This is a genomic window from Pseudomonas sp. Pseusp88 (assembly GCF_047303955.1).
Lineage (GTDB): Bacteria > Pseudomonadota > Gammaproteobacteria > Pseudomonadales > Pseudomonadaceae > Aquipseudomonas.
This window is the reverse complement of the sequence record NZ_JBGLYM010000005.1, coordinates 1-57,671: the sequence shown is the minus strand read 5'-3', so window position 1 is coordinate 57,671 and position 57,671 is coordinate 1. Positions and strand designations below refer to the sequence as shown.

At 60.4% G+C, this 57,671-nt stretch carries 46 protein-coding genes, 1 pseudogene and 1 riboswitch (1 of these 48 running past the window's edge); of the genes and pseudogenes, 21 read left to right on the top strand and 26 right to left on the bottom strand.

What is annotated here, in order from left to right; all coding sequences use genetic code 11:
• The 5 genes from ACCD02_RS08565 to ACCD02_RS08545 all read right to left on the bottom strand — a co-directional run.
• Nucleotides 1-1,044 carry the 5' portion of an L-talarate/galactarate dehydratase gene (locus ACCD02_RS08565; RefSeq protein WP_413300365.1) on the bottom strand. Its footprint begins 117 nt before the window's first position, so the window shows 1,044 of its 1,161 coding nt (coding positions 1-1,044); it begins with the start codon at nt 1,042-1,044; its stop codon lies beyond the left edge, outside the window.
• Nucleotides 1,045-1,181: 137 nt separating this feature from the next.
• Complete coding sequence (locus tag ACCD02_RS08560; RefSeq protein ID WP_413300363.1) at nt 1,182-2,537, bottom strand: MFS transporter; 1,356 nt, start codon at nt 2,535-2,537, stop codon at nt 1,182-1,184.
• Nucleotides 2,538-2,732: 195 nt separating this feature from the next.
• Complete coding sequence (locus ACCD02_RS08555; protein WP_413300361.1) at nt 2,733-3,785, bottom strand: LacI family DNA-binding transcriptional regulator; 1,053 nt, start codon at nt 3,783-3,785, stop codon at nt 2,733-2,735.
• 241 nt (nt 3,786-4,026) lie between these two features.
• Complete coding sequence (locus tag ACCD02_RS08550) at nt 4,027-5,094, bottom strand: alpha/beta hydrolase family protein (RefSeq protein ID WP_413300359.1); 1,068 nt, start codon at nt 5,092-5,094, stop codon at nt 4,027-4,029.
• Between the two features lie 393 nt (nt 5,095-5,487).
• Nucleotides 5,488-6,372 (bottom strand): LysR family transcriptional regulator, encoded by an 885-nt coding sequence (locus ACCD02_RS08545; RefSeq protein WP_413300357.1) that lies wholly within the window; start codon nt 6,370-6,372, stop codon nt 5,488-5,490.
• A gap of 96 nt (nt 6,373-6,468) precedes the next feature.
• On the opposite strand from ACCD02_RS08545, the gene ACCD02_RS08540 reads away from it, so the two are divergent.
• Nucleotides 6,469-7,395 carry a DMT family transporter gene (locus ACCD02_RS08540; protein ID WP_413300355.1) on the top strand — a complete coding sequence of 309 codons (927 nt, stop codon included), beginning with the start codon at nt 6,469-6,471 and terminating at the stop codon, nt 7,393-7,395.
• 40 nt (nt 7,396-7,435) lie between these two features.
• Here the strand turns inward: ACCD02_RS08540 and ACCD02_RS08535 are convergent, their stop codons facing one another.
• Nucleotides 7,436-8,050, bottom strand: coding sequence for an FMN-dependent NADH-azoreductase (locus ACCD02_RS08535; RefSeq protein ID WP_413300353.1), 615 nt, complete (start codon nt 8,048-8,050; stop codon nt 7,436-7,438).
• On the opposite strand from ACCD02_RS08535, the gene ACCD02_RS08530 reads away from it, so the two are divergent.
• A complete protein-coding gene (locus ACCD02_RS08530) occupies nt 8,009-8,581 on the top strand; it encodes a hypothetical protein (RefSeq protein ID WP_413300351.1) in 573 nt (190 codons plus the stop codon). The two genes, ACCD02_RS08535 and ACCD02_RS08530, sit on opposite strands and share 42 nt — an antisense overlap.
• Here the strand turns inward: ACCD02_RS08530 and ACCD02_RS08525 are convergent.
• Together ACCD02_RS08525 and ACCD02_RS08520 are read right to left on the bottom strand one after the other, a co-directional pair.
• Nucleotides 8,578-10,500 carry a phospholipase D-like domain-containing protein gene (locus tag ACCD02_RS08525; protein ID WP_413300349.1) on the bottom strand — a complete coding sequence of 641 codons (1,923 nt, stop codon included), beginning with the start codon at nt 10,498-10,500 and terminating at the stop codon, nt 8,578-8,580. The two genes, ACCD02_RS08530 and ACCD02_RS08525, sit on opposite strands and share 4 nt — an antisense overlap.
• A gap of 199 nt (nt 10,501-10,699) precedes the next feature.
• Entirely contained in the window at nt 10,700-10,969 is a 270-nt protein-coding gene (locus ACCD02_RS08520; RefSeq protein ID WP_413300347.1) for a DUF6124 family protein, read from the bottom strand.
• 603 nt (nt 10,970-11,572) lie between these two features.
• Here ACCD02_RS08520 and ACCD02_RS08515 point away from each other — a divergent pair.
• Nucleotides 11,573-12,478 (top strand): LysR substrate-binding domain-containing protein, encoded by a 906-nt coding sequence (locus ACCD02_RS08515; RefSeq protein ID WP_413300345.1) that lies wholly within the window; start codon nt 11,573-11,575, stop codon nt 12,476-12,478.
• A gap of 13 nt (nt 12,479-12,491) precedes the next feature.
• Nucleotides 12,492-12,842 carry an MmcQ/YjbR family DNA-binding protein gene (locus ACCD02_RS08510; RefSeq protein ID WP_413300343.1) on the top strand — a complete coding sequence of 117 codons (351 nt, stop codon included), beginning with the start codon at nt 12,492-12,494 and terminating at the stop codon, nt 12,840-12,842.
• Here ACCD02_RS08510 and ACCD02_RS08505 read toward each other — a convergent pair whose 3' ends face one another.
• Together ACCD02_RS08505 and ACCD02_RS08500 are read right to left on the bottom strand one after the other, a co-directional pair.
• The gene (locus tag ACCD02_RS08505) at nt 12,843-13,253 is read right to left on the bottom strand and encodes a DUF1294 domain-containing protein (protein WP_413300341.1); all 411 of its coding nucleotides are present in this window, start codon (nt 13,251-13,253) and stop codon (nt 12,843-12,845) included.
• 95 nt (nt 13,254-13,348) lie between these two features.
• Nucleotides 13,349-14,179, bottom strand: coding sequence for an undecaprenyl-diphosphate phosphatase (locus ACCD02_RS08500; RefSeq protein WP_413300339.1), 831 nt, complete (start codon nt 14,177-14,179; stop codon nt 13,349-13,351).
• Nucleotides 14,180-14,443: 264 nt separating this feature from the next.
• Between ACCD02_RS08500 and pnuC the strand changes: the two genes are divergently transcribed.
• Nucleotides 14,444-15,004, top strand: coding sequence for a nicotinamide riboside transporter PnuC (gene pnuC / locus ACCD02_RS08495; protein WP_413300337.1), 561 nt, complete (start codon nt 14,444-14,446; stop codon nt 15,002-15,004).
• Nucleotides 15,001-15,537 carry an AAA family ATPase gene (locus ACCD02_RS08490; RefSeq protein ID WP_413300335.1) on the top strand — a complete coding sequence of 179 codons (537 nt, stop codon included), beginning with the start codon at nt 15,001-15,003 and terminating at the stop codon, nt 15,535-15,537. The genes pnuC and ACCD02_RS08490 overlap by 4 nt, the downstream gene beginning before the upstream one ends.
• Here the strand turns inward: ACCD02_RS08490 and ACCD02_RS08485 are convergent.
• Complete coding sequence (locus ACCD02_RS08485; RefSeq protein ID WP_413300333.1) at nt 15,525-16,850, bottom strand: sigma 54-interacting transcriptional regulator; 1,326 nt, start codon at nt 16,848-16,850, stop codon at nt 15,525-15,527. The two genes, ACCD02_RS08490 and ACCD02_RS08485, sit on opposite strands and share 13 nt — an antisense overlap.
• A 353-nt stretch (nt 16,851-17,203) precedes the next feature.
• Here ACCD02_RS08485 and ACCD02_RS08480 point away from each other — a divergent pair, with 353 nt between their 5' ends.
• Entirely contained in the window at nt 17,204-17,470 is a 267-nt protein-coding gene (locus ACCD02_RS08480; protein WP_259103191.1) for a hypothetical protein, read from the top strand.
• Between the two features lie 131 nt (nt 17,471-17,601).
• Here ACCD02_RS08480 and ACCD02_RS08475 read toward each other — a convergent pair whose 3' ends face one another.
• From ACCD02_RS08475 to cobW, 4 genes are read right to left on the bottom strand one after another with little or no spacing between them, the layout of a single operon-like run.
• Nucleotides 17,602-18,213 carry a vWA domain-containing protein gene (locus ACCD02_RS08475; protein ID WP_413300830.1) on the bottom strand — a complete coding sequence of 204 codons (612 nt, stop codon included), beginning with the start codon at nt 18,211-18,213 and terminating at the stop codon, nt 17,602-17,604.
• Nucleotides 18,214-18,266: 53 nt separating this feature from the next.
• The gene (locus tag ACCD02_RS08470; RefSeq protein ID WP_413300828.1) at nt 18,267-19,277 is read right to left on the bottom strand and encodes an ATP-binding protein; all 1,011 of its coding nucleotides are present in this window, start codon (nt 19,275-19,277) and stop codon (nt 18,267-18,269) included.
• An 8-nt stretch (nt 19,278-19,285) separates the two neighbouring features.
• The gene (gene cobN, locus ACCD02_RS08465; RefSeq protein WP_413300331.1) at nt 19,286-23,053 is read right to left on the bottom strand and encodes a cobaltochelatase subunit CobN; all 3,768 of its coding nucleotides are present in this window, start codon (nt 23,051-23,053) and stop codon (nt 19,286-19,288) included.
• Nucleotides 23,054-23,056: 3 nt separating this feature from the next.
• Entirely contained in the window at nt 23,057-24,121 is a 1,065-nt protein-coding gene (gene cobW / locus ACCD02_RS08460; protein ID WP_413300329.1) for a cobalamin biosynthesis protein CobW, read from the bottom strand.
• A 93-nt stretch (nt 24,122-24,214) separates the two neighbouring features.
• Nucleotides 24,215-24,413, bottom strand: a riboswitch (cobalamin riboswitch).
• Nucleotides 24,414-24,544: 131 nt separating this feature from the next.
• Here cobW and ACCD02_RS08455 point away from each other — a divergent pair.
• Both ACCD02_RS08455 and cobM read left to right on the top strand, forming a co-directional pair.
• Nucleotides 24,545-25,012: a cobalamin biosynthesis protein gene (locus ACCD02_RS08455; RefSeq protein WP_413300327.1), complete on the top strand. Its 468-nt coding sequence runs from the start codon at nt 24,545-24,547 to the stop codon at nt 25,010-25,012.
• The gene (gene cobM / locus ACCD02_RS08450) at nt 25,009-25,755 is read left to right on the top strand and encodes a precorrin-4 C(11)-methyltransferase (RefSeq protein ID WP_413300325.1); all 747 of its coding nucleotides are present in this window, start codon (nt 25,009-25,011) and stop codon (nt 25,753-25,755) included. Before ACCD02_RS08455 ends, cobM begins: the two co-directional genes overlap by 4 nt.
• A gap of 175 nt (nt 25,756-25,930) precedes the next feature.
• On the opposite strand, the gene nfuA is transcribed toward cobM, so the two are convergent.
• Nucleotides 25,931-26,524, bottom strand: a complete 594-nt coding sequence (gene nfuA, locus ACCD02_RS08445; RefSeq protein ID WP_413300323.1) for a Fe-S biogenesis protein NfuA — start codon at nt 26,522-26,524, stop codon at nt 25,931-25,933.
• A gap of 251 nt (nt 26,525-26,775) precedes the next feature.
• The gene (locus tag ACCD02_RS08440) at nt 26,776-29,064 is read right to left on the bottom strand and encodes a fatty acid cis/trans isomerase (protein WP_413300321.1); all 2,289 of its coding nucleotides are present in this window, start codon (nt 29,062-29,064) and stop codon (nt 26,776-26,778) included.
• A gap of 150 nt (nt 29,065-29,214) precedes the next feature.
• On the opposite strand from ACCD02_RS08440, the gene metH reads away from it, so the two are divergent.
• Both metH and ACCD02_RS08430 read left to right on the top strand, forming a co-directional pair.
• Nucleotides 29,215-32,934, top strand: a complete 3,720-nt coding sequence (gene metH, locus ACCD02_RS08435) for a methionine synthase (protein WP_413300319.1) — start codon at nt 29,215-29,217, stop codon at nt 32,932-32,934.
• A 129-nt stretch (nt 32,935-33,063) separates the two neighbouring features.
• Nucleotides 33,064-33,285 carry a DUF2970 domain-containing protein gene (locus ACCD02_RS08430; RefSeq protein WP_413300317.1) on the top strand — a complete coding sequence of 74 codons (222 nt, stop codon included), beginning with the start codon at nt 33,064-33,066 and terminating at the stop codon, nt 33,283-33,285.
• Here ACCD02_RS08430 and ACCD02_RS08425 read toward each other — a convergent pair.
• Nucleotides 33,282-34,367, bottom strand: coding sequence for an ABC transporter substrate-binding protein (locus ACCD02_RS08425; RefSeq protein ID WP_413300315.1), 1,086 nt, complete (start codon nt 34,365-34,367; stop codon nt 33,282-33,284). The two genes, ACCD02_RS08430 and ACCD02_RS08425, sit on opposite strands and share 4 nt — an antisense overlap.
• 524 nt (nt 34,368-34,891) lie before the next feature.
• Between ACCD02_RS08425 and ACCD02_RS08420 the strand changes: the two genes are divergently transcribed.
• Both ACCD02_RS08420 and ACCD02_RS08415 read left to right on the top strand, forming a co-directional pair.
• A complete protein-coding gene (locus ACCD02_RS08420; protein ID WP_413300313.1) occupies nt 34,892-36,550 on the top strand; it encodes a nitrite/sulfite reductase in 1,659 nt (552 codons plus the stop codon).
• Nucleotides 36,534-37,028 carry a DUF934 domain-containing protein gene (locus tag ACCD02_RS08415; protein WP_259103205.1) on the top strand — a complete coding sequence of 165 codons (495 nt, stop codon included), beginning with the start codon at nt 36,534-36,536 and terminating at the stop codon, nt 37,026-37,028. Before ACCD02_RS08420 ends, ACCD02_RS08415 begins: the two co-directional genes overlap by 17 nt.
• Before the next feature lie 294 nt (nt 37,029-37,322).
• Here ACCD02_RS08415 and ACCD02_RS08410 read toward each other — a convergent pair whose 3' ends face one another.
• Together ACCD02_RS08410 and sohB are read right to left on the bottom strand one after the other, a co-directional pair.
• Complete coding sequence (locus ACCD02_RS08410; RefSeq protein WP_413300311.1) at nt 37,323-40,892, bottom strand: NEL-type E3 ubiquitin ligase domain-containing protein; 3,570 nt, start codon at nt 40,890-40,892, stop codon at nt 37,323-37,325.
• A gap of 84 nt (nt 40,893-40,976) precedes the next feature.
• Nucleotides 40,977-41,999, bottom strand: a complete 1,023-nt coding sequence (sohB, locus tag ACCD02_RS08405) for a protease SohB (protein WP_413300309.1) — start codon at nt 41,997-41,999, stop codon at nt 40,977-40,979.
• A gap of 209 nt (nt 42,000-42,208) precedes the next feature.
• Here sohB and ACCD02_RS08400 point away from each other — a divergent pair, with 209 nt between their 5' ends.
• From ACCD02_RS08400 to ACCD02_RS08385, 4 genes are all read left to right on the top strand, one after another.
• On the top strand, nt 42,209-42,910 hold the full coding sequence (locus tag ACCD02_RS08400) for a histidine phosphatase family protein (protein ID WP_413300307.1): 702 nt from the start codon (nt 42,209-42,211) through the stop codon (nt 42,908-42,910).
• Nucleotides 42,911-42,966: 56 nt separating this feature from the next.
• Nucleotides 42,967-43,281, top strand: coding sequence for an SCP2 sterol-binding domain-containing protein (locus ACCD02_RS08395; protein WP_122663577.1), 315 nt, complete (start codon nt 42,967-42,969; stop codon nt 43,279-43,281).
• A gap of 198 nt (nt 43,282-43,479) precedes the next feature.
• Nucleotides 43,480-44,547: a phosphotransferase family protein gene (locus tag ACCD02_RS08390; RefSeq protein WP_413300305.1), complete on the top strand. Its 1,068-nt coding sequence runs from the start codon at nt 43,480-43,482 to the stop codon at nt 44,545-44,547.
• Nucleotides 44,548-44,570: 23 nt separating this feature from the next.
• Nucleotides 44,571-45,338, top strand: a complete 768-nt coding sequence (locus ACCD02_RS08385; RefSeq protein ID WP_413300303.1) for an SDR family oxidoreductase — start codon at nt 44,571-44,573, stop codon at nt 45,336-45,338.
• Nucleotides 45,339-45,446: 108 nt separating this feature from the next.
• On the opposite strand, the gene ACCD02_RS08380 is transcribed toward ACCD02_RS08385, so the two are convergent.
• Nucleotides 45,447-46,721, bottom strand: a complete 1,275-nt coding sequence (locus ACCD02_RS08380; RefSeq protein ID WP_413300301.1) for a glucarate dehydratase family protein — start codon at nt 46,719-46,721, stop codon at nt 45,447-45,449.
• An 18-nt stretch (nt 46,722-46,739) separates the two neighbouring features.
• Nucleotides 46,740-48,071 (bottom strand): MFS transporter, encoded by a 1,332-nt coding sequence (locus ACCD02_RS08375; RefSeq protein ID WP_413300826.1) that lies wholly within the window; start codon nt 48,069-48,071, stop codon nt 46,740-46,742.
• 151 nt (nt 48,072-48,222) lie between these two features.
• On the opposite strand from ACCD02_RS08375, the gene ACCD02_RS08370 reads away from it, so the two are divergent.
• Complete coding sequence (locus ACCD02_RS08370; protein ID WP_413300299.1) at nt 48,223-49,128, top strand: LysR substrate-binding domain-containing protein; 906 nt, start codon at nt 48,223-48,225, stop codon at nt 49,126-49,128.
• 110 nt (nt 49,129-49,238) lie between these two features.
• Here ACCD02_RS08370 and ACCD02_RS08365 read toward each other — a convergent pair whose 3' ends face one another.
• Nucleotides 49,239-50,003 carry an SDR family oxidoreductase gene (locus ACCD02_RS08365; protein WP_413300297.1) on the bottom strand — a complete coding sequence of 255 codons (765 nt, stop codon included), beginning with the start codon at nt 50,001-50,003 and terminating at the stop codon, nt 49,239-49,241.
• 106 nt (nt 50,004-50,109) lie between these two features.
• On the opposite strand from ACCD02_RS08365, the gene ACCD02_RS08360 reads away from it, so the two are divergent.
• The gene (locus tag ACCD02_RS08360; RefSeq protein ID WP_413300295.1) at nt 50,110-51,060 is read left to right on the top strand and encodes a GlxA family transcriptional regulator; all 951 of its coding nucleotides are present in this window, start codon (nt 50,110-50,112) and stop codon (nt 51,058-51,060) included.
• 90 nt (nt 51,061-51,150) lie between these two features.
• On the opposite strand, the gene ACCD02_RS08355 is transcribed toward ACCD02_RS08360, so the two are convergent.
• The 3 genes and pseudogenes from ACCD02_RS08355 to ACCD02_RS08345 form a co-directional block, all read right to left on the bottom strand.
• Entirely contained in the window at nt 51,151-51,876 is a 726-nt protein-coding gene (locus ACCD02_RS08355; RefSeq protein WP_413300824.1) for a methyl-accepting chemotaxis protein, read from the bottom strand.
• A gap of 132 nt (nt 51,877-52,008) precedes the next feature.
• Nucleotides 52,009-52,830, bottom strand: a pseudogene (locus tag ACCD02_RS08350) (HAMP domain-containing protein); the annotation flags it as partial.
• 66 nt (nt 52,831-52,896) lie between these two features.
• Nucleotides 52,897-53,748: a CAP domain-containing protein gene (locus ACCD02_RS08345; protein WP_413300293.1), complete on the bottom strand. Its 852-nt coding sequence runs from the start codon at nt 53,746-53,748 to the stop codon at nt 52,897-52,899.
• A 262-nt stretch (nt 53,749-54,010) separates the two neighbouring features.
• Here ACCD02_RS08345 and ACCD02_RS08340 point away from each other — a divergent pair, with 262 nt between their 5' ends.
• Together ACCD02_RS08340 and ACCD02_RS08335 are read left to right on the top strand one after the other, a co-directional pair.
• Nucleotides 54,011-56,134, top strand: a complete 2,124-nt coding sequence (locus ACCD02_RS08340) for a putative bifunctional diguanylate cyclase/phosphodiesterase (RefSeq protein WP_413300291.1) — start codon at nt 54,011-54,013, stop codon at nt 56,132-56,134.
• 149 nt (nt 56,135-56,283) lie between these two features.
• Nucleotides 56,284-57,573, top strand: a complete 1,290-nt coding sequence (locus ACCD02_RS08335; protein WP_413300289.1) for an MFS transporter — start codon at nt 56,284-56,286, stop codon at nt 57,571-57,573.
• The last annotated feature ends 98 nt before the right edge of the window (nt 57,574-57,671 follow it).

The window sequence follows — 57,671 nt, the reverse complement described above, 5'->3', positions numbered from 1 at the left end:
GCGTTCGTTGAACAGCGGCTCCAGCCACTCGAAATGCTCCACCCACGGCTCGGTCGGATAGGCCGCCGCCAGGTGCACATGCAGTTCCATGGCAAAGTGCGGCGCCAGCATCACGCCCGCCTGTTCTGCCATGGCCGCGACTTTCAGGTACGGCGTGATACCACCGACACGTGGCGCGTCAGGCATCAGGAAGTCGGCGCCGCGCAGTTTGATGAATTCGGCATGCTCAGCGACGCTGGTGAGCATTTCCCCGGTGGCGATAGGCGTATCGAACTGTTGCGCGAGCGCCGCGTGGCCTTCGGCGTCGTAGCAGTCCAAAGGTTCTTCGATCCAGATCAGGTTGAATTCTTCGAAGCGACGGCACATGCGCTGGGCGGTCGGCCGGTCCCATTGCTGGTTGGCATCGACCATCAGCGGGAAGCTGTCGCCCAGGTGTTTGCGCACGGTACTGACACGATGCAGGTCAATGGCGCAGTCCGGCTGGCCGACCTTGAGCTTGATCCCGCCGATGCCCTTCTCACGGGACATATCGGTGTTGTGCAGCAGTTGTTCCAGCGGGGTGTGCAGGAAACCGCCCGAGGTGTTGTAGCAGCGCACGGAATCACGCTGGGCACCGAGCAAACGAGCCAGGGACAGGTTGGCGCGCTTGGCCTTGAGGTCCCACAGGGCCACATCGAAAGCACCAATGGCCTGGGTCGACATACCGCTGCGGCCCACCGAAGCACCGGCCCAGCACAGCTTGGTCCACAGCTTGGCGATATCGCTGGGGTTCTCACCGATCAATGCCGGGGCGATCTCCCTGGCATGGGCGAACTGCCCCGGACCACCGGCCCGCTTGGAGTAGCTGAACCCCAGGCCGCGATGACCATCAACCGTTTCGATCTCGGCGAACAGGATGGCGATTTCAGTCATGGGCTTCTGCCGACCCGTGAGCACCTTGGCATCACTGATCGGGTTGGCCAGGGGCAGGAACACTGACGAAACCCGGACCCAGGCAATTCGATCGTCGTCGGATGATTTGAGGTTTTGTTGTTGTGCGAGCATGAGGCTCTCCTTGGGGCAAACAGGATGAATACGATGTAGGAGCTGCCGAAGGCTGCGATGCCAGCGCGTCAGGTAAATCTGATCGCAGCCTGCGGCAGCCCCTACAGGGGAACGCATTTATTCAATAGGCGAGGTTTTTACCCGCGAGGCTGCAGCTGCGGTGCAATGACGGGCTCAGGCTCATCCTCAACCTCATCAATTTCCAGGCGCTTGAGCGGCCCGACGATAAACAGGTAGGCGAAGGCACCTAGCAGGCCCATGGCGCCGACGTAGAGCAGTGCCGAATCGAACGAGCCGAGCTGATTGACCAGCACACCGATGGCGATCGGAGTGACGATGCTGGCGATGTTGCCGCAGAAGTTGAACATCGCCCCACTGATGCCCATGGCGCGCTTGGGCGAGACGTCGCCGACAATGCACCACCCCAGATTGCCGACGCCCTTGGCGAAGAACGCCACTGACATCACCAGAATCACCAAAGGCACCGACTGGGTGTAGTTGGCGACGACGATGGTGCTCGACAGCAGCAGGCCGCAAATGATCGGGGTCTTGCGCGCGGCGGTCAGGCTGAAGCCTTTCTTGAGCATCCAGTCCGACCAGATGCCGCCGATCATGCCGCCCAGGCAGCCAGCAATGGGTGGGATCGCCGCAACCAGGCCAACCTTGAGCATGGTCATGCCCTTGGCTTCGATCAGGTAGGTGGGGAACCAGGTCAGGAAGAACCAGGTAATGGAGGTCAGGCAGAACTGGCCCAGATAGACGCCGAGCATCATGCGGTTGCCGCCAATGGCGCGAACCCGCTTCCAGCTGAATGGCGTCTTCACGTCGCCCATATTGGGCAGGCCGCCACCGGCTTCGATGTAGTCGATTTCAGTCTGATTGGCGCGTTTGTCCTTGCGCGGCTCATGGACCATCTTGAACCACAGCAGGCCGATCAGGATGCCGGCGCCGCCGGTCCAGAAGAACACATGCTGCCAGCCAAAGCTGTTGAGCAACAGCACCATCAAGGGCGTGAACGCCGCCAGGGCGAAATATTGCGCCGACTGAAAGATAGCCGTCGCCAGACCCCGTTCGTGACGGGGAAACCACATCACCGTCAGACGGTTGTTCGCCGGGAACGCCGGGGATTCGGCCACGCCCATCAGGAAGCGCAGAACGAACAGCGCCAGGAATGCCGAGCTGAACATGTCCACATAGCCCTGAAGGAAGGTCAGCGCCGACCAGATGATCAGGCTCATGCCCAGCACTATGCGGGAACCGAAGCGGTCCAGGACGATACCACCGGGGATCTGCATGCTGGTATAGGCCCAGCCGAACGCAGAGAAGGCGATGCCCATGGTAATCGCGTCAAAACCCAGGTCGCCACGCATGGCAGGCGCGGCGATGGACAGGGTGGCGCGGTCCACGTAGTTGAATACGGTAACGATGAAGATCATCGCGAGGATGAGATAGCGGACGTTGGTCCGCGCTATCGACGGCGTAGGATTGCTCACTGTTGTTGTCCTTATTGTGTGGTGTTGCAGTGCTGGCCTGCCCTGTTCCGAGATTTTTGTGATTGCCATGATTGCGCAATCATTACGATTTCAAAAAAAAGGTACTGCGCGGCAGGCAGATCACCTTGGGCCTGATCTTACACTGATTGCGCAATCATTCAACGCCACAAAACAGGGTTTTTTAAAAAAATGGGTTCAGGTACTTTGTCGATCGATCAGGGTAAAGCCGGTATCGACCCGCACTGGATCGTGGCTCCCTTCGGGATATTTGAACCGATCCAGCAACGCTTGGGCGACATATTGGCCGATCTTGCTGCCATCGACGCGCACCGTGGAGAGCGCTGGATAGACCTGGGCGGCACTGCTCAGGTCACCGAAACCCATCACCGCCAGGTCGGTCGGCACCTGCATGCCGCGACTGGCGGCTTCGGCAAGAATACCTTGGGCGATCGTGTCGGAACTGCACACCACGATATCCGGCCGCTCGCCTTGATCCAGCAGCGCCTTGAGCCCTTCCCTGCCGACTTCAAGCGTGGCCGGTGGGGTCATGACCTGCAGTGGCACCTGTTCAATGCCGTGGCGCTGCAACTCGGCAATCAGACTGTTACAGCGGCGCAGGCCCCGAGGGTCGCTGATGGTCACTACGGCAAAGCGCTTATAGCCCTTGCCGAGCAGATGCCTGGCTGTCTCCTCGCCCACTTGCTCATGGGAAAACCCCACCAGCATATCCAGGGGATGCTCACTGAGGTCCCAGGCCTCTACCACCGGAATACCCGACTGGGCCAGACGCAGGCGGCTGGATTCGGTGTGCAGCGTGCCGGTCAGGACAATCCCGTCCGGACGACGGCCCAGTACCGCTTCCAGCAGCTTTTCTTCCTGTTCGGCGGAGTAACCGGTAAGCCCCAGCAACGTTTGGTAGCCCGCTTCGGTCAGGCGATCCATCAAGGCCTGCACCGTATCGGCGAAGATCGAGTTGGCGATGGTAGGCAGAAAGATCGCCACAAGACGGCTTTTGTTGCTGGCCAGGCCCCCCGCCAGCATGTTCGACACATAGCCGGTCTTGCGCACGGCTTCGCGGACCTTGTCGCGGGTCTCTTCGCTGACCAGTTCAGGGCGATGCAAAGCCCGGGAAACGGTCATCGGTGAGACCCCGGCAACCTTGGCGACATCGATCAGAGTAAGACTGGAAGCCTTTTTCGGCAGGGACAAGTCCATGGTGACCGTGGACTTTCCGGGTTTCTTCGGCATGGGGTTTCCGGGTTCGAAGCGCGACAGGGTAACGGCGGGAAGCGAATTTACCAAAGCTGTGCGTTGCACGCACGAAAGCAAATCAGCGGCAAGATTTTTGTGGGAGCGAATTCATTCGCGAAGAGGTCGTTCAAACGATAAACATGCATCGAATGTCCCGGCCCCTTCACGAGTGAATTCGCTCCCACACAGCGTCCGTACAGGGCTTACCACACAGCAAAGGAGCTGCAGCCAATAACCCTCAGAGCCCTGCGCTGGCTTGCGCAGACTCGCCCTGATCACGATGAGCCGTCTGCATCCCGGCCAATTCCGAGACACCCAGGGCGCTGTCGAAGAACTGTCCGGCATCGGAACTCAGTTGCCGATGGATATCTTCACGATCAACGCCAACCCGGTCGTTGCACATCACCGGAACGGTCGCCCGTTGCTCGTCGGTGCACGGCGCCATGAACACGAAATGCCCTGCCCCGGCCAGGAGCTTGAACTCCGGGCTCTTGGGCAGCTTGCGCGCCAGGGCTTGGGCGTTCTTGTCCAAAGCCAGCAGCTCGTCGCCGTCACCGGCATACATCAGCACTGGCACCTGCACGTCACTGAGGGTCTGGCGACCGAACATCAGGCTCAACGGTGCCATCAGCATCAGGGCGCGGACCCGGGGATCGGCCTTGGCGTGCAAGTCTTCACGGTCGACCAGCAACTCGCCCTGGGTCTTGCAGGCGTCGCGATCCTGCGGACGTTCGATGCAGTATTCACGCAGGCGTTGCAGGTCCGGCTGGGCACCGGCAAGGATCAACGCGGTCTCGCCGCCAGCGGAATAACCGATCACGCCGACCTGACGCGGGCTGAGATACGGCGACAACATGGGGTCAACCAGTGCGGCACTGATGGCTTCGGAGATCTGCAGCGGTCGACCGTACAGGTTGCTCAAGGCCCCCAGGCGGCTGTGATCAAGGTAGTTATCGCCGGGGTGCAGCACGGCAACCACGACGAAGCCCTGGCGGGCCAGAGACGTGGCCAGGTCATGCAGCGCAAGCGGCGTCCCGGTATTGCCGTGGGACAACATCAGCAGCGGGAAACGGCCCATGGCGATGTGGGCATCTTCACCGGCATGGAGTTCGTAGCCCTGAACTTTAGTGATCTGTTCATCATCCGTGGACGGATAGAAAGCGATGGCCTTCATCGGCTGGGAATCCAGTGGATCAAGGAAGCTCAACTCGTGGAAACCCGCACTCCACTGTTCTTCGGCCTGCACCTGCACCGAAATCAGGCTATCGAGCAGACACACCAGCATCACTGCACAAAGACGTACCATCGTCAGGCCCCACCCCTTTCAAGTCCGAACTGCCACTCCACCCCTACAACCCGGCAAACCTGCCAACGGCGCACTTATCACACCTTCATGGCATACAACACTGCATAAGTCGGGCCAGACATCCGGAATAATCATTCCTACAAGTAAGAATTGATAATTCGGTCAACTTTCAGAGCGTCATCTTACTTTCGATAAAGAAACGTCGCGCGTAAGGAAATCGTCAATCTTGACGCGTCAACGGAATTGACCTCCGCACAAGCAGAAAACTCCGTCGCGTCGAACAAATAAATATAGGTCCGCTCAACAGAACTACCCATCCACGCGACCAGAGGTCAGCGCTACGCACGCCAACGGGTGTAACAGGAAGAACTTCAGCGCACGCAAGCCACAACATTATTCAAAGGGTGTCACGGGCTCCCTGAACTCAGCCTGTAACAAATCGACAAAAGCATCACGGGCAGGATGCCTACCTGCGCTTTCATGCCAGTAAAACAGGTTGTCGATACCGGCCAGTTCAGCGAACTCATGACCTTGCCAGCCCGCCCCCGCGCGGTATTGCTCGTAGATCCCGCGAGGCACCAGGGAAACCCCGGCACCGGCACTGACACAGCCGACGATGGCGCCATAGCTGGCGATGCTGGTGATGGACGGCACCTGTTGATTGCGCAGCAACCATTGTTCCAGGGCAAAACGGTAGGGGCAGCCCGCAGGCCACATGAAGATGGCTTTGCCCTGTAAATCCGCTGCCGTACGTATTGGGCCCCCGGACGTCGGTGCGATCAGGATCAGGTCTTCGCGGTACATCACGGCACGCTTGAGGCCCTGGCGCTCGACGTCCACCGCGACAATGGCACCATCGAGACGGCGATGACGAATATCGTCGAGCAACTGCGTCCAGTTGCCGGTGCTTAACTCCAGGGAGACCTGAGGATACAGCGCATGATATCTGGCCAGCAGCCGTGGCAACCGTCCCGAAGCACTGGACTCGATAGCGCCGATGCGCAGCGGGCCGCACGGTGCGCCGACAGGCCCCAGGGCATGACGGGCCTCATCGGCCAGGGCGAGGATTTTCCCCGCGTATTCCAGCAGCACCTCGCCGGCAGGGCTGATACGCAAGCCCCGCCCTTCGCGGAAAAACAGCGTCGCACCCAGCTCCTGTTCCAGGGACTTGAGCCGGGCAGTGATATTGGACGGCACGCAATGCAGGACCTCGGCAGCACGCACGATACTGCCCAGCTCGTAGACCGTCTTGAACATGCGCAGTTGGGCTATTTCCATGACTGACTCAAAGTGAATGTTCAGCTCAGTTTAAATCACTTGTAGTGAGTAGATGGGTTTTTGATACTCGCGGCTTCGATGAGCAGGAGCCGCGACATGCATGCCATTACGCCCACCGCAGAGACGGCCGAAAAGCCCAGGCCCGCCCTGAAAATCGCCATGGCCACGCTGTTCGTGGTTCTCTGCTGGGCCTATTCGCCAACCGGAATCCATATTGCCCTGCACGACTACGGACCCGGTCATCTGGCGCTGTTACGCTTCATCGTGGCCTCCATTTTCATGGCAGGTGTGGCACTGGTCATGCGTATTTCCCTGCCGCGCCTGCAAGACCTGCCGGTACTGGTCCTGCTCGGCCTGTTCGCCGTCAGCCTGCACCATATCGCCCTCAATTACGGGCAACAGGGTGTCAGCGCCGGAGCAGCCAGCGTACTGGCGCAAACCACACCCCTGTTCAGCACGCTGCTGGCGCATTTCGTCTTCAGGGATCGGGTCAGCGCCAGACAGTGGGCCTGTGTACTGTGCGGCCTGTTCGGCATTGCCATCGTGGCTGGCGGCGATCATGGCTTGGCCGCACTGAACCCGCAGGCGCTGTTGATTCCGCTGGCAGCCTTGTCCTGGAGCCTGTATTTCGCCCTGCAGAAACGCCATTGCCATCGTTACAGCGGGCTGACCATCGTGTGCTACACAGTCTGGTCGGGCACGGCGCTCCTGCTGATCTATTTGCCGGGCCTGTGGCAGGTCGCGCAACGCGCCTCGCCCGCAGCCAACCTGGCCGTGCTCATCCTGGGGATTTTCCCCAGTGCCCTGGCGTATCTTGCATGGGCTTACGTGCTGACGCACAGCAACGTCAGCCGCGCCGCCCTGGCGCTGTACCTGATCCCGCCCACGGCCATGTCGATGGCCTCCATCGCCTTGGCTGAACGCCCTACGCTTATGGTCATGGCTGGAACAATCATCGTCCTGGCAAGCGTACTGGTCCTGACCTTGAGCCCGGCCATAAAACAAAAAACTCCGCCGCCCTGAACAGGGCGACGGAGTTTCGAGAAGCCAGCCAGCCGTGTGATCAGGCAGCCGCGAACAGCTCTTCGGCGATCTGCTTCTGCGCAGCAGTGATGGCGTTCGCGCGAGGCTCGTCACCGTAGGCCAGGCCATGGGCGAAGACGAATTCGATATCGGTGATTCCGAGGAAACCGAACAGCACTCGCAGCAGGTCTTCGTGACCGGCGCTGGTAGGCTGGCCGACATGCAGGCCACCGGACGTCGACACGATGATCAGCTTCTTGCCACCGCATAGGCCTTCCGGGCCGGCTTCGGTGTAACGGAAGGTGCGGCCGGCAACGGCAACGCGGTCGATCCAGGCCTTGAGCTGGCTGGGAATGCTGAAGTTGTACATCGGCGCACCAATCACCACGACGTCGGCATCAATGAACTGCTGCAGCGTCGCTTCGTTGGTTTCTGCTTCCAGCTTCTGCGCAGCAGTGCGGGCATCGGCAGGCGTGCCACCAGCAGCCAGGCTGGCGCCATTGAAGTGACCCAGCGCCCCTTCGCTCGCCAGGTCGAGGTAGCTGACCTGGGCAGTGGGATCGACAGCCTTATAGGCTTCAACCACGGCACTGCTGAGCTGGCGGGAGGCCGAATGATCGCCAAGGATGCTGGAATCGATATGCAACAGTTTCATATAAATGCTTCCCAAAGTGAGAATCGCCACTTGGCGATCAAGTGGGATAATCCTACAGGGCATATCAATGAGCGATTAGTCTGTATTTTTGCGATTGTTTGTCCCACTGATGGGACAATCAGCAGATTGACTCAGCGGCATTCCATTTCGAATGCATTGGCACAAGCTGCCGAAGGCTGCGAAAGCGACGGGTCAGGTACACCGGTTCTCAGCTTTCGGCAGCTCCTGCATAGCGCATCCCTAACCATTGCCTCCATCGATTGTCGTCATCACCCGTGTTCGTTTCTCTGCGGCCCCCATTCAGCGGATGCTTGCTCCATTCTTTCAACGCTGGCCATTGCGGCTGGCCCATGGGGAGCACCGAACATGCTGATTCTGGCCTCGCTGGTTCTGATTTTTGCCGCCGTGGCGGTCTATGGTTTTACTGCGCTGATCATTCTGGTCGCGCGCGGCACAGCGCACACCGCCATGGCGTCGCCCGCATCGCGTGGTCTGGCGGACGGCAAAGGCGCCAACTGCCTGCGCGGCTAGTCATCGGCCAACAAATACGCGCGTAGATCCTGTGCATCGGCATCGACATATTTGTCCTGCCAGGTGTCGTCCTCGCGCAGAAAGCCTTTATCCACCGCCTTCTTCATACTCTTGCCCTTTAATCCGGCCTCGCGGGCACGTTCCTGTTGAACGGCGCGGAAGCGATAGTGCTCGACCACATCGAGGACATGCACGGCATAGGCGCAGGCCAGGGATTTGTTGCCACGCACGATTATCAGGTTTTCGTCATTGGCGTAGGACGCCTTGAAACCCAGGTTATGACTTCCCGTAATCACCACGCAGTCCTGATCGGACATCGGGTCGATCACGATGATCTTGTCGTGCACGATGGCATGGCCAATACCCAGTAATTCCTTCTGAAAGTCGCCAATCTGATCGTGCAAGGCCTCCGCCCGCACCATGAGCACGTTGGGCAGCCCTGGCGGAGAGAACACGGCAGGTGCAGCCACTTTGGGGTCATCTGCCGCCGGGCTCTGGTAACCCGGCATGGCAGTCGGATCGCTGATGGCACCCTGAATCAGCAAGCCGGGGCGGTGTCGGCCAAAGGTCAGCGCGGCCGCGACGGCGGTGTTCAAGTCGTCGCCGGTCTCACTGGTACGCCCCGGATTGAAGACCAATAGAAAGATCGCGTGCCGGGCCTTGGCCATCAGCTCGAATACCGCAGCAAGATCCGGCGGCACCGTCCTGGTCGCCGGGCTCCCCCGCATGGGTGTATTGGGCGAAAACCACAGCTGCACGGGCACACTGCCCTGATTGATTTCAGCGTTTACCGCCATCGCATTGGCCAGGCGCAACTCGGGGCCTTGACTAGCCTTGTTGCTGGCGTAAGCAGGCTCGGGAATCGGTTGTGGGTCCTTCAGCAGCCTGAACCAATAATCCAGATAAGCCCGGGCGACTGCGGCGCAACGAAAAACGACGGTGTTGTTGGTCTGAGTGCATAAACCGGTCGGCGTCCAGTTGGTGCTTCCGCTCCATACGGCTTCGGGCTTGCCGTTGATCAGCAGAATGGCGAATTTGTTATGGCCGATACCTGATGAGGTATTGAACATCCGATCCTGAATTCGCTCGGGGCCGAATGCGTTGTGCAGGCGTTTTCGCGCCTGTTCATTGGTGGTATCCCACCGCTTGTTTTTCTCGTCGTATCCGGCCGTGGACAGAATCAGATGAGTGCGCCCGGCATGTTTCTCGAGCAGCTCGACCAACTCGGGGTCGCAGAGTTCGTACAGCGCGCAGTAGATCTGCCCGTCCCGCGCCTCTGCCTGGAGAAAGATATCCCTCAACATGGGCAACACATCACCGGCCAGGAAGGTGCGCAAAGGGTCGACGGGGTCATAGATGCGTTTGCGCAACTGGGCAGCACTGGGAGTCTTGCCCTTGGGCGTATGCAATTGCTTGCGCAGGTTCTGCGTGGACAGGATGCCATTGTTGAAACCCGCCGAGACGTCACCATGATCGTTGCTGGCGACAATCTCGTTGGTTTCGATGGCCGCTCCGTAGAACCCCAGCGTGATCGGCAGGCCGCTGTACTTGCCGGGCTGTGCGGTGTCCGTCGGTGGGACCGCCTCCCTGCCCTCCTGCAGACGGCCAACGGGGCGAACTTCATAGCGGACCCGCAACGGGCCGGATCGGCTGTCGAGTTTGTTACGGCTCTTGCGCAGCGTCAGGTCACGCCATGAGAACTTCTGAATGGGCCAGACACTTGTGTCCTGTTCTTCCCATTCGGGATTGGACTGGGACTCGAAGGCCACCCAGGACGGCAGCACACGGCGTTCGCCCGTGTCGACAAAAATCCGCGTGATCAGGAAGCCCAGGCAGCCATCGATCCTGCCGTCGGTCTCCCAGGCCAGATACGCCACCTCATCGTTACAGAACGCTTTGGCCTTGATGATGTTTGCCATGCTTGCTCCCTCCAGTCCCTGGTAGCGCCCATGCGCGCCGGGTCGACTTCAACACTCGCCCCCGGAGATGGCAATTGAGTGAAGCCGCGCAAATCGTCACGCAGCCAGCAGAACGCAGATTATTGGTAATGAAACTTCAATCGCCTGCGAGTGATGACACTGCGCAGGCGAAGCTTTCAACGTTCAGCTGGAAGGCTTGTTAACCGTCTGTCTTGACGAACGCCCTGCACGCTCCAGACACGGTCGGCAAGTAATCGATCATCTGTTCGATCAGACCCTGGGTCTGGGCAATCAGATGCGTACTGGCCATGACCAGGGCACGGTCCTGGCCTTGCAGGTTATCGCCCGCTTCATAGGTGGTGGCATTGGCACAGTTGAGCAGATCCGAGGCATGGTTAAGACGTTCTTCGAAACAGGCCAGGGCTGCGAGGATGGTTGCAACAGGTGGATCGGGGACGATCTTTTTCATGAGGTAACTCTTTTTCGGTAAACGAAATTACCCCCTCTACGCGGCCAAGCGAAAAAGGTGGCAACGGTACAAGGGTTGGCCGACCGGGGAAAAAGATAAACCCGGCACACCCTAGGGTGTCCCTTGCACAGTTGCCATAACGCATGCGCGGACAGACACCGTCCGCAGACATCACAAGCGACTGCATCTTTTTCTCACCATGGGCGGCCAAGCCCTGTCACTGAATATCAGCGACGGCAGGCAGCCTAGAGATCGAAATGGACCAGCGCAAGCGGTCGGGGATTCTCTCGGAAAATTCACTCAAGGGAAAGAGAGACGTCTTGCAGAGGGCACCATTTCAGCCATCAGCAGCACTGATTGAATATGGCGCAAACATATGAATTGAAATGATATTTTGCAGGAGCTGGCTTGCTGGCGATCAAGTGCGAAGCGCTCGTGATAGCGTCGGCGACTGACCTGACGCCATCGCCAGCAAGCCGGCTCCTACGGGGCCTGCGTTTACCGCGCGACAGCACGGCTGTCAGGGTCATGCCAACGCTGGAGTAGACGTTCAGGCCCCGGCAATGCGAAGGTTCGCCCACTCTCAGAACAGTCGAACCTTTCATGCAGGATCTCAACGATCTCTACTATTTCGTCAAAGTCGTCGAACACGCCGGTTTCGCCGCAGCCGGGCGTGAGTTGGGCATCCCCAAGTCGCGTCTGTCGCGGCGCATCGCCGAACTGGAAGAACGCCTGAATGTCAGTCTGCTGCAGCGCACCACACGCAAACTGGCGCTGACTGCCGTCGGCGAGCGTTATCTGAGTCATTGCCAGGCCATGCTGCTGGAAGCGGAAATGGCTGACGAAGCCGTGGCGTCGCTGTCCACCGAACCGCGTGGGCGTCTGCGGGTATCCTGCCCATTGGGCATGTTGCAGTGGAACCTGTCCGCCGTGGTCAATGAATTCCTCGTCAGCCATCCTCAGGTGCAACTGGAGATGCTGCTGGTCAATCGCCGCGTCGATCTGGTCAACGAAAGCATCGACGTCGCCCTGCGCGTACGTGACATCGGCGACGAAGACCCGCAGTTGATCGTGCGCCACCTGGTCCCCGCCCGGGCGCTGCTGGTGGCCTCCCCGGCGCTGCTCGAAGGCCATGACATCCGCGTCCCCAATGACCTGGCCAGGCTGCCGATCCTCGGCGCCATCGATGCTACGCGCAAGGTGCACTTTCAGTTGACTCATCGCGACGGCGAACGTCAGGACTTCTCTGCCGAGCCACGTCTGGCCATCGACGATTTCCCCATGCGCAAGGGTGCTGCCCTGGCCGGGCTGGGTGCAACCATGCTGCCACTGCTGAACTGCCAAAAGGAACTGGCCGACGGCAGCCTGATCCAGTTGTTACCCGACTGGTCGCTGCCCGCTGGCAATCTGCAAGCTGCCTACACCCAGCGCCGGGGTATGCTGCCGGCGGTCAGGGCGTGGATCGAACACGTCAGTACCGCCTTCAAGCAACAAGACAACGGCGCATGAACAGGAGACAAGCATGGATATCGAAGCAATCGCCGCCTTTTGCCTGAGCCTGCCCGGCGCCCGGGAAGACTACAAGTGGGGCGGTGTACGGGTATTTTCCATTGCCACGAACAAGATGTTTGCGGTCATGGGCCTGTCGGGCAATGACCTGGCTTTTAAGGTCAGTACCGATCTTTTCCTCGGTTACGTCGACCGCCCCGGCATCCGTCCGGCGCCCTACCTGGCTCGTGCCCACTGGATCAGCATGGGTCTGCCGCAGCCCCTGAGCGACAGCGAACTGCTGGACCTGCTCACGCGCTCGCACCAGTTGGTGGTTGCACGCCTGCCAAAACGCCAGCAGGTCGCGCTCAAACTCGATCTGTGACTAGTAGAGATGACGCGACAACAGCGCCCCGCCGAGCACCACCCGGTCCAGCCAGATTACTTCGTGCAACAGGACAATCAGCCAGAACAGCACCTGATAGGAGGCTTTACGGGTCTTGTGGCGAAAGACCTGCTGCGCCAGCAGCGCCCCCGGCCAACCGCCCAGCAGCTCGACAGCGTGCAGGACTTTCTCTGGCGTGCGCCGGCCTTCGTTGCGTGCCTGGTGCTTGTCCCGGGCGTACAGGGCGAATGCCACCACACTGGCCAGCAGATAAGCCAGTGCTGGCAGCCGTGAACCGCCCTTGAGCCACATCGACACCACACCGTAGCCCGGTGCGGCACACAGCCCCAGGAAAATCGCCAGTTTTAATTTGAGCCACTGCACATCTGAATGCATTTTCACCTGCAACATGAATCTGTTTTTTCCTGCGGAGCCGGGTTTAGCCGGGAAGACAATATGCTAGACAATGCACATGTGACGCCTTCCCGGCTAAAGCCGGTCCCACATTAAGGTTGAGCCGACGACCAATCGATCCAGCCGAACTGCCAGGTCGCCAGAATCAGCAAGCCGAAGGCAATCCGATACCAGGCAAAAACGGCATAGCTGTGGCTGGCGATAAACTTGAGCAGCCCGCGTACGGCAATCATCGCGAAGATGAATGAAGTGACGAAGCCAATGGCAATCACCCCGATGTCGTCAGGCTTGAACAGATGCCGGTACTTATAGCCGGACAGCACCGCCGCGCCAACCATGGTCGGCATGGCCAGGAAGAACGAAAACTCCGTGGCCGCCTTGCGCGACAGGCCGAACAGCAGGCCGCCGATAATGGTGGAACCGGAGCGCGAGGTCCCTGGAATCATCGCCAGGCATTGCGCGCAGCCGACTTTCAGGGCTTCCTTCCAGGTCATGTCATCAACCGTTTCCGCCGTCACCGTATGCTCTCGACGCTCGGCCCAGAGCATGATTACGCCGCCCACCACCAGGGCCGTGGCCACGGTGATCGGGTTGAACAGGTAATGGTGGATCAGATCGGACAGCAACACCCCCAGCACCACCGCCGGCATAAAGGCGATGAGCAGGTTGGCGGTGAAACGTTGCGCCTGCCGCTGCTTGGGCAGGCCGATGACCACATCGAGAATCTTGCGCCGGAACTCCCAGACCACGGCCAGGATGGCCCCCAACTGGATGATGATGTTGAACGCCATCGCCCGTTCACCACCGAAACCGATCAAGTCCGCAATAATGATCTGGTGGCCGGTGCTGGAGATGGGCAGGAACTCCGTCAGCCCTTCCACGACACCGAGTATCAACGCCTGAGCGGCGGTCCAAAGATCCATCATTCCCCCAAGGAAGCCGTACCGCGGCAGGCTTCTTCAATATTTGTATATGAACGGTTGCAAATATGGCCAGCAAGGCGCGACTGCCCGTCATGCTCAACGCCATTAAAGGCTGACGGGTGAAAGGCGCCGCGATGCTAACAGACAACATGTGACAACGCTCATCACGCAATCATGAGGTCTGATGCAAAAGATTTTCGCCTGCCCAGGCCCGGCACAAATGCTTACAATCGCCGTCCTTTTTCACCCCTTCGAGGAGCTGCCGTGTCAGGCCTGGAATTGTTGGCATCTGCCCTCGGTGTGATCGCCGTCTGGCTAACCGTAAAGCAGAACGTCTGGTGCTGGCCGATCGGGCTGGTCATGGTGCTGCTGTACAGCTGGATTTTCTTCGACGTGAAGCTGTATTCGGACATGCTGCTGCAGGTCATCTATGCGGTCCTGCAAATCTACGGCTGGGTGCTGTGGAGCCGTCGCCAGCAGACATCTGCGCGCGCCGTCAGCGTATTGACCCTGCAAGGCATGCTGCCCGGCCTTGCCGCAGGCGCAGTGGCCAGTATCGTGCTGGGGGCCGCCATGGCGCACTTCACTGACGCCGCGCAACCCTGGCTGGACGCTGCCCTGACCGGCTTCAGCCTTGTGGCGCAGGTATGGATGGCGCAGAAACGCCTGCAATGCTGGCCGCTATGGATCCTGCTCGACGTGATTTTCGTCGGCCTGTTTCTGTACAAGGCGCTGTACCTGACTGCCGCGCTCTATGGCCTTTTCACCCTGCTGGCGGTGCTGGGCTGGCGTGAATGGCGCCGGGCGCTGGTGCCGACCGCATGAAGGTACTCGTCCTGACCGGACCTGAATCCAGCGGTAAAAGCTGGCTCAGCGCCGAGATAGAACGGCAATACGGCGCACTGGTGGTGCGTGAATATGTCCGTGAATTCATCGAACTGCACGACCGCGACACCTGCTACGCCGATATCGATGCCATCGCCTTAGGCCAACTCGCCCGGGAAGATGCCGCCCGCGCTACCGCCGCCCGATTGGTGGTTCTCGACACCCATCTGTTAAGCAATATGTTGTGGAGCCAGACGTTGTTTGCCGCTTGCCCGAGCTGGATCGAAGGACAACTGTTGAGCCGTCGCTATGATCTGCATCTGCTGCTAGCGCCGGAAGGTGTCAATTGGATCAGCGATGGTCAGCGCTGCCAGCCACAACTCAGTGAACGACAGAAATTTTTTACTGACAGTCAGCGCTGGCTGGAACGCCATCAGCAAGCGTTTCAGATCATTACCGGCAACTGGGATACGCGCCGTGAACAGGCTTTTGCCGCAGTGGAGCAACTGCTTGAAGAGGATCAGCGGATTTGATGCTTGTGCAACAAGCGATAGAACGTCGGGCGTGAAATGCCCAGTACCTTGGCGGCGACGCTGAGATTGTCGCTGTGCCGGGTCAGCACATCGCACAGGGCCTGGCGCTCTGCGCGTGACTTGTACTCGTCCAGGGTGCCCATGCTGCTGACGATATCGTCGTCGCCCAGCAAACCCAGGTCAGCCGCCTCGATCTGTCGCCCATCGGCCAGCACCAGCCCCCGACGCACCCGATTGGCCAACTCGCGGACATTGCCCGGCCAGTCATGCTTGCCCATGGCAATCAGCGCATCCTGACTGAAGTTGCGCGCCCGCCGCCCGGTTTCCTGACTATAGAAATGAGCAAAGTGATTGGCCAGCAGGGCCAGATCACCATGGCGTTCGCGCAACGGCGCAGTCCCCACCTGCAGTACGTTCAAGCGGTAATACAGGTCTTCGCGAAAGCGCTTCTTGCGAATGGCGGCCTCCAGGTCTACATGAGTCGCGGCGATAATTCGTACATCAATCGGGATCGCTTCACGCCCGCCCATGCGTTCGATCTGCTTGTCCTGTAGGAAACGCAGCAGATTGGCCTGTATATCCAAGGGCAGATCGCCGATTTCATCGAGGAACAACGTGCCCCCATCCGCTGCCTCGATGCGCCCGATCCGCCGCTCCTTGGCACCACTGAAGGCGCCCGCTTCGTAGCCGAACAGCTCGGAGTGAATCAGATGCTCCGGAATGGCCGCGCAATTGATTGCCACAAAAGGCTTGTTACGTCGATGAGACTGGTTGTGCAGCGTACGAGCGACCAACTCCTTGCCGGTACCGCTTTCACCGCGAATGAGCACAGGCGATTCAGTGGGGGCCAGTTTGCTCAACAATCGTCGTAATTCGCGGATGGGCCGACTGTCGCCGAGCATTTCATGTTCCGGCGTACTGGCCGAAACACCGCCCTGGCTTCGCAGGCGCGCCATGCCATAGGCGCGACCCAGGGTGACCTGCACCCTGGCCACATCGAACGGCAAGGTATGGAAATCGAAGAACCATTCACAGACAAAATCGCCGATCTTCTCCCGACGCAGATCATCCGGGGTCAGTACGGCTATCCATTCGGTATTGCTGCGGGTAATGAGCTCCTTGACCAGGTCCGGATGCTCGAAATGCTGGGGCATCAGACGAATCAGCCCGACATCGCAACTGCGCCGCAGGGCCTCTTCCAGGGTACAACTGTCAACCGCCCAACCGGCCAGTTTCAGAACGGGAATCAATTGGTGACAATCGTCGCAAGGATCGACGATCAACAGGCGTCGCGATGTAGCCGCATCATGCATATTAGGTTCCTTGGCGCCAAATTGACCGAATGTAATTTAGAAATCTTTGTAAAACAGTGTCTTGGCGATTCCGAAACTTACATTAGCAAAAATTTGACACACCCTTGTACCGATTGACTATATGACCAAGACCGAAAAGTAATTAGGGACGACGGGGCTTATTAGCCGACGCTCTGGAATATCTGCAGGTTTTGCCCAGAGGGGTTGAAAGACGTGGCTTTGTAAAAAATCAGAAAATTTTTGTTTTGTGTGTGACTCATGCACCGGTTGCCGTCATCAACACAAGTAACCAGCCGGGCGGTAGGCCCACCGACGGCGGACCTGAATTGATACGGGCACTTGAGGAATTGACCATGAACGCCCCACTGCGCTTTAACGACGTACTCTTGATCGCTGGCAACGCTTTCAAACCTTTTCAATGCGTTGCCTGGGCTCCACAGGACGGTAACGGTGTACTGAACCTGACCGTCGTCGACCGCATGAGCGCCCGTATCGGCCGCAAACAGATCCCGAGCAGCGCCTACTCCGACAAGGCGCAACTGGCCAACTGGCTGGAAGAAGCCCGCGCTGAAATCAGCAACGAAGGCTACGACCTCAAGCCCTGGACCATGCCGGCCTGATCATCGCAGCATTTGAATTGCAATGAGATGTCTGTAGGAGCTGTCGAAGGCTGCGAAAGCGGTGTATCTGACAGCCCCCTTCGCAGCCTTCGGCAGCTCCTACAAGCCCCCGGCCACAACAGCCAGCAATCTCAGATAACTTTTAAATCATCTATCGCCTGATACCGCGCATTTAACTGTGCCGCCAGCTGCCGTGCCCGCCCCAGACGAATCGGTCCCTGTTCGATATCGATCAGGCAGCATGGGCAGTCAAACTGCGGCAGCCCGGCAGTTTCGCGAATACGCCCATCGGTCAGCACCCAGACCCGCTGTATCTCCTCCGGATAGCGCCGCCGACGGCGTTGCAGCCAGTCGGCCGCCTGTTGCAGGGCCTCTGGCAACGGGGTACCGCCGCCCGCGCCGAGACAGTCAAGCCAGGGTTGCAGGCCTCGGGAAGCCTTGTGCCCCTGATATTGCCAGCGGGCCTCGCTGCCACTGGCGGTGAGCAGGGCCAGCCGCGCGCGCTGGCGATAGCCGTCGTCGAATAGTTGCGCCAGCAGGCCCTTGGCCTTGCTCAATGCCTGGGAGCGTCGGGTCGAGGCCGAGGCATCCACCACCAGCAGCCACATTTCCTGCGCACGACGGCTACGGGGCTGGCGGATCAGCTCGTGGCGATAGCGCGGACGTCCGCGCAGCAAGGTCGGCAGCCATGCGATGGCGCCGTTCTCGCCCGCACGCAGCGCCCCACGACTACCGCCGTCCAGCTCACCGGGCCGGGGCTGGGCATCCGCCGTCGAGGTTGCATGAGGGCGGATGCCTAGGGCTTTTTTGGCCAGCTCGGCACTTCACGGCGCTGACCGGTGGCGATGGCCTGGGCGGGTAACTCGCCCCATTGGCCCTGAGCGGTGTCAGGTTGATCGGCTGCCGTCTGATTATTTTGCGGCGCTGGAGCCGAGGGGCCTTGCTCATTGGCCTGGCTGTTACGCCGCCGATGACGCAGGGCAAACTCGGCCACGGCCTCGATATCCTGCTCTTCGATGGCCAGGGCGCCACGCCACGCGGCATGAGCCCGTGCCGCCCGCAACCAGACCAGGTCGGCGCGCAGGCCATCGACACCGGCGGCAAAACAGCGTTCGCTGATGGCCTGCAGGGCCACATCGTCCAGAGCAATCTGCGCCAGCAATGCGCGCGCCTGCTGACAGCGCTGTTGCAGGTGTGCCTGCTGCGGCTGCCACTGCGCGCAAAAGCCCTGGGGGTCGCTGTCGAAGTCCAGGCGGCGGCGAATGATCTGGCTGCGCTCGGCCGGCAGAGTCTGGCCGCTCAGGGCAACGTTGAGGCCGAAACGATCAAGCAACTGCGGGCGCAACTCGCCCTCTTCCGGGTTCATGGTGCCGATCAGCACGAAGCGCGCCGGGTGACGGTGGGAAATACCATCACGCTCTACCAGATTGACTCCACTGGCGGCCACATCGAGGAGCAGGTCGACCAGGTGATCGGCCAACAGATTGACCTCATCCACATACAGCACACCGCCATCGGCCTTGGCCAGTACGCCCGGCGAGAACTGCGCCCGCCCTTCGCCCAGCGCCGCGTCCAGATCGAGGGTACCGACCAGGCGCTCCTCGGTGGCACCCAGTGGCAAGGTGACGAATTGGCCGCTGGCCAGCAAATCGGCCAGGCCACGGGCCAGGGTCGACTTGGCCATACCCCGCGGCCCTTCGATCAGAACACCGCCGATCTTCGGGTCGATGGCGGTCAGGCACAACGCCAGTTTCAGCTCGTCGGCACCCACCACGGCGGCCAAAGGGAAATGAGGAATGTCGGCAATACTTGTCATCAGTTCTCTTCTATATCCAGCAGCAGGTTTTCCAGCGCTTCCCGGTAATCCCCAGGCTCCTGCCAGAGCCCGCGCTGCTGGGCTTCAAGCATGCGTTCGGTCATGTCACGCAGGGCGTCGGGGTTGTGCTGGCGAATGAACTCACGGGTCGAGTCATCGAGCAGGTAGGCGTCGGCCAGCAATGCATATTGGTGATCGTCGATCAGCTCGGTAGTGGCGTCGAAAGCAAACAGGAAGTCCACCGTCGCCGCCATCTCGAACGCGCCCTTGTAGCCGTGACGCTTGACCCCTTCGATCCACTTGGGATTGGCCGCTCGCGAGCGCAGCACGCGGTTCAGCTCTTCCTTGAGGGTACGCACTTTCGGCAGATCGGGCTGACTGTTGTCGCCGTGGTAACTGGCGACCTTGTGTCCGCCGAGGCTTTCCACCGCCGCCAGCATGCCGCCCTGAAACTGGTAGTAATCGTTGGAATCGAGCAGGTCATGCTCGCGGTTGTCCTGATTCTGCAGTACCGCCTGCACCCGGGCCAGGCGCCTGGCAAAACCGTCGCGGGCCGGTGTGCCTTCGTCGGCGGCGCCATAGGCATAGGCGCCCCAGTTCAGGTAGACCTCGGCCAGGTCCTCGCGGCTCTGCCACAGGCGCCCGTCGATAGCATTCTGTACACCAGCGCCATAGGCACCAGGCTTGGCCCCGAAGATGCGCCAACCGGCCTGCCGCGCCGCGTCATCGGCACTCAGCCCTTCAGCTTGCAGACTGCGGCGCTCCTCACGAACCCTGGCGGCCAGGGGGTTCATGTCATCCGGCTCATCCAGAGCGGCGACTGCCTGCACGGCGGCGTCGAACAGGCGGATCAGGTTGGCGAAGGCATCGCGGAAGAAACCCGACACCCGCAGGGTCACGTCCACTCGAGGGCGATCCAGCAGACTCAGGGGCAAAATCTCGAAATCATCGACCCGCTGGCTGCCCGTGGCCCATACCGGCCTGACACCCATCAAGGCCATGGCCTGGGCAATGTCATCACCGCCGGTGCGCATGGTCGCCGTGCCCCAGACCGACAGGCCAAGCTGACGCAGGTAATCGCCATGATCCTGAAGATGCCGTTCCAGCAGCAGGTTGGCCGACTGGAAGCCGATACGCCAGGCCGTAGTGGTGGGCAGATTACGCACGTCCACGGAAAAGAAGTTGCGCCCGGTGGGCAGCACATCCAGACGCCCGCGACTCGGCGCACCACTGGGGCCTGCCGGGACAAAACGCCCGCTCAAGGCGTCCAGCAAGCCCTGCATTTCTGCCGGGCCGCAGGCATCCAGACGGGGTGCAACCTGCTCACGCAATGCCTGCAGAATCAGGCGTAAATCCTCATGAGGCGGCAGTTCGGCAAGGTTCTGCCCTGCCAGTACCCGCTCGATCAAGGCCGCCGCGTACAGTTCCAGACGCTCACGGGTATCACCGCGGGTACGCCATACCTGGCCATCGATAGCCAGTAGCGCTTCAGGACGCGGGCCATTCCAGGGCTCGGCCAGCTCACAGTCCAAAGGGTCGAAGCCCAACTCGAAAGCCTTGGCCAGGGCCCGCAGAAGGCTTGACTGGGCGCCGCGGCCATCGCCACGGGGAATACGCAGCAGGGCCAGCAAGGTATCGATACGTAAACGCCCCTCAGGCGATTCACCGAACACATGCAGACCGTCGCGAATCTGCGACTCCTTGAGGTCGCACAGATAAGTGTCCAGGCGCGGCAGCCAGACCGCCGCATCGGCCTGATCGTCGAGGCTGTCATCCAACGCCAGTTCGCGGTCCAGGTGGCTGTCGCGCACCAGTTTGAGGATGTCTCGTTGCAGCTCCTGGGCGCGGCGCGGGTCGAGCAGTTGCGCGTCGTAATACTCGTCGGCCAGCAGCTCCAGATCCCGTAACGGGCCGTAGGTCTCGGCGCGGGTCAGGGGCGGCATCAAATGATCGATGATCACCGCCTGGGTACGGCGCTTGGCCTGGGCGCCCTCCCCCGGATCGTTGACGATAAAGGGATAGATATTCGGCATCGCTCCGAGGATCGCGTCCGGCCAGCACTGCGCCGACAGGCCGACGCCCTTGCCCGGTAGCCATTCCAGATTGCCGTGCTTGCCGACATGGATCAGGGCATGAGCGCCATAGGCCTTGCGCAGCCAGAAATAGAACGCCAGGTAGCCGTGAGGCGGCACCAGGTCCGGGTCGTGATACACCGCACTGGCATCGACCTGATAACCCCGCGCCGGTTGAATGCCGACGAAAGTCAGGCCAAAACGCAGCCCGGCTATCATCATGCGCCCGCCACGGAACATCGGATCGGCCTCGGGACCGCCCCAGCGCTCGCTCACGGCCAGGCGATTGGCCTCGGGCAGCGCGTTGAACTCACGCAGATATTCGTCCAGCGCCATGCTCTGATGGCAGGGTCGCTGGTCGAGACTGTCCAGATCGTTGCTGACTCCGCCCAGCAGTTGCTGGATCAGTTCGGTGCCGGAGCCGGGCAGCTCGGCCGCCAGCGGATAGCCTTCGGCCTGCAAGGCGCGCAGGATATTCAGTGCCGCCGCCGGGGTATCCAGGCCGACGCCATTGCCGATGCGGCCATCGCGAGTCGGGTAATTGGCCAGGATCAGGGCGACGCGCTTGTCGGCGTTGTTCAGGCGTCTGAGCAGAATCCAGCGCCGCACCAGTTCGGCGACAAAATCCATGCGTTCCGGTTGCGCGCGGTAGCAGACCACATCGCTTTGACTGCGCTCACTGCGCCAGGCCAGATCCTTGAAGCTGATCGGCCGACTGATGATGCGCCCGTCCAGTTCCGGCAAGGCAATGTGCATGGCCAGGTCCCGGGAACCCAGCCCCTGATCACTGGCGGCCCAGGCCGGTTCGTTATCCTGGGCGCAGATGGCCTGAATCACCGGAATATTGCGGCGGAACGGGCGCAGGTGCGGCGCCTCGGGGCTGGACTGGGCGAAGCCGGTGGTGTTGAGAATCAGCTCGGCGTCGACCTGATCCAGCAAATCCTCCACCACGCTCAGACAGCCCGGTTCCTTGAGGCTGGCGACGGCCATGGGCAGCGGATTGAGGCCCTGGGCCTGCAGACGCTGGCAGAACACGTCGATAAACGCCGTGTTGGCCGCCTGCAAGTGCGAACGATAAAACAACAGGCCCACCACCGGCTGATCGACCTGCCAGTCGCGTTGCCAGTCCGCCAGTTCGGCACTGCCAAGGCGCGGGTGATAGATCGCCGTGCGTGGCAGGCTGACCGGCTCTGACCAGGGATAATCCCGACTCAGCCAGCGACTGGCCATGAAGTGATACAGCTGTAACGCATTGTGCCTGCCGCCCTGACGCAGGAAGTGCCAGAGGCGTTCGGCATCGGCGGCGGGCACCGTGCTGAGGTCGCTCAGTTCCGGGTCCGGCCGGTCGTCGCCGGGCACCATGATCACCTGTACGCCGCGCCCGGCCAGTTCCACCAGACGCTCGACGCCATAACGCCAATAGCCGACGCCGCCATGCAGGGAGATCAGGATGACCCTGGCGTGACGCAGCACCTCGTCGACATACAGGTCCACGGAGGCGTGATTCTGCACCTGCATCGGGTTGGCCAGGCGCAGGCTCGGGTAATCGTCCGGCAACTGCTGCGCGGTCTCCGCCAACAGCGCCAGATGGGAATCGCCGCTGCAGAGAATCACCAGCTCGGCCGGGGTCTGACCCAGGTCGGCAATACTGTCATCGGGGACAAAGCCGCCGGGCTGGGTTCTCAGCAGGTGCATGGATCAGCCTGCGATGGCAGCGCGCAAGGCGGCTTCAAGGACCACGGCATCCAGTTCCTGGCCGATCAGCACCAGATTGGTCGCACGCTCTTCGTCAACGCCCCAGGCACGGTCGAAATGCTTGTCAAAGCGGGTACCAACGCCCTGGATCAGCAGGCGCATCGGCTTGCCGGGGATCGCGGCAAAACCCTTGACCCGCAGGATGCCGTGCTGCACCACCAGATGGTTCAGGGCCGCAAGCAGTTGCACTTCATTGGCCTCGGGCAGCTTGATCGAGATGGAATCGAAGGCGTCATGATCGTGATCGTCATGGTCGTCGCCTTCGTGATGATCGTGGTGGGTCTTGCGCCCGTCGATATGCACTTCGGATTCGGCTTCCAGGCCCAGCAAAACATTGAGCGGCAGGCGCCCGCTGCTGGCTTCGATGACTTTGACGGCCGGCGGCAGCTCTTCCGACACCTCGGCACGCACCGCCGCCAGACCTTCGGCGTCGATCATGTCAGCCTTGTTGAGGATCACCAGGTCGGCACTGGCCAGTTGGTCGGCGAACAGCTCGTGCAGTGGCGACTCATGATCCAGGTTCGGGTCGAGTTTGCGCTGGGCATCGACCTGGTCCGGGAAGGCGGCGAAGGTGCCCGCCAGGACGGCCGGGCTGTCGACCACGGTAATCACCGCATCGACGGTGCAGGCATTGCGGATTTCCGGCCACTGGAAGGCTTGCACCAGGGGTTTGGGCAGGGCCAGGCCGGAGGTTTCGATGAGGATATGGTCCAGATCACCGCGACGGGCCACCAGCTCGCGCATCACCGGGAAGAACTCTTCCTGCACCGTGCAGCACAGGCAGCCGTTGGCCAGCTCATAGACGCGCCCATTGGCTTCTTCTTCGGTGCAACCGATGCTGCACTGCTTGAGGATTTCGCCGTCGATGCCCAGCTCGCCGAATTCGTTGACGATCACGGCAATGCGCCGTCCTTCAGCGTTATCGAGCATGTGCCGCAACAGGGTGGTCTTGCCCGAGCCAAGGAAGCCGGTAACGATGGTGACGGGGAGTTTGGCCAGTGTTTTCATCGGATGCCCTTTGGCAAAGCGGCGGGCAAGCAGGACGAGAACCGCAGGCACTCGCGTGCGGTTCGATTCGCCACCGGATCACCCCGCCCGGTTGTAGTGAGAATGTCGCGAGGCAGGTCTCCTGGCTTACGGCGGCACGACGCCTGGGCGGCGACGGCATTCAACGCGCCTTCCCGCTTGCGCAGTGGCTGTGCGATGAACATGACCGTTTACAGTTGCGGGGGCAGCTGCGGACTCATACCGCATTCCCTTCAGGCTCTATACGACAAGTACCTGCACTCGCCGACTTTTCGTATAGAGCCTGGCCCCGACCACCGTTTGCAGGTCAGTCAGGGAACCTCGAACCGGCAAGGCTACGCAGTGGTCGACGGCAGGTCAATGTCCGGCGCCTGTCACCTCGAAATTGACGATACAAGGCACAGCATGGTCTCCTCCCCGACCTGTCTGACAATCGAGGACACTATCGTGAATCCACCCGCACCCACTCTGGTGATTGGCCTCGGCTGCAAAAGCGGTTGCTCCGCCGACACCCTGCTCGAACTGATCGAACAGCAACTCAAGGCCTACGGTACGGAAATGTCGGCCATCGACGCCCTGACCTCCATCGAGCACAAACGCACCGAGCCCGGCCTGCTGGAGCTGGCCGAGCGCCTGGAAAAACCTCTGGTATTGTTCAATGCCCTGCATCTGTCGGCGTTCGAGCGCCAACTCAGCCATCGCTCGCAAGCCGCTTTCGACAGCACCGGCTGCTGGGGCGTGGCCGAAAGTGCCGCCCTGGCCCTGGCGGTACAACTGGGTGGCGGCAACACCGGCCTGCTGATCAAGCGCCAGAACAGCGCCGAAGCCACCTTTGCCCTGGCTGGCAGCACTGCCCATCCGGAGAACCCATGACCGTCTTTTTCATTGGCGCAGGCCCCGGCGATCCTGAGCTGATCACGGTCAAGGGGCAGCGTCTGATCCGCACCTGTCCGGTGATTATTTACGCCGGTTCGCTGGTGCCGACCGCCGTACTGGAGGGCCATCAGGCCGACCAGGTGGTCAATAGCGCCGAATTGCACCTGGAACAGATCATCGAGCTGATGAAATCCGCTCATGCACAGGGCCAGGATGTCGCTCGCGTGCAGTCCGGCGACCCCAGCCTGTATGGCGCCATCGGCGAGCAGATTCGTTATCTGCGCGAGCTGGATATTCCCTTCGAGATCATCCCCGGCGTAACCGCGACAGCGGCCTGCGCAGCCTTGCTGGGCAGTGAATTGACCCTGCCGGATGTCTCGCAAAGCCTGATTCTGACCCGCTATGCCGACAAGACCGCCATGCCCCCAGGCGAAGAACTGGCCAGCCTGGCACAGCACAAGGCGACCATGGCGATTCATCTGGGGGTGCAGCATCTGGGCAGAATTGTCGCCGAGCTGACGCCCCACTACGGCAGCGACTGCCCGATAGCCGTGGTCCATCGTGCCAGCTGGCCGGATCAGGATTGGGTCAGTGGCACGCTGGCGGATATCAAGGATAAGGTCGAGGCCAAGGGCTTTCGCCGTACGGCGCTGATCATTGTTGGCCGGGTGCTGGCCAATGACAGTTTCAGTGAGTCATCGCTGTATCGTGCAGGGCATGCGCATCTGTACAGGCCTTGAAGTCCAATCCCGTAGGAGCGAGGCTTGCCCGCGAAGGCGATTTTACAGCCTCGACAGGAGCGTCAGAGGCTCCAACCTCTTCGCGGGCAAGCCTCGCTCCAACGTTCATGAGCCAAAACAAAACACCCCGCCAAAGACCAACTCTGGCGGGGTGTCTTGAAGAGCCGAGAACGCCTTAGTAGTAAGCGTTTTCTTTCTGCGTATGGTCGGTCACGTCACGCACGCCGGTCAGTTCCGGGATGCGCTCAAGCAGCGTGCGCTCGATGCCTTCACGCAGGGTCACGTCAGCCTGACCGCAGCCCTGGCAGCCGCCACCAAATTGCAGCACGGCAATCTGGGCAGCTTCTTCTTCCACCACATCGATCAGGGTCACCTGGCCGCCATGACTGGCCAGGCCCGGGTTGATCTCGGTTTGCAGGTAGTAGTTGATACGCTCATTGATCGGGCTGTCGGCATTGACCATTGGTACTTTGGCGTTTGGCGCCTTGATGGTCAGCTGGCCGCCCATACGATCGGTGGCATAGTCGACCACGGCGTCATCGAGGAATGCCTCGCTGAAACCGTCGATCCAGGCGGTGAAGCTTTTCAGGCCGATGGCCTTGTCGTCGGACTTTTCTTCGCCGGGCTTGCAGTAGGCAATACAGGTTTCAGCGTACTGGGTGCCAGGCTGGGTAATGAATACGCGGATGCCGATACCGGGGGTATTCTGCTTTTGCAGCAGATCGGCCAGGTAGTCGTGGGCAGCGTCGGTGATAGTAATAGCGGTCATAAAAATTCCTCGCAGACTTGGCGCCAGTCTACGCCAATCGCCTGCGCCACACAAAGTCCTAGTGTTTTTGTCGGGAATGGTTCTCACCACTCCGTGACTCAACCCTGATCACATCTGTATTCAACGCCTGGAATGACCTGTAGGACCGGCTTTAGCCGGGAAATGGCCGGCACACCCACTGCAAGGGCATGAGCAAAACTGGCGCCTTCCCGGCTAATCCCGGCCCCACAATTTGCGTCTGGCGCAGATTCCTACAGGTTTTCATACCGGTTCATATCCAGGACCCCGGCCTCTCGCGGTTCGGTCTCGCGAATATAGCGGTCCAGGTCATGGAAATACGTCCAGAACAGCGGATGGCTGCGGCGTACGCCCCAGCGCTCCACGATCTTCTCGAACTCCGGCTGATGCCGGGCCTGCTGCATGGCCGCGACAAAGGCCGGGACCTCGCCAGCCGGAACATTGAACATGAAGTTCGGGTAGCTGCTGATCACGCCCGGATAGATAGTCAAGGTATCCAGCCCCGGCTGATAGCGCGATGACTCGCCAAGCAGGAAAGCCACGTTGGCGTGGGCACGGTTGCGCAGCATGCTGTACATCACCCGCTTACCGCTGCTGTCCTCGATGCGCAGCATTGTCGCTTCCGGCAGGTAGTCGATCACCTTCAGCGCCGCAGCGGGGCGAGACGCCAGGCGACTGAGCACCTGCTCGACCTGCTTGAAGCTATCGCTGATGCCGGCTCGCGAGCAGTCGCCGGTACAACGGTTGATCGGGTCGGGCGCAGCATCCAGGGTTCCGGCGCGCTGCACCAGCTTGAGGGCGAAATCACGCTTGGGATCCTTGGGATCAAGTTGCATGCCGGTGGGCTTGTCGTCATCGATTTTCTGATAATCCAGCCACATCTTGAATTTGCCACCTTCCTGATACCAGTCGGCAAGGATTCCATCGCGCTTGTCGGCGGGCATCAGACGCAGGAAGTTGACCTCGGCACCGTTGCGGATCAGGTCGAAATACAGGCGGGTCTGGGCCTGATGGGAGACATTGCCGTATACGTCGAAATTCACCGCCAGCTGGTAATAAGTACGCTCCAGCAAGGGGTAGTCGAACAGCCACAGCGATTGCGGCACCTCGCCGATCAAGCCCTTGTTCACCGAGGCGCTGTCAAAATGACGGAAAACCGTCAGCAGCGCATTGTCATTGCCCGCCCACAGTGTCGACCAACCGGGCGGCGGCATCTGCGCGTACGCATCGCGGCGCAGGTCCTCGTATTCGTTGCGCTTGTCCCGATAGTCGAGCCACAACCGCAGGACGCTGCCGACGTCATCGTTCTGCCCCGGCATGGCCAGCAATGGCGTGGCCTTGCTGCGGTATACCGCATCAAATATGTAGCGGTCATGGGCCGGCTCCTGGAACAGCACCCAGAACTGGTCGCGGATTACGTCCGTGGCAATTTGCCCACGGCAGACCGGGCCGCGGATGAAGGTGCGAACGAAGTATTCGGCGTTATCCAGCATGAACTGGTAGCGGGCCACGGCCGGGATCGCTTCGAAGGTATCGAACGGGTTGGCGCGGCGCTCCGGTCCGTAACCGGGCAAGGACGTTGCACGCCAGCTGCCGCTATAGAACAGCTGTTTGACCCGGTCGAGTTTCTGCGCGTTGAGCGGATAAGTGATGTGGGTCTTGTGCACGATCACGCCCTGCACCGGCATCAGGCGGTAATAGACTTGCGTACCGGGGTCGTCGTTGGGACGGCGGGTGGCGATCAGGTCGATGGGCTGGCCGCTGGGCGTACGCGAACGCACCCACTGAAAGAAATGCTCCTGATCACCATTGGTGAAATAGATGTGGGCGAGGAACAGGTGCTCGTAAAGCCAGCGCCCGACCAGGGCTTCGCTGGAGCCGGGGCGATTGAGCAAGGCTTCCCAGTCAGCGATCTGAGAGGCTTCCACGGCATTGGCCTGGATCGCCTGTTGATCAACCGGCGCTCCAGCCGCCAGCCAGCGCTGCACGGTCTGATACTGGGCATCGGTCAGGCCGGTAACGGCCATGGGCATGCCCTCTTTGGGATGAGCCGCCGCGTAGGCATTGAATTCGTTGGGCGCCGGGCAACTGTTATCGCGGTTCAGGCCCAACACGATCTCGTCCGGCAGCTTGGCATTGGGTTGCAGTGGCGCGCTGTGGCCCAGTTCGAGCATGCGCGACATCAAGGCCGCCTGGCTGCCCTGGGCGTCGAGTACCGAGTAGAAGCCCTTGTGGCGCCAGGCATCCGGCCCAATGGCATCGTAGAAGATCCGCGTCGGCGCCACAGCGGTGGGGCGATCGCCCTGGTACACCGGTACCTTGGAAGCGCCGCGCAACGCGCCTTCGCCACTGCCCAGGTTGAGCTGACAGGCGGCATCGTTGCAGGCATGGCAGGCCACGCACTTCTCGGTAAGAATCGGTTGGATATCACGAGTGTAGGAAATTTGCGGCAGCAGATCCTCGGCACAGGCAGCTGCACTGATCAGCATCCATACAATGCTGACCATCGAACGTAACGGCATAACCTGCGTCCCAGGATAAAAATCGAGATTCTACAGAGAGCTGCAAACCGCCAACATGAATGATATTCATGCAAAACCCTGGACAACGCTAAAACCGTTCGGGTTTGCTATCATTTCGACCTTTCTGTATCGACCCGTCCAGGTAGCCCTATGTCTGACCGCAGCGCCCGCCTCCACTCGTTCCAGCAAGCTCTCAAGCAGAGGATCCTGATCCTTGATGGTGGCATGGGCACCATGATCCAGAGCTATCGCCTCGAGGAAGAGGACTACCGTGGCAAGCGTTTCGCTGACTGGCCGAGTGACGTCAAGGGCAACAACGACCTGCTGGTCCTGACCCGTCCCGACGTGATCGGTGCCATCGAGAAGGCTTACCTGGATGCCGGGGCCGACATCCTCGAAACCAACACCTTCAACGCAACGCAGGTGTCCCAGGCCGATTACGGCATGGAAGCACTGGTTTACGAGCTGAACGTGGAAGGCGCCCGCCTGGCCCGCCGGGTCGCCGATGCCAAGACCCTGGAAACCCCGGATCGCCCGCGCTTCGTCGCCGGTGTCCTCGGCCCGACCAGCCGTACCTGCTCGCTGTCCCCGGACGTCAATAACCCCGGCTATCGCAACGTCACCTTCGATGAACTGGTGGAAAACTACACCGAGGCCACCAGGGGCCTGATCGAAGGCGGTTCCGACCTGATCCTGATCGAAACCATTTTCGACACCCTCAACGCCAAGGCGGCGATCTTCGCCGTGCAGGGCGTATTCGAAGAGCTGGGTTTCGAGCTGCCGATCATGATTTCCGGGACCATCACCGACGCGTCCGGCCGCACCCTGTCGGGCCAGACCACTGAAGCGTTCTGGAACTCGGTGAGCCACGCCAAACCGATCTCCGTGGGCCTGAACTGCGCCCTGGGTGCCAGCGACCTGCGCCCGTACCTGCAAGAGCTGTCGACCAAGGCCGACACCCATGTGTCCGCTCACCCCAATGCCGGTCTGCCCAACGAATTCGGCGAGTACGACGAATCGCCGGCGGAAATGGCCAAGGTCGTCGAAGAATTCGCCGAGAGCGGCTTCCTCAATATCGTCGGCGGCTGCTGCGGCACCACGCCTGCGCATATCAAGGCCATCGCTGAAGCGGTCGGCAAACATGCACCGCGGCAGATCCCGGACATTGCTCCGGCCTGTCGCTTGTCCGGCCTGGAGCCGTTCACCATTGATCGCCAGTCGTTGTTCGTCAACGTCGGCGAGCGGACCAACATTACCGGCTCCGCCCGTTTTGCCCGCCTGATCCGTGAAGAAAACTACACCGAAGCCCTGGAAGTCGCCCTGCAGCAGGTCGAAGCCGGTGCCCAGGTGATCGACATCAACATGGACGAGGGCATGCTCGACTCGAAGAAGGCCATGGTCACCTTCCTCAACCTGATCGCAGGCGAGCCGGACATCTCGCGCGTGCCGATCATGATCGACTCGTCGAAATGGGAAGTGATCGAAGCCGGCCTCAAGTGCATTCAGGGCAAGGGCATCGTCAACTCCATCAGCATGAAGGAAGGCGTCGAGCAGTTCATTCATCACGCCAAACTGTGCAAGCGCTATGGCGCCGCCGTGGTGGTCATGGCCTTCGACGAAGACGGCCAGGCCGATACCGAGGCGCGCAAGAAGGAAATCTGCAAGCGTTCCTATGACATTCTGGTCAATGAAGTCGGCTTCCCGCCGCAAGACATCATCTTCGACCCGAACATCTTCGCCGTCGCCACCGGTATCGAAGAGCACAACAACTATGCCGTGGACTTCATCAACGCCTGCGCCTATATCCGCGACGAACTGCCGTATGCCCTGACCTCCGGCGGTGTGTCCAACGTGTCGTTCTCGTTCCGTGGCAACAACCCGGTGCGCGAGGCGATTCACTCGGTGTTCCTGTTGTATGCGATCCGCAACGGCCTGACCATGGGTATCGTCAACGCCGGGCAGCTGGAGATCTACGACCAGATTCCGCAAGAGCTTCGCGATGCCGTCGAGGACGTGGTGCTCAACCGCACGCCAGAAGGCACCGACGCCCTGCTGGCGATTGCCGACAAGTACAAGGGCGATGGCAGCGTCAAGGAAGCCGAGACCGAGGAATGGCGCAACTGGGACGTCAACAAGCGCCTGGAACACGCCCTGGTCAAAGGCATCACCACTCATATCGTTGAAGACACCGAAGAGTCGCGTCAGTCGTTCAAGCGCCCTATCGAAGTCATCGAAGGCCCGCTGATGTCGGGCATGAATATCGTCGGCGACCTGTTCGGCTCGGGCAAAATGTTCCTGCCGCAAGTGGTCAAGTCTGCCCGCGTCATGAAGCAGGCTGTGGCCCACCTGATTCCGTTCATTGAATTGGAAAAAGGCGACAAGCCCGAAGCCAAGGGCAAGATCCTCATGGCTACGGTCAAGGGCGACGTGCACGATATCGGCAAGAACATCGTCGGCGTGGTGCTGGGTTGCAACGGCTACGACATCGTCGACCTGGGCGTGATGGTTCCGGCGGAGAAGATCCTGCAGGTGGCCAAGGAGCAGAAGTGCGACATCATCGGCCTGTCCGGCCTGATTACCCCGTCCCTGGACGAGATGGTGCATGTTGCCCGGGAAATGCAGCGTCAGGACTTCCATCTGCCACTGATGATCGGCGGCGCTACCACCTCCAAGGCGCACACGGCGGTGAAGATCGAACCCAAATACAGCAATGACGCAGTGATCTACGTTACCGACGCCTCCCGCGCCGTGGGTGTGGCCACGCAGTTGCTGTCCAAGGAACTGAAACCGGCGTTCGTCGAGAAGACGCGCCTGGAATACATCGACGTACGTGAACGCACGTCGGCCCGCAGCGCCCGCACCGAACGCCTGAGCTATGGCGCGGCGGTGGCGAAGAAGCCGCAGTTCGACTGGGCCAGCTACACCCCGGTCAAACCGACCTTCATTGGCAGCCGCGTACTGGACAATATCGACCTCGACGTACTGGCCGAGTATATCGACTGGACGCCGTTCTTCATCTCTTGGGACCTGGCGGGCAAGTACCCGCGCATCCTGACCGACGAAGTGGTGGGCGAAGCGGCTACAAGCCTGTTTGCCGATGCCCGGCAACTGCTGCGTAAACTGATCGACGAGAAGCTGATCAGCGCCCGCGCCGTGTTCGGCTTCTGGCCGACCAATCAGGTCGATGACGATGACCTGGAGGTCTACGGCGAAGACGGCAAGCCAATGGCGAAGCTGCATCACCTGCGCCAGCAGATCATCAAGACCGACGGCAAGCCGAACTTCTCCCTGGCCGACTTCGTTGCGCCCAAGTCCAGTGGCGTCACCGACTATATCGGCGGCTTCATCACCACCGCCGGTATCGGTGCCGAAGAAGTCGCCAAGGCCTATCAAGACAGAGGCGACGACTACAACTCGATCATGGTCAAGGCCCTGGCTGACCGTCTGGCCGAGGCGTGCGCTGAATGGCTGCACCAACAGGTGCGCAAAGAGTACTGGGGTTATGCCAAGGATGAAGCCCTGGATAACGAGGCGCTGATCAAGGAGCAATACCTGGGCATCCGCCCTGCTCCCGGCTATCCGGCCTGCCCGGACCACACCGAGAAGCGCGCCCTGTTCGAACTGCTCGACCCGCTGCCTGCCGGCACGCCCGAGCACACTCCGGGCCGCAGCGGCGTGTTTCTCACCGAGCACTACGCCATGTTCCCGGCCGCAGCAGTCAGCGGCTGGTACTTCGCCCATCCTCAGGCGCAGTACTTCGCTGTGGGCAAGGTCGACAAGGATCAGGTGGAAAGCTACACCGCGCGCAAGGGTCAGGACCTCAGCGTAACCGAGCGCTGGCTGGCGCCGAATCTGGGTTACGACGAGTAAAGGCAAACCCAGAACCTGCAGGAGATCCAATGTGGGACCGGCGTTGGCCGGTCCCACAAGAGCCTGTCAGGCGCACCTGCACAGGACCATCTATGCTTGCTGAGGCCCCCGCCCCAGCGAGCATTTCCCATGGACAAGCCTCCTCAAGACAATAAACCCCCTACGTTCTGGCAAATGCTGCACAGCGTCCTGGCCGCCGCATTCGGCGTGCAGAGCAGCAAGAACCGCAGCCGCGACTTCAGCCAAGGCAAGCCCGCGCAATTCGTGATGATGGGCGTACTGTTCACGATTCTGTTCGCAGCGATGCTGCTGGGTGTGGTGCAACTGATCGTACATTTTGCCCGCAGCTAAGGTTGAATGCGTCTTGGGGTAAACGGCTGGTCGACACTACCCTCGCTACCCTCCATGCTGTACTGGCGCACGTCAATGCCACGATCGGCGCGTTTGCTGGACTCAGCAAACGCCGGCGCATCACTCGAACCCAACAGTCTCAATACCCGCACCTGCCTCGCGCCCGGATTGTGGCGCTCAGCGATGCTGGCACGATCATAATCGTGCAGCAGCACCATGGCCCAGCCGCCGATCATGATGTGCCCTACAGCCAGCACATTCAGGCTGCCATCGGCCTGAGCCTTGAGAGCTTGCGGCGAACCATTGATAGTAGCGAACAGCACGTCCTTGCCGGGTTTCTTGCCCAATTCACGCACCGCGTCCATGGCGCCGTAGGCCATTTGGTCGCTGGCGGCCCAGATCAGCTTCACGTCCGGATAGCGCTTGAGCAGCACCCGCGCCTGCTCCAGAGCCCGGTCACGACGCCAACCGCCGAGAACGATCTGACGCAGGTGCACTTGCGGATGTTCGGCCAGAGCGCGGTACATGCCCTGTTCGCGGCGCAGGGAAACCGGCGTGGTATTAGTGCCGGAGAAAGCCAGCATCTCGATACTCTCATCGGGTGCAAGGGGCGGGTGCAGGCTCATCAGCTGATCGGCGATCAGGTAACCGCCCTCCTCGTCATTACCGATCAGGCTACCGATCAGGTCAGGGTAGCGCGTTTGGACGTCGCCGAGGATTTCCGTCTGACTGGCGCTCAGCGTGTTGTTGACCAGGAATAGCTTGACCCCGCTGTCCTGGGACAGACGGAGGATTTCCGGCGCCACGTTCAATTCGTTGGAAAACACCAGATAGTCCGGCCGTGTCGGGCCTTGCAAGCTGTCCCGGGCCAAATCGAGAAGGGTTCGGGTATCGCGATCCGAATACAGCACTGTCAGCGACATGCCGACCCGCTCGGCCGCCGCCTGCATGAATTTCGAATACGACGACCAATAGTTATCCGTCGCCGAGCCGGGATTCAAAAAAATCACCGAGGCGGCCAGACTTGTATTCATCCAAAGGCTGCCTGCGACTAAGAGCCAACAGCACAAAAACCTGTTCATAGTCACAAAGCCTTGAAAAACCAAAAGCATGCCTGCCAAAACGTCCGGCCTGCATAGCTTATCGGCGGCTTGCCTGGAAATCCAAGACCAGACAAGCCCGGCCCGCAAACTTACTGATGGCTGACCCAGAACACGGCGGCTCCGACCACCAGGATGATGAGGAAGAAAATGGCCCAGGCATCAACGCTACTATCGCTTTTCACGGTTTTAGGGTGATTACTCATCGCATCGCCTCTTGTCGGTTTTATAAGGCTTTGTGGCCCGGAATACGTGCAGCGCCCATTGACCACCTCCCCAGTTAAGTCGAGCATTGCCCTTATCACAAGCAGGGCTATCAGCACTTATAAGCGCCTTAGTCATTTTGGTTATTTGCATATACTCAAACTTCACTTTTGCGTATATCCGCAAACTGGTATCTTCCCCCGGCTCCGTCAGGGAGTGCGCGGCCGTGCGCGCAGAATTGTTTAGATGGCGCAGGAGCAACATCGCTCTGCGACATTTATAAGCCCGAGAACTGGACCTATATGTACGTATACGACGAGTACGATCAGCGGATCATCGAGGACCGCGTCAAGCAGTTCCGTGATCAGACCCGACGCTATCTGGCCGGGGAACTCAGCGAGGAGGAATTCCGTCCTCTACGCCTGCAAAATGGGCTTTACGTGCAGCGTTTTGCACCGATGCTGCGAGTAGCCGTGCCTTATGGTCAGCTGACTTCGCGTCAGGTGCGCATGATGGCGAAGATCGCCCGCGACTACGACAAGGGCTATGCCCACATCAGTACCCGTCAGAACGTGCAGTTCAACTGGCCTGCACTGGAGGACGTCCCCGATATTCTCGCTGAACTGGCCACCGTGCAGATGCACGCTATTCAGACCAGCGGCAACTGCCTGCGCAACGTCACCACCGACCAGTTCGCCGGTGTTGCAGCCGATGAGCTGGTTGATCCGCGTCCATGGTGCGAGATCGTCCGCCAGTGGACGACGTTCCACCCGGAATTCGCCTACCTGCCGCGCAAATTCAAGATTGCCATCAATGGTTCGACCACTGACCGCGCCGCCATTGAAGTGCACGATATCGGCCTGGAGCCGGTACTCAACGCCGCCGGTGAGCTGGGCTTCCGCGTATTGGTCGGTGGCGGACTGGGACGGACTCCGGTCGTAGGCGCCTTTATCAACGAATTCCTGCCGTGGCAGGACCTGTTGAGCTACCTCGACGCCATCTTGCGTGTCTACAACCGCTACGGCCGTCGTGACAACAAATACAAGGCGCGGATCAAGATCCTGGTCAAGGCCCTGACGCCTGAAGTCTTCGCCGAAAAAGTCGAAGCGGAAATGGCCCACCTGCGTGGCGGCCAGACCACCCTGACCGACGCCGAAGTACAGCGTGTCGCCAAGCATTTCGTCGATCCGGACTACAAGGCCCTGAGCAACCAGGACGCCGAACTGGCCGCCCTGGATGCCCAGCACCCTGGTTTCGCCCGCTGGCGCACCCGTAACGTGCTGGCGCACAAGAAGCCCGGCTATGCCGCAGTGACGCTGTCGCTCAAGCCTACCGGCGTAGCGCCTGGCGATATCACCGACAAGCAACTGGATGGCGTCGCCGACCTGGCCGACCGCTACAGCTTCGGCCAGCTGCGCACCTCCCATGAGCAGAACATCATCCTGGCCGATGTCGAGCAGAGCCAATTGTTCAGCATGTGGAACGAACTGCGCGAGCAAGGTTTCGCCACGCCGAACATCGGCCTGCTGACCGACATCATCTGCTGCCCTGGTGGCGACTTCTGCTCCCTGGCCAACGCCAAGTCGATTCCGATTGCCGAGTCCATCCAGCGTCGTTTCGATGACCTGGACTACCTGTTCGATATCGGCGAGCTGGACCTGAACATTTCCGGTTGCATGAACGCCTGCGGCCACCACCACGTCGGCCATATCGGTATTCTCGGCGTGGACAAGAAGGGTGAAGAGTTCTACCAGGTCTCCCTGGGTGGCAGCGCCAGCCGCGACGCCAGCCTGGGCAAGATCCTCGGCCCGTCCTTCGCCCAGGATGCAATGCCGGATGTGATCGAGAAGCTGATCGACGTGTACGTGGAAAAACGTACCGAAGACGAGCGCTTCATCGACACCTACCAACGTATTGGCATCGACCCTTTCAAGGAGCGCGTCTATGCAGCGAATCATTAAGAATCACGCGGTCATCGACGAAACCTGGCACCTGCTGCCCAAGGAAACGACCCTCGACGGCCTGTCCAACTGCGACGACCTGATCGTGCCCCTGGCCCTGTGGCGCGACCACGCCCATGCGCTCAAGGCTCGCGATGGCGGCCTGGGCGTATGGCTGGACAGTGACGAAGAAGCCGAGGAAATCGGTGATGACGTCGATCAGTTCCAGGTGATTGCCCTGAACTTTCCGGCCTTCACCGATGGGCGCAGTTACTCCAACGCGCGTCTGCTGCGTGATCGCTACGGCTACAAGGGCGAGTTGCGGGCCATTGGCGACGTGTTGCGCGACCAGTTGTTCTATCTGCAGCGCTGCGGTTTCGACGCCTTCGCCATTCGCGCCGACAAAGACCCGTACGAAGCCCTGGAAGGTCTGAATGATTTCTCGGTGACGTACCAGGCTGCGACTGACGAACCGCTGCCGTTGTTCCGTCGGCGCTGAGTCAGAAGCTGCCTGAACAAAGCTGAATGGGATTTTGTGCTAGCAGACGTGCTGGCGATAGCGGGATCAAAGGTCAATATCCTCACGGACTGACCTGACGCCATCGCCAGCTCTATCACACAATGCAAAACCTGCCATATCCCCGGATACTCTGTGGGAGCGAATTCATTCGCGTAAGCAGGATTTCATACAATACACATGCATCGGATGTACTGGCCAATTCGCGAATAAATTCGCTCCCACCCGATTTGCTCTCACCCCCTGCCAACCGTTCGCCGCGCGGCAGCGCTGTTTTTACCGGGCCGCCTTGGCCAACTCCCCCTCAGTCAATCGCTTCATCAACCCTTGCTCATCCTCGCGACGCTGACGCATCAGCGCATCGGCCGCTTCCTTGTAGGCCGCATCGGTCAGCGACTCCTTCGCCAATCGTTCATCCAGCGCTTCCATCTGATCGGCGGTCGGCTGCCGACAGAGCACGAACTGATCGGCATATTGACGCTCCAGATAATCCACCCAGAATTCACGGCCGAGGGCAAACTCCGCCAGGCGTGCCGAAGTTTCATTGCCAAGAACGATTTGCCCGGTGCGAGTAATGACCTGCAGAGAAACATCCGCAACATCGCCATAGATCATTCTCCGGGTATTGATGGGCAGCTCCAGGCGACTGGCCAGCCTCGTGCGATACGCCAGTATCACCTCGACATCCTCGACGAAATCGACCCTGGCGGCAGCATCGCGGCGGGCAATGGCATCTACCTCTTCGAGTCGGTAAAGGCCGCGCAACAACTTCAACAACGACTGCCCTTCCCCTCCGGCGACAGCCTGGGCCCTGGCCCGACTGACCAACACCTCCAGCTCCATATTGCTGAACATGACCGCCGCACCATCGGCGCAGGTCTGCGGATGGGCGGCCATGCCAATAAGGCGAGTGCGCAACGCCTGATCCTGAGCACCTGCCTCCAGTACCTGCCAGACCCGGTCGCTGACGCCCTGAGGATCGATCTCGAAATCGGCCGAACCCTGTTGCCTGGCAATCACTTCGAAGAAATCGGTCGCATGCTCCTGGGTCCAGAGCAGGTCCCAGATATCCCGGCGCCGCGCGCGCTGTGCCTGCGGCGTGTGCTCCAGCCAGAAGTCGAGGCTGCCGCCTTGTGGTTGCTCGACGAGGGGTACCCGCAGTACGGCCAGACGCCCGCGAGCTATCGGCGTCAACGGGTTGCCATCGAGCAGACTGTGCTGCAGTAGCCTTTCCCGCTGAAAGAACGCTTCGGGCAAAATAGTCATCCGGTTATTGCGCAGGTCCAGAGCCAGCAGGTTGGGCAAATCACAGACCCCAACGGGCAACGCATCGATACCTGTATGGCGCAGTAACAGGTTGATCAGCTCGGACATGCTGCTCACATCCAGCAACGGGCCCAGCGGGTTGAAGGACAGGTCCAGTTGTTTCAACCTGGGCAGCGTCCTGAGCGTGCTCATCATGTCGAGACTGAGTTCGATGCGGTTATTGGCCAGGCTCAGGCGGGTCAGTTGTGACAGCCCGCGGATGCCATCAGGCACCCGCTCAAGAAAATTGTGCTCCAGAGTGAGCCAACGCAGGTTCGGGCATTTGATGATCAGAGCACTGGCGCTCAGGTGGGAGGTAAAAGTGCCGGACAGGTTAATGGCCGTCACATGGCTGAAATCTCCCGGCAGCGGCGGCAGGTCGCCCACGGGAATGCTCGCCAGATTGAGCATGTAGCCATCGATATGTCGTGCCGCCAGGCCTTCGACCGGGGTTTGCCGCTGCCAGCAACGCTTGATGATATCCGCCGCCCGGCTGCGGGCTTCCCGTGACACCGAAATCGCCACTCCATCGATCCTCGGCCCCCAGTTCAGCGGACCATTGAGCCAACGTTCAAGACTCTGTTCCAGCGCCTGATAATCCGTCGCCAACCGGGTCAACTGCACTTCCAGGGACAGGCCTGTGCCACGCAGGTCGGCAAGAAACTCCGCAATCTGCTGCTGTGAGAAGCCCGGATACAACGCCGTGACCCGCTCATCCAGGGAAGGCCCCGACGCCGCAGCTTCACCCACCGGCACTGCCGGACCGTTATCCATGCCGCCCTTGAGCCGTCCTTTATCGATATCCCATTGGTCGTCGGGCAGTTGCCGGACAAAAGGCCCTACCTCGCCCTTGCCATCAGGGGAAATAATTCGCCATTGACGGGCAGCGTTCTCCCAGCGGACTTCATACGCCTTGTCATGAATGGCCAGAAAGTAACGACCATCCGCGTGATGGATATCGAGCATACCGTTGGGGCCGGGGATCGTCGGCTGCCCCTGAGCCCTGGCAGAAGGCGCCTCGAAAGCACGCAGGGATTGGCGCAGCGACGGGCTGAGGGAGGCCAGTCCGGGCGGCTCGTGAGTAAGTTTCAGTGGGGCCAGCACCGGCGGCTGCACCAGGGTTACGCTCGACTCGACCCGGTCAACCGTGGCCTCTACCCCCGCAGCAGCACCCATGAGTTCTCCGGCAGCCAGGGGCACGGCATTGAACAGGCCAAACTCGACACGCTGCAGCCCCTGTTGCCGCTGCTCCAGGCTATTGCCCCGGACAATCTGGGCAGTACCGGTGCCAATCAGGGTGACGGACAGCCCGACAATGAATGGAATGGCTTCAGGCACCACCAGGGCGATCACACCGGTCACCAGCAGACTTCGGGACAGCCCTTCGCTCAACCCATTGAGCAGGGCGTCTGCGGATGTGCGGATCAACGATCCAGCATCCGAGGTCAGGCGCTGCTGCATCTGCCTGCGCAGGAAAACGAAGGGGTCACCGCTGATTGTCTTGCCTGCGTGAATCAGGTGCCGGGGCGGCCAGGCGCCACTGTCGTAGCTGAGCCAGTGGGGATAGGCCGCAACGCCCTCCAACGTCGTATGCAAACCACTGACAAACAGGCCGTCGTGATCATCCCGCTCACGGAAATGCATCTCCAGCGCCGCACGCTTGCGCGGCTCACGGCATTGCGCTGCCAACCAGTCGGCCATGGCATGCTCATCGGCAAAGCCGTGGATGGGCGACGAGTTGCCCGGGATATACAGCAGCACCCGTGGATGGCGCATGTCCCGGATCAGCAGGATATCCGTTGAGGTATAGCGATGGATTTTCAAGGGGGCGATGTGCAGGTGAGCGTCGGCGGTGGCAGTTGCCTGCATGTGGTCGGGGGTCAGCTCAGTCCATTGCTGCACAGCCGGCAGCCCTGCTGCCGCAAGCGCCAAGAGCCGGTCCGCCTCGCCGAGGCTGTTTTCCGCAGCCTGGATAAAGACCGCCTTGATAAAGGCCGCCCTGGCCAAAACCGGGTAATAGCGGGCATTGGCCGACCAGAACGTGTTCAGGTACGCCCGGTAACGCTTGCGCAGGTCAATGTCCTTGACGAAGGCCTTGAACGCCTCGGGGCGGACATTGATATGGGTCGAGGCGTCATAGACCTGAGGAGTGCTGTCTCTGTACAGACCTTCAACCAGATGCACAGGTACGCCTGTAGGGAGTTTATCCACCAGGCGCATGGCGATACCACCATCGCGGTAGGGCGCCACAGGTCCAATGCCGTTCAGCCAGCCAAAGTGCTTGCGATAGTGGCGCAAGGTCGCTTCGGTCAGGGTCAGGGCGCTCAGCAACGTTGCCGGACAGGGGATGGGCGAGGTATTGAAGGTCAGGGTGACGATGCGTGTGGCATCAGGGTCGAGCTCAAGGGAAAAATGCTCCCTGAAGTACTTTTTTATCTGTTCCCGGGCAAAGCTCGATGGGCTTTTGACAATCACGCCATGGGTGGAAATATAAGCCGCCATCAGCGGATGGTCGGCCGGGTAGGCAATAGTATTCGGCATAGCGGGCCATTCTTTTATGGAGAAGAAATGGCCAGCCTATCAACACGTTTTTCAGAAAAAGCTCAAATAGATACCGCTGTCAATTTACCAGAACCGCTGCTGGGTCAAGCGGCTCCACCAACGGGTCAGCAGATGATCAATCGAGCCACTGGCCGCCAGCCCTACCCGCTCCTGCAGACTCTTGCGCTGGGCGAAATGCAGATGGAACACGTCTGCCGACCTGGCTTTTTCGGACAGATACTCGTCGCTGGTCTTGAGCTCATCGACCAGTTGCTTGTCGAGCGCCGCCATGCCCAGCCAGACTTCACCGGTGGCCACTTCGTCGATGCTCAGTTGCGGCCGATAGCGCGCCACGAAATTCTTGAACAGGTCGTGGGTGATATCCAGATCCTGCTGGAACTTCTCCCGGCCCTTCTCGGTGTTTTCGCCGAAGACCGTCAAGGTGCGCTTGTACTCGCCGGCCGTCAGGACTTCAAAGTCGATATCATGTTTTTTCAACAGGCGGTTGACGTTGGGTAACTGCGCCACCACCCCGATGGAACCGAGGATGGCAAAGGGCGCGCTGATGATCTTGTCGCCTATGCACGCCATCATATAGCCGCCGCTGGCTGCGACCTTGTCGATGCAGATGGTCAGGGGAATCCCGGCCTGGCGGATCCGCGCCAGTTGCGAGGAGGCCAGGCCATAGCTGTGGACCATGCCGCCGCCGCTTTCCAGACGCAATACCACTTCGTCCTGGTCGGTGGCTACGCTCAGCAGCGCGGTGATCTCATGGCGCATGCTTTCGGTGGCCGAAGCCTTGATATCGCCATCGAAGTCCAGCACGTAGACCCGCGGCTTGACCGCGGCAGCTTTCTTTTCCAGCTTCTGCGCCTTGCCCTGCTGTTTGCGCAAAGCCTTGAGCGCGTCCTTGCCGAGCAGCGACTGCTCAAGGCGCTCACGCAGGCCCTTGTAGAAATCATTCAGTTTGGTGACCTGCATCTGCCCTGCCGTGCGACGACGGCCCTTGCCACGCAGCGCAGCGATAAACACCAGCACGACGATAATGGCGACCACCAGTGTGACCGTCTTGGCCAGAAAACTGGCGTAATCGGCTAAAAACTCCACAGATATTCCTCAATTGCGTGACGCCCCCCGAGACAGGAGCGCGAACTTCCAAGCATACCGGCGTGACTCGCCGCCGACCAGCCAGAGCGTTTGCACGAAGTTTCGATGATGCGCAAAGCCCATTCAAACAAACGTATGAATTTTCATTGACAGCCCACCGGCATCCTCATAACCTCGCCAAACCTTCACCGTACCGGGATGACACGGACGTGGGCAGCATCTACTTGATACGACATGGCCAGGCCTCGTTTGGTGCCGACAATTACGACGTATTGTCGGCGCTGGGTATTCGTCAGGCCGAACTGGTCGGCGCCCACCTGGACCAGATGGATATCAGCCTCGACCGTTGCGTGGCCGGCTCATTGCGCCGCCAACAGCATACGGCCGAAGCCGCATTGGGGCAGTTATCCAGCGCGGCGCCCGGCATCGAAGTGGATCCGGCGTTCGACGAGTTCGATGCCGAGGCAGTGATCCGCGCCCTGCTCCCGGCGATGCTCGATGATGAACCCCAGGCACTGGACGTGATGCGCAACGCCACTGAACACCGCGCCGAGTTCCAACGTCTGTTTGCCCTGATCATCGCGCGCTGGGTCAGCGGCGAATACGACACCGCCGGCCTGCAAAGCTGGCAGCAATTTCTGGAACAGGTCCAGGGTGGCCTGCACCGCCTGCTCGACAGTGCCGAGGGCCATGAACGCATCGCCGTGTTTACGTCTGGCGGCACCATCACCGCCCTGCTTCACTTGATTACGCAAGTGCCGGTCACCCAGGCATTCGAGCTCAACTGGCAAATCGTCAACACTTCGCTGAACCTGCTGAAATTTCGCGGGCGCGAGGTGGCACTGGCTTCCTTCAACAGTCACGCACACCTGCAACTGTTGAGGGCACCGGAACTCATCACTTATCGCTGAGTCCGGCACACCGCGTCTCGTGACGCTGTACCCACACTAGAAAAAAGGATCGAACCATGACCTCTGTAGCCGACGCCGTTCAAGCAATGAAAGCCAAGTTCAACCCAAGCGCCGCCGCTGGCCTGGACCTGGTTTTCGGTTTCCGCATCGACGAAGACAAACACTTCTCCCTGATCGTCAAGGACAGCACCTGCGAACTGCAGGAAGGCGAGAACCCTGACGCCCAGGTCACTCTGGTCATGGACGGCGAAACTCTGCAAGGCATCGTCAGTGGCGAGACCGACGGCATGCAGGCCTTCATGGGCGGCAAGCTGCGCGCCGAAGGCGACATGATGCTGGCCATGAAACTGAGCGAACTGTTCCCGGCCTGAGGCTTGCGACAGCGCTGATGCACCCGATACCGAGGTCTGCCCAGGCCTCGGTTTTTTTGTCTCTGCAAAACGCCAGGCGCTTGATCAAAGCCACTGATTGACCTGCAACACGCTGGCCTATAAGGCCTTTTCCAGCTTGTGAGCTGCATTAGATTAGTCAATGATCTGTGCGCTCCATAATAAGTAGAAGGGATAAGCATGGCGCTCACCGACCAGTCCACTCAGATCCGTAGCGGCGAAGAACTCGACACAGCTCTCATCGATCCCTATATCAAGGCGCACATTCCCGGCCTGAGCGGCAGCCCGGCGATCAGCCAGTTTCCCGGCGGTGCGTCGAACCTGACCTATCTGCTGCAATACCCCGAACAGGAATTCGTCCTGCGCCGCCCGCCGTTCGGCCACAAGGCCAAGTCCGCCCATGACATGGGCCGCGAGTACCGTATCCTCAACCAGTTGCGCGACGCTTTCCCCTATTGCCCCAAGGCGTATGTGCACTGCACCGACGAGTCAGTGATCGGCGCAGAGTTCTATGTCATGGAACGGGTCAAGGGCATCATCCTGCGCGCCGAATTGCCCGCCGAGCTGAACCTCGATGCCGGGCAGACCGAGGCGCTGTGCAAGAGCTTCATCGATCGCTTCGTCGAGCTGCACCGGGTTGATTACAGCGCCTGTGGCCTCGCCGACCTGGGCAAACCCGAGGGTTATGTGGCCCGGCAGATCAGCGGCTGGAGCGACCGTTACGCCAAGGCTCTGACCCCGGACGCCCCGGCCTGGGACAAGGTACGCGACTGGCTGTTGGAAAAAATGCCCGCCGACCACCCTGTCTCCAGCATCGTCCACAACGATTACCGCTTCGACAACGTGATCCTCGATCCGGCCAACCCGATGCAGATTATCGGCGTGCTCGACTGGGAGCTGACCACTCTGGGCGATCCGTTGATGGACCTGGGCAATACTCTGGCCTACTGGATCGAGGCCGATGACCCGGCGCCGGTACAATTGATGCGCCGTCAGCCCAGCCACGCGCCGGGCATGCTTACCCGCCGCCAGTTCGTCGACTACTACGCCGAGCGCTCGGGGATCGAAATCGACAACTTCGACTTCTATTACACCTACGGCCTGTTCCGCCTGGCCGGCATCGTGCAGCAGATCTACTACCGTTTTTTCCACGGCCAGACCCAGGACAAGCGTTTCGCCCAGTTCATTCACATGAATAAACTGCTCGAACACATGGCCCTGCAAGTGATCGGCAAATCCAGTCTCTGATTGCGACCTATAAGGAAGACAACATGTCCAAGACCCAACTGTTCGACCTCGACGGCAAGATCGCCTTCGTTTCCGGTGCCAGCCGCGGTATCGGTGAAGCCATCGCTAAACTGCTGGCGCAACAGGGCGCTCACGTGATCGTGTCCAGTCGCAAGATCGACGGCTGCCAGCAAGTGGCTGACGCCATCATCGCCGCCGGTGGCCAGGCCACGGCTATTGCCTGCCATATCGGCGAAATGGAACAGATCAGCAGCGTCTTCGCGCAGATCCGCGAACAGTTCGGCCGCCTGGATATTCTGGTCAACAACGCCGCGACCAACCCGCAGTTCTGCAACGTACTGGACACCGATCTCGGCGCCTTCCAGAAGACCGTGGACGTGAATATCCGCGGGTATTTCTTCATGTCGGTGGAAGCCGGCAAGCTGATGCGCGACAACGGCGGCGGCAGCATCATCAACGTGGCCTCGATCAACGGCGTGTCCCCCGGCGTATTCCAGGGCATCTACTCGGTGACCAAGGCCGCAGTGATCAATATGACCAAGGTCTTCGCCAAGGAGTGCGCCGCGTTCGGCATCCGCTGCAACGCCCTGCTGCCGGGCCTGACCGACACCAAATTCGCCTCGGCACTGGTCAAGAACGACGCCATCCTCAAGACCGCCCTGGCGCAGATCCCCCTGCAACGCGTGGCCGACCCCAGCGAAATGGCTGGCGCCGTGTTGTACCTGGCCAGCGATGCATCGAGCTACACCACGGGTGTGGCGCTGAATGTGGATGGCGGTTTCCTCTCCTGATCGTATAGGTGGGACCGGCTTTAGCCGGGAAGGCGCAGTCAGGATCGACACGTGTATAGCCCGTTAAAATGTCTTCCCGGCTGAATCCGGTCCCACGATGGTCGCGGCTCAATAACGCGGCTTGACTGCCTTCCACTCCGGCTTGTACTTCTGCATCTGCTTCACATCGTCACGCTGACGAATCCCGCAGCTGAGGAACTGGTCATTGAGCTTGCCCAACTGGTCATAATCCAGCTCAAGCCCCAGCCCTGGCTCGCGGGTCAGGTGCACGCAGCCGTCAACGATGGGCAGCTTGCCGCCCTTGATCACTTCTTCGTCAGGCTCCTGCCACGGATAGTGGGTGTCGCAGGCGAAATCCAGATTCGGCACGGCGGCGGCGACATGGGTCATGGCCATCAGGCTGATGCCCAGATGCGAATTGGAATGCATCGACACACCGAGACCAAAGGTCTCGCACATCTTCGCCAATGCCTGGGTATCGCGCAGGCCGCCCCAGTAATGATGGTCGGCAAGGACGATCTGCACGCTGTTCTGCGCCACGCTGCGGCGGAATTCGTCGAAGTCGGTCACCACCATATTGGTCGCCAGGGGCAGGCCGGTACGCTTATGCAGCTCGGCCATCCCGTCCAGCCCAGGGGTCGGGTCCTCGTAGTACTGCAAATCGTCGCCGAGCAGTTCGGCCATGCGGATCGAGGTTTCCAGAGACCAGTTGCCATTAGGATCGATACGCAGCGGATAGCCGGGGAAGGCCTTCTTCAGCGCCTTGATGCACGACACCTCATGTTCCGGCGCCAGGGCCCCGGCCTTGAGCTTGATGCTCTTGAAGCCATAGGTCTCGATCATGCGCCGGGCCTGGGCGACGATCTGCTCTTCGCTCAGCGCCTCGCCCCAGCTGTCCGGCGCGTAGGGTGACTGGGCGTGCTCGGCATACTTGAAGAACAGGTAGGCACTGAACGGCACCCGATCGCGCACGGCACCGCCCAAAAGATCCACCAGCGGCAGGTTCATTGACCGAGCCTGCAGATCGAGGAAGGCGACCTCGAAGGCCGAATAGGCATTGCTCACCGCCTTGCTGGCATGGGAACCGGGGGCCAGTTCGGCACCGGCCAGGCTCGCAGGCTTATGAGCAGCAACCGTAGCCTGAACGATACGCCGCAGCTTATTGAGGTCGAACGGGTCGAGGCCGATCAGCTGGCTTTGCAGTTGTTGCTGGATCGCCAGGGCCGGGGCGTCGCCATAGCTCTCGCCCAGGCCGATATAACCGTTGTCGCTTTCCACTTCGATGATCGAACGCAAGGCAAAGGGTTCGTGGATGCCGCTGGCGTTGAGTAACGGCGGATCACGGAAAGCGATTGGCGTGACTGTTACACGTGTGATTTTCAAAAGAATGCTCCCGGTCAATCAGGGTTTTGGGCTGGAAGGTGCGCTGAGTACGGTCGTGTCGGACTCAGCCAGAAGCGGGCGGCGCGGTTCACCTCTCGGCGTCGTGCGGGCAAAGAAGATCACCACCGCAGCCAGCAGCGAAGTGGCGGCCAGGCCATAAAGGCCGCCTTGAATGGAGCCGGTGGTCTGCTCCAGGAAGCCAAAAGTTGCCGGTGCCACGAAGCCGCCCAGGTTGCCGATGGAGTTGATCAGGGCGATCACCGCAGCAGCAATGCGCGCGTCCAGATAGCCCTGGGGGATAGGCCAAAACAAAGCGGAGGCGGCCTTGAAGCCGATGGCGGCAAAACAGATGGCGATAAAAGCGAAGATCGGCCCGCCGGTGGTGGACATGAACATACCAAAGGCGGCAATCACCAGGGTCACCGCGACCCAGGCCTGTTGATGCTTGAAGCGCGCGGCCAGGGCAGCAAAGCCGTACATGGCGACGATGGAAATGATCCACGGCACCGAGTTGAACAGGCCGACCTGGAAATCACTGAGGCTGCCCATTTTCTTGATCATGCTGGGCAGCCAGAAGGTCGCGCCGTAGATGGTCAGGGCAATGGAGAAATAGATGAAACAGAACAACAGAATCTGCCGATCCGCGAGCAATTTGAACATCGACGGCCGTACCGTTTGCGCTGCTTCCCGGGCCCGCTGCTCTTCGTCGATGGCCTGGGTCAGGGCAAGTGTTTCATCGTCGCTGAGCCATTTGGCTTCCCGGGGATGGGACTGCAACCAGAACCAGACAAAACCGCAAAGCGCGATGGAGGCGAAGCCTTCGATCAGGAACATCCACTGCCAGCCATGCAGGTTCAGACCCTCGACGCTCAATAGCGCCCCTGAAACCGGGCCGGAAATCACCGAGGCAATCGCCGAACCGCTGAGGAAGACGGCCATGGCCTTGCCGCGTTCGGAGGAAGGCAGCCATTGGGTGAAGTAATAAATGATGCCTGGGAAGAAGCCCGCCTCCGCCGCGCCGAGGATAAAACGCAGGATATAGAAGCTGGTTTCGCCACGGACAAATGCCATGGCCATAGCCGCCGCGCCCCAGGTGAACATGATCCGGGTCAGCCAGGCGCGGGCACCGAAGCGTTGCAAGAGCATGTTGGAGGGGACTTCAAACAGCGCGTACCCGACGAAGAACAGGCCGGCGCCCAAGCCATAGGCCGCGGCGCCTATGCCCAGATCGGTTTGCAGATGGGTGCGGACGAAGCCGATGTTGACCCGGTCGATGTAGTTGACGATGAACATCACCACAAACAGGGGTAACACATGACGCTTCACTTTCGCGGCGGCCCGGGCCAGCACCGAATCAGGCGCTGCACCGGCTGACGTGCCAGGGACGTTATTCAAGGGGCGACTCCCGTTGTTGGTTTTTATAGGGATGAGTCGATGATGGACGCCGAGATTGTTCCCGTCTAATCTAGATTGGCACTTGATTGATACCTGGAATATATCAATGTTCGAACTTGCCCAGCTGCGCTGCTTTACCACTGTTGCCACGGAATTGAATTTCCGTCGCGCTGCCGAGCGCCTGAATATGACTCAACCCCCCTTGAGCCGGCAGATCCAGTTACTGGAACACAATCTCGGTGTCGAGCTGTTTACCCGCAGCACGCGCAGCGTGGCCTTGACCGCTGCCGGCCGGGCGTTCTTCATCGAAGCCCAGAGCCTGCTCGAGCGCGCGCAACAGGCCGCCCTCGCCGCTCGGCGCTTTGCCGAAGGTGATATCGGTTCGGTAAGCATCAGTTTTGTCGGCAGTGCGGTGTATGAATTTCTGCCCAAAGTCATCACTGAGGCGCGGCTCAACCAGCCTCACGTGAAGATCTCCCTGACCGAAATGAACACCCATCAGCAACACGAAGCGCTACGCGCTCGGCGCATTGACCTGGGTATCGTTCGCGCGCCGCTGTTCCAGCCGGGCTATGAGAGTGAATGTCTGGTGCGGGAACCCTTTATTCTCGCTGTGCCCAGCAGCCACCCCTTGGCCAGTGCCGAGTCGGTCGGCGTACGCGATCTCAACGGCGTGCCCTTTCTGATGTACTCCCATTCGGCCTATCCGCCATTCAACGAACTGCTCACCGGCATGTTCCGCTCGGCCCAGGTGGCGCCGGAGTATGTGCAATGGCTGGGTTCGTCATTGACCATCCTGGCTTTGGTCAACGCAGGCATGGGTCTGGCGTTGGTGCCGCGTTGCGCCACCTCGGTAGTGTTCAAGGACGTGACCTTTCGCGCCATCGAACTGGACGAGGGCGTGCAAAGCGAACTGCACCTGGCCTGGCGCAGCGATAACGACAATCCGGCGTGCCGGATGTTGCTGGAAGCAATTCGGGCGGCGGTGCGAGCGGATACTGTCACTTCTTGACGATGCGATAGTTGGATCGAGGCTTGCCCGCGAACTGATTGACGCGGTTCGTCTGACACCACGCGTCTAACTGTTCGTGGGCAAGCCTCGCTCCAACATCCGTCAACGCATCAACCGAGTGGAATCGGATTATCGATCAGCGACTGGTTGAACTGCGCGATCAGTCCGTATTCGTTCGGGCCGACATTTGCGCGCAACGGCGCGATGCCGTCGACGAACACTTCGGTTGTATCGGTCGCCAGTTTTTCCAGGGTTTGGGCGATAAACACATCCAGTGGCATGGAGCGCGGGTCACCGCTCTTGTGGATCAGGTCGGTGTCGACCCATGGTGGCGCGATTTCCAGCACGCTGACGCTGCTGTCACGCAGCATGAAGCGTTGCGACAGGGTGTAGGAGTGAATGGCCGCCTTGGTTGCCGAGTACAACGCCGTGACTGCAATCGGGATAAAAGCCAGTACCGAGCTGTTATTGATCAGATAGGACTGCGGCTGTTTCTTCAGGTGTTCGACGAAGGCGGCGCTGACCCGTACCGGGCCCAGCAGGTTGGTTTCCAGCAGGCCGACCGCCTGGGCATCGTCCAGCTCGCCGGACGCCGGGTTGTCGAACGGCATGATCCCGGCGTTATTGATCACCACGTTGAGGGTCGGGTGACGGCGGATGACTTCCTGTGCAACGGCCTTGATCTGCGCCGCGTCGTTGATATCCAGCTCGATGGTATCGATGCCGGGGTTGGCCTTGGCCACTTCGTCCAGCAGTGCCTTGCGGCGACCGGCGATGATGACCTGGTTGCCCAGGCGGTGGAAAGCTTCGGCCAGGCCACGGCCGATGCCCGAGGTGCCGCCGGTGATGAAGATGGTGTTGGCTGTCAGTTTCATGGTCATGGTTCCTGTGTGGAAGTACTGGGTGATGGCGCCATGATGCGGCTATTTGACCATGACCGAAACGACGTATAGGGTAGTGATTCGAGACACAGGAGTTGCCATGCACCGTATCTGCTATCTACTGACCGATAACTTCCAGGTGATGGCGGTGGCCACCCAGGCGGTGTTCGAATTCGCCAACAAGGTCGCCGTCGAACCTTTCTATACCATCGAGACCTTTTCCCTGGAGGGCGGCGCGGTGCGTTCATCCTTGGGCATGAGTATCGACACCAAAGCAGTGCAGGCCCCCAGCCTGGCCGATACCTGGATAATTGCGGGCGTGGACAACCCCCTGGACGGCCCGCCATCAGACGAAACCCTGGCCTTCGTGCGCCTGGCAGGCGCACAGGCTCGGCGCACGGCCGGTATTTGTACCGGCGGTTTCACCCTGGCTGCGGCCGGTTTGCTGGATGGCCGTCGCGCTACCACGCACTGGGTATATGCCCCGGCTCTGCAACGGCGCTTTCCTGATATCGCGGTCGAGGAAGACCGGATCTTTATCGTCGATGGTGCGATCTGGACGTCTGCGGGCATGACCGCCGGGCTCGACCTGGCTCTGGGAATGGTCGAGAAGGACCTGGGCAGCGATCTGGCCCGCTCGGTGGCGCGCAAACTGGTCATGCACCAGCGCCGCTCGGGAGGCCAGAGCCAGCATTCGGAAATGCTCGACCTGTCGGCCAAGTCAGACCGCATCCAGAACGCCCTGGACTATGCGCGGCAAAACCTCGCCACCGCGCTCAAGGTGGAGGATCTGGCCGAAAGCGTGCATATGAGCCCCCGTCAGTTCACCCGGGTGTTTACCGCCGAAACCGGCCAGTCCCCGGCCAAAGCCATCGAGGGCCTGCGCCTGGAAGCAGCGCGGCTGATGATTGAGCAGAGTCGTCACTCATTGGATGTCATCGCCCGGGAAACCGGCTTTCGCGACCGCCGCCATATGCGCGAAGTGTTTATCCGCGGTTTTGGCGTACCGCCCCAGGCGGTAAGGCGGGATGTGCGCAGCGCGGCGCGCTGAACCAACAAACACAGGGATAAAATGTGGGGCCGTCTTTAGCCGGGAAAGCGTATTCCCGGTTAAAGACGGCCCCACAGATTCCCCCTGGCATCAGAGATGAAACCGGTCCACCGACTGTGCCAGTTGCCCGGCGAGGCTGGCCAGTTCGTCAGTAGTGGCTGCGGTCTGGCCGATGGTTCGGCTGTTGCCCTCGGACATCCCGGCAATCAACTCCACTTGATGGGCAATTTCGTTGCTGGCCAGGCTCTGCTCGCTGATGGTGCGGCTGATGTCATTGACCAGTTGCGTGGTGTTCAGGGTCGCATCAAGGATCTCGCGGATTGCTCGCTCGACATCGGCCGTCACGGCCATGCCCTTATCGACTTGAACCACCCCCGCTTCCATGCTGGTGACCGCCTCGCGGGTGCTTTGCTGGATGCGTGAGACCATACTGGCAATTTCCTGGGTAGAGGCGCTGGTACGTCCGGCCAGGCTGCGAACCTCATCGGCGACCACAGCAAAACCGCGACCCTGCTCTCCGGCGCGAGCGGCTTCGATAGCGGCGTTCAGCGCCAGCAGATTGGTTTGCTCGGCGATGCCCTTGATCACCTGGATGATGCTGTAAATCCCTTCGGACTCCTTGTCCAAAGTACGGATCACCTGGGCCGACTGTTGCGCCGAGCGGGCAATGCCGCCCATGTCGCTGACTACCTGATGAATGATCTGCCCGCCATTCTTGGCCAGAGCTTCAGCCTGGTTGGCCATGTTCAGGGCCCGCTCGGCATGACGGGTGATCTCCTCGATGCTGGAGGTCATTTCACTGGCCGCCGCCGCCATGGTGTTCGCCGCGATGCTCTGTTGCTGGCTGCTGCCGGCAACTTCATGACAGCCGCTGCTCAGCTGCTGGCTGACACCACTGACACCCTGGGCATTGCGCCGCACCACTTCGATCATGCCGCGCAGGTCGCGTTGCATGGTCGCCAGACTACGAATCAACATGCCGGCTTCGTCTCGTTGCGCGGGTTCGGCAATCGGCTCGTTGAGATGGCCGTGGGCGATGCTTTCGGCGATCCGGCTGGCGGTGTTCAGCGGCGTCATGATGCTACGGATGACCCAGCGGCCCTGGGCGATCAGCAACAGTATGCCGATCACCAGCACGACGCCCAGGGTCAGGTTGGCGGTATGAATTGCACTCTGGGTCGCAGCGCTGCTGTTTTGCGCGTTGTCCTCGATCAACTTGCTGAGTTCAGCCATCTGGTCTTCCAGCTGGCTGAACGCTTTGCTGAACGAACCCAGGTCCCGTTGCGCGGCGTCGGGGTTATCCAGGGCGATGCCGACGATCCGCTCAGCGCTGCTGATATAGGTATCCAGGCTGGGTTTGACCGCATTCAAGGCGGACTTGATGGCATCGTTGACCGGCTGCTTGAGGTTTTCACCCAGGACTTCACGAAAATGCCCCGCATGCTCGTTCAGTGAAGCATGGACCTCGGTCTTGCTGCTGTCGCTTTTGCCCAGGCCCACCAGCATCGCTGACAACACATCGGCCCGCAGAGCGTCATGCATCATGTCGGCTTCGAGATGATTACGCAGCACCGTCATGCTGGTCTCACTGTCATGGGTAGCCTCCGCCATCCGGCTGTTGCCGACATAGTTAACCAGACCAATGATCAAGGCAGCACAGACGCTGGTGCCAATCAACAAGAGCAAACGTAATTTGATGGACACGGTGAGACTCCCCTGGTGGCAAATACAAGACCGAAAGGTCACAGCCCATTGCAGGCACAACGTCATGCGTCGTCCAGATCATTTAAGACCATTTCCAAGCTTTCACATGTTATCAGCCACGTACGATGGAGATCAGGGCGCACCAAACAGCATGGTCCAGTAGATGCCCTTGTCACTGCGGGCGTTATTGGCGAAACCGGCGCCGACCTGGGTGAACTGCGGGCTCATCAGGTTGGCGCAATGCCCGGGGCTGGCCAGCCAGCCTTGCATGGCGTCGCTGGGCGAGCCCTGCCCGGCGGCGATGTTCTCGCCGATATTGCGTCCCCGGTAGCCTGCCGCCCTGGCCCGGTCGCCGGGGGAGTCACCGCTCAGTCCCTGGTGGGCGAAGTAGTTGTCACGGGCCATGGCGCGGCTATGGCCTTCGGCGGCAGTGCCCAGAGCGGCGCTCCAGGTCAGGGGCCGGGCGGCGGCGAAACGCTGGTAACCGCACAGGCGTGGGCGGGAGCGCGCACTGTTGACCATGGCCAGCAAGACTTTGTCAGCGGTCTGCTGATTGCCCATATGCGGGTCGATTTGCGGTCGCGCCAGCACCACGCGCCACTGGCTACCTGCACGGCTTACGCCGATATCGGCGTACTGACCATCAAGCATCGAGTCGCAATAGTCGCGATGCAGCAAGTTAAACGCTGACTCGACGTCATGGGCACCCACCAGATGAATGGTCTGTACCAGGGCGGCCTGATAACCGGCCGCCTTCAACCCATCACGCAGGCCGCCATCGTAGTCCACCGGCAGCGCCAGGCTGGACTTCAGTGCCAGTGGCGGCAACGCCTGGGCATAGCTGCCATCACAGCGATCAGGATGGGCCCGATAAGCGTTGATGTTCTGTAGCAGTTGCCGCTCGCCATCCGCCAGGGCGCAATGGCTGAACAACGTTAATAAAGCAGTGAGGCACAAGGAGGTGCAGCGAACGGATGAACGCATGAAGCAGATAGCCCGCAGAAAGGACAACGAACCGGTCGCAAACTGACCGGAGACCCTGCATGACGCCAGACGTCAAAGCCCGGGTGAGACCGCTTGACGCTGGACAAGTTGCAAGCCTCAGAAGGTTAAACACGCCGTTCCGACAGATAGTAGTAACAGCTTGAAAAAAATACTGGCAAAATAATGGCGCCATTCAACCGGCGCACAATACAGGGATGGATCCCCAACGGATCTCGGCCTCGACAAGGAACGAAGCACACAGATGAATGCGCCGACCGTGATGTTTTACCTCATTTCCGTAGGCGTGCTGGGCCTGGCGTCGCTGCATGCGGCGCTCATGGCCCATAGCACGCCTTTTGTACGAGCCTGTTGGGTGTTGTCGGCCGTCTGCATGACATTTGCGCTTTACCAGTTCTGCGGTGCCCTGCAATACGCCGCGCCAGATCAGGGAACAGCGCTTGCAGCCCATCGCTGGATGAATCTGTTCGGACTGCTGATCACCCCCCTGACCCTCTATCTGGTTGCAGCCCTGGACGCAAAAAAACATTCGCTCATCGCCGCCCGGGTGGTCATGGGGCTGGTGTCATTGGTGATCATCGACAACTTCACCTGCCCGCTTGGCTACCGCTTCAGCGCGCTTTACGCTTCGGGCCCGACCCGGATGCTCTGGGGTGAACAGCTCGGCATTCTTTCCGGCCCGTCCACTGTCGCCTGCCAACTATTGCGGCTGCTCAACCTTGCAGTATTGCTCTACAGCCTGATTTTCTCGGTTCGTATCAGCGGCCTTGCCGGACTGCTGTGGAGTCGCCTCGTCTGTACAGCCATCAGTATCATGTTCGTGACTTGCGCCCTGACCTGGCTGTCCGACATCGGCCTGCTGAAGCTGCCGTATCTCTCCGGTTTCGGCTTCACCTTTCTCGCTGCCGCGTTACCCCTGCTGATCCGTAGCGAAGCCCGCAACCGTCGGGCCGAAGCGTTGCGCATCTCCAGCGCGCTGGAAAATGCAGTGAAAAAACACACTCTGGCCAATCAGCGCTTCGAGCATGTACTGCACAACGACCCGTTGACCGACCTGCCCAACCGCGCCGGTGCCGTCAATCGCTTGTACGGACTGCTGGAACACAACCTGCTGAACCAGACCCGACTTGCCGTATTGATGTTCGACCTCGACCGTCTGGGTGTCATCAATGGCATGCGTGGGCACAAGGCCGGAGATCAGTTGTTGATCGAAGTCGCCGAGCGTCTGCAATTGGCTTTCCGCGACAGTGACCTGATCGCCCGCCTCGACGGCGGCAGCTTCATGGTTGGCGCCAGCGGCCTGACCGAGCAGTACGGCGTGGCGCTGATCTATGACAAGCTGGTCGAGGCACTGGAGCCGCCTTTCGAGGTGGCCGACCGGATCATCAAGATCACCCTCAACACCGGCATCAGCGTGTTTCCGGACGATGGCCAGACCGTGGAGGATATCCTCGCCGCCGCAGAACTGGCCCTGCATGATGCGAAAAGCTCCGGGCCCGGCCATATCCGCATCTTCGACCCGTCCCTGAAAGAGAATCTGCAACAGCGCATCGACTTCGAAAGCGCTCTGAAAGATGCCCTGGAAAAAGAGCAGTTCTTCCTCTGCTATCAACCCCAGGTGGCTTCCGCTGACGGCCGCACCGTATGTATGGAAGCACTGATTCGCTGGCAGCATCCGGTCTATGGGCTGGTCATGCCGGACAAGTTCATCCCCCTGGCCGAATCCACAGGCAGCATCACCGCCATCGGCGCCTGGGTCATCGATACCGCCTGCCAGCAACTGGCATGCTGGCACGCCATGGGTTTCAGCGGCCTCAAGGTGGCGGTCAATCTGTCCGCCCAGCAATTACTGGTCAAGGATCTGGAAGCGACCGTCAGCGATGCCCTGGGCCGTGCGGGCCTTAGGGGGGACGATCTGGAACTGGAAATCACCGAGTCGGTGCTGATGCAGGACCCCGAGCGCTCCATTGAACGTCTTGGCGCCTTGCGCAAACTGGGTGTGCGCCTGTCCATCGACGACTTCGGCACCGGTTACTCCTCTCTGGGCTATCTGCGAGTACTGCCGGTGCATGCGTTCAAGCTCGATCGCAGCTTTGTCCGGGATATCGGCAAGAGCGCCAAGGACCTGGAAATTTGCGCCACCGCCATCGGCCTGGCCAAAAATCTGGGGCTGGAAATCGTCGCCGAAGGCGTAGAAACCAGAGCGCAAATGCAGCAATTGCGCGAACTGGGCTGCCATCTGCTGCAGGGATACCTGTTTGCCCGGCCCCTCAGCGTCGAGGCGGTAGCCCCGTATTTGCTGGCCTCGCCGCAAATAGGCACAGCCTTGCTCAGACCAGCGCAAGCCGTTCCGGATGTGACAAACTGATCTGATAGAAACACCGGCATTCACCGCCACCGCGTGATAACAGATGATTGACCTAAATCATTTGTTACTTTATATGTTGACCTGTTAGCCATCTTAACTATAAATAAAAGCCTTAACGGGCTTTATCAACAGCTCAACAGGACATCCCGATGCTTTCTCCCCTGCTGGCCGAATCCTTGGCCCGTCGCAAAATTCACTACAGTTGGGTCATCGCCGCCGTCACCTTCCTGACCATGCTGGTCATGGCCGGAGCCGTCGGCGCGCCGGGTGTCTTTATCGTGCCGCTGCAAAAGGAATTCGACTGGAACACTGCGCAAATCTCCTCGGCCCTGGCCATTCGCTTTCTGCTGTTCGGCTTGATGGGGCCATTTGCCGCCGCCTTCATGAACTACTTCGGGATGCGTCGGGTGATGATCACTGCCCTGGGCATTGTCATCGTCGGCCTGGGTGCTTCGCTGTACATGCAGCAGTTCTGGCAACTGGTGCTGCTGTGGGGCGTGGTGGTGGGTCTGGGCACCGGGCTGACGGCCATGGTCCTCGGCGCCACTGTGGCCACCCGTTGGTTTTCGGCCAGGCGCGGGCTGATCATCGGCTTGCTCGCCGCCAGTTCCGCCACCGGGCAACTGGTGTTCCTGCCGTTGCTGGCGCGGCTGACCGAAGTCTACGGCTGGCGCACGGCGATGGGCTTTATCTGCGGCGCGCTGCTGCTGGCCATGGTGGTGGTGTTTGCCTTGATGCGTGACCGCCCCGTGGATCTGGGCCTGCCGCTATATGGCGACAGCGATCCGGTGCCGGCTCCGGCCAAAGCCACCAGCCTTGCCGCGTTGTTGTGGACGCCACTGGTGGTGCTGGGTGAAGTGTCGAAATCCATCACCTTCTGGGTGCTGTTCGCCACCTTCTTTATCTGCGGCGCGAGCACCTCGGGGTTGATCCAGACCCACTTCATCAGCATGTGCGGCGACTTCGGCCTTGCCGCCACCGCCGCCGCAGGCGTTCTGGCGCTGATGGGCATCTTCGACTTCTTCGGCACCATCGGCTCCGGCTGGCTGTCGGACCGCTTCGACAATCGCTGGCTGCTGTTCTGGTACTACGGGCTGCGCGGCGTGTCGCTGATGATGCTTCCTTTTATCGACTTCCAGATTTTCGGTCTGTCGATCTTTGCCGTGCTCTATGGCCTTGACTGGATCGCCACCGTACCGCCAACCGTGAAACTGACCGCCGCCCGTTTTGGCCCGGAAAAAGCCAATATCATCTTCGGCTGGATCTTCGCAGGGCACCAACTCGGCGCCGCCTTTGCGGCTTATGGCGCCGGTCTGATGCGCACTCTGCTGGCCAGCTATACGCCGTCGTTCTTCCTGGCCGGAGCGCTGTGCGTGATAGCGGCACTGTTGGCGATAGCGATCAGCAAGCCTGCGCGGGCCAAGACACAAACCCTGTAAAAGCATAACGTCTGTGGGACCCGGGGTTTTGCGGGGGGGGGGGTTACCCCGTAAACCCGGGGCCCCACAAAAAAATTAAAACCCCCCCATTTTTACCC

Bases quoted from the DNA above. Each gene is read 5' to 3' on its own strand.
- ACCD02_RS08555 (WP_413300361.1), bottom strand. From the start codon at position 3,785: ATGCCGAAGAAACCCGGAAAGTCCACGGTCACCATGGACTTGTCCCTG.
- ACCD02_RS08550 (WP_413300359.1), bottom strand. From the start codon at position 5,094: ATGGTACGTCTTTGTGCAGTGATGCTGGTGTGTCTGCTCGATAGCCTG.
- ACCD02_RS08545 (WP_413300357.1), bottom strand. From the start codon at position 6,372: ATGGAAATAGCCCAACTGCGCATGTTCAAGACGGTCTACGAGCTGGGC.
- ACCD02_RS08540 (WP_413300355.1), top strand. From the start codon at position 6,469: ATGCATGCCATTACGCCCACCGCAGAGACGGCCGAAAAGCCCAGGCCC.
- ACCD02_RS08530 (WP_413300351.1), top strand. From the start codon at position 8,009: ATGATCGCCAAGGATGCTGGAATCGATATGCAACAGTTTCATATAAAT.
- ACCD02_RS08535 (WP_413300353.1), bottom strand. From the start codon at position 8,050: ATGAAACTGTTGCATATCGATTCCAGCATCCTTGGCGATCATTCGGCC.
- ACCD02_RS08525 (WP_413300349.1), bottom strand. From the start codon at position 10,500: ATGGCAAACATCATCAAGGCCAAAGCGTTCTGTAACGATGAGGTGGCG.
- ACCD02_RS08520 (WP_413300347.1), bottom strand. From the start codon at position 10,969: ATGAAAAAGATCGTCCCCGATCCACCTGTTGCAACCATCCTCGCAGCC.
- ACCD02_RS08515 (WP_413300345.1), top strand. From the start codon at position 11,573: ATGCAGGATCTCAACGATCTCTACTATTTCGTCAAAGTCGTCGAACAC.
- ACCD02_RS08510 (WP_413300343.1), top strand. From the start codon at position 12,492: ATGGATATCGAAGCAATCGCCGCCTTTTGCCTGAGCCTGCCCGGCGCC.
- ACCD02_RS08505 (WP_413300341.1), bottom strand. From the start codon at position 13,253: ATGTTGCAGGTGAAAATGCATTCAGATGTGCAGTGGCTCAAATTAAAA.
- ACCD02_RS08500 (WP_413300339.1), bottom strand. From the start codon at position 14,179: ATGGATCTTTGGACCGCCGCTCAGGCGTTGATACTCGGTGTCGTGGAA.
- ACCD02_RS08490 (WP_413300335.1), top strand. From the start codon at position 15,001: ATGAAGGTACTCGTCCTGACCGGACCTGAATCCAGCGGTAAAAGCTGG.
- ACCD02_RS08485 (WP_413300333.1), bottom strand. From the start codon at position 16,850: ATGCATGATGCGGCTACATCGCGACGCCTGTTGATCGTCGATCCTTGC.
- ACCD02_RS08480 (WP_259103191.1), top strand. From the start codon at position 17,204: ATGAACGCCCCACTGCGCTTTAACGACGTACTCTTGATCGCTGGCAAC.
- cobN (WP_413300331.1), bottom strand. From the start codon at position 23,053: ATGCACCTGCTGAGAACCCAGCCCGGCGGCTTTGTCCCCGATGACAGT.
- cobW (WP_413300329.1), bottom strand. From the start codon at position 24,121: ATGAAAACACTGGCCAAACTCCCCGTCACCATCGTTACCGGCTTCCTT.
- ACCD02_RS08455 (WP_413300327.1), top strand. From the start codon at position 24,545: ATGGTCTCCTCCCCGACCTGTCTGACAATCGAGGACACTATCGTGAAT.
- cobM (WP_413300325.1), top strand. From the start codon at position 25,009: ATGACCGTCTTTTTCATTGGCGCAGGCCCCGGCGATCCTGAGCTGATC.
- nfuA (WP_413300323.1), bottom strand. From the start codon at position 26,524: ATGACCGCTATTACTATCACCGACGCTGCCCACGACTACCTGGCCGAT.
- ACCD02_RS08440 (WP_413300321.1), bottom strand. From the start codon at position 29,064: ATGCCGTTACGTTCGATGGTCAGCATTGTATGGATGCTGATCAGTGCA.
- metH (WP_413300319.1), top strand. From the start codon at position 29,215: ATGTCTGACCGCAGCGCCCGCCTCCACTCGTTCCAGCAAGCTCTCAAG.
- ACCD02_RS08430 (WP_413300317.1), top strand. From the start codon at position 33,064: ATGGACAAGCCTCCTCAAGACAATAAACCCCCTACGTTCTGGCAAATG.
- ACCD02_RS08425 (WP_413300315.1), bottom strand. From the start codon at position 34,367: ATGAACAGGTTTTTGTGCTGTTGGCTCTTAGTCGCAGGCAGCCTTTGG.
- ACCD02_RS08420 (WP_413300313.1), top strand. From the start codon at position 34,892: ATGTACGTATACGACGAGTACGATCAGCGGATCATCGAGGACCGCGTC.
- ACCD02_RS08415 (WP_259103205.1), top strand. From the start codon at position 36,534: ATGCAGCGAATCATTAAGAATCACGCGGTCATCGACGAAACCTGGCAC.
- ACCD02_RS08410 (WP_413300311.1), bottom strand. From the start codon at position 40,892: ATGCCGAATACTATTGCCTACCCGGCCGACCATCCGCTGATGGCGGCT.
- ACCD02_RS08395 (WP_122663577.1), top strand. From the start codon at position 42,967: ATGACCTCTGTAGCCGACGCCGTTCAAGCAATGAAAGCCAAGTTCAAC.
- ACCD02_RS08390 (WP_413300305.1), top strand. From the start codon at position 43,480: ATGGCGCTCACCGACCAGTCCACTCAGATCCGTAGCGGCGAAGAACTC.
- ACCD02_RS08385 (WP_413300303.1), top strand. From the start codon at position 44,571: ATGTCCAAGACCCAACTGTTCGACCTCGACGGCAAGATCGCCTTCGTT.
- ACCD02_RS08370 (WP_413300299.1), top strand. From the start codon at position 48,223: ATGTTCGAACTTGCCCAGCTGCGCTGCTTTACCACTGTTGCCACGGAA.
- ACCD02_RS08365 (WP_413300297.1), bottom strand. From the start codon at position 50,003: ATGAAACTGACAGCCAACACCATCTTCATCACCGGCGGCACCTCGGGC.
- ACCD02_RS08360 (WP_413300295.1), top strand. From the start codon at position 50,110: ATGCACCGTATCTGCTATCTACTGACCGATAACTTCCAGGTGATGGCG.
- ACCD02_RS08355 (WP_413300824.1), bottom strand. From the start codon at position 51,876: ATGGCGGCGGCGGCCAGTGAAATGACCTCCAGCATCGAGGAGATCACC.
- ACCD02_RS08345 (WP_413300293.1), bottom strand. From the start codon at position 53,748: ATGCGTTCATCCGTTCGCTGCACCTCCTTGTGCCTCACTGCTTTATTA.
- ACCD02_RS08340 (WP_413300291.1), top strand. From the start codon at position 54,011: ATGAATGCGCCGACCGTGATGTTTTACCTCATTTCCGTAGGCGTGCTG.
- ACCD02_RS08335 (WP_413300289.1), top strand. From the start codon at position 56,284: ATGCTTTCTCCCCTGCTGGCCGAATCCTTGGCCCGTCGCAAAATTCAC.